At 43.7% G+C, this 57,671-nt stretch carries 62 protein-coding genes and 1 tRNA gene (2 of these 63 cut by a window edge); 57 read left to right on the top strand and 6 right to left on the bottom strand.

Annotated elements, in window-relative coordinates; all coding sequences use genetic code 11:
• The 38 genes from AC4OGX_RS09915 to AC4OGX_RS09730 all read left to right on the top strand — a co-directional run.
• On the top strand, positions 1-1,256 hold the 3' portion of the coding sequence (locus tag AC4OGX_RS09915) for a PcfJ domain-containing protein (RefSeq protein WP_493330189.1). Its footprint begins 814 nt before the window's first position; 1,256 of the gene's 2,070 nt are visible here — the last part of the coding sequence; its start codon lies off the left edge, out of view; it ends in the stop codon at positions 1,254-1,256.
• A gap of 15 nt (positions 1,257-1,271) precedes the next feature.
• A complete protein-coding gene (locus AC4OGX_RS09910) occupies positions 1,272-2,549 on the top strand; it encodes a hypothetical protein (protein ID WP_493330188.1) in 1,278 nt (425 codons plus the stop codon).
• Between the two features lie 103 nt (positions 2,550-2,652).
• Entirely contained in the window at positions 2,653-2,913 is a 261-nt protein-coding gene (locus AC4OGX_RS09905; protein ID WP_493330187.1) for a hypothetical protein, read from the top strand.
• Entirely contained in the window at positions 2,913-3,131 is a 219-nt protein-coding gene (locus AC4OGX_RS09900; protein WP_493330186.1) for a hypothetical protein, read from the top strand. The genes AC4OGX_RS09905 and AC4OGX_RS09900 overlap by 1 nt, the downstream gene beginning before the upstream one ends.
• A gap of 79 nt (positions 3,132-3,210) precedes the next feature.
• Positions 3,211-3,396, top strand: coding sequence for a hypothetical protein (locus AC4OGX_RS09895; RefSeq protein WP_493330185.1), 186 nt, complete (start codon positions 3,211-3,213; stop codon positions 3,394-3,396).
• Positions 3,397-3,479: 83 nt separating this feature from the next.
• Positions 3,480-3,764, top strand: a complete 285-nt coding sequence (locus tag AC4OGX_RS09890) for a hypothetical protein (protein ID WP_493330184.1) — start codon at positions 3,480-3,482, stop codon at positions 3,762-3,764.
• A 275-nt stretch (positions 3,765-4,039) separates the two neighbouring features.
• Entirely contained in the window at positions 4,040-4,732 is a 693-nt protein-coding gene (locus AC4OGX_RS09885) for a hypothetical protein (protein WP_493330183.1), read from the top strand.
• Positions 4,733-4,770: 38 nt separating this feature from the next.
• Positions 4,771-5,196, top strand: a complete 426-nt coding sequence (locus AC4OGX_RS09880) for a Lar family restriction alleviation protein (protein ID WP_493330182.1) — start codon at positions 4,771-4,773, stop codon at positions 5,194-5,196.
• Between the two features lie 94 nt (positions 5,197-5,290).
• A complete protein-coding gene (locus AC4OGX_RS09875) occupies positions 5,291-5,752 on the top strand; it encodes a hypothetical protein (RefSeq protein ID WP_493330181.1) in 462 nt (153 codons plus the stop codon).
• Between the two features lie 301 nt (positions 5,753-6,053).
• Positions 6,054-6,956 (top strand): DUF6731 family protein, encoded by a 903-nt coding sequence (locus AC4OGX_RS09870; protein ID WP_493330180.1) that lies wholly within the window; start codon positions 6,054-6,056, stop codon positions 6,954-6,956.
• Between the two features lie 14 nt (positions 6,957-6,970).
• Positions 6,971-7,489: a hypothetical protein gene (locus AC4OGX_RS09865; protein WP_493330179.1), complete on the top strand. Its 519-nt coding sequence runs from the start codon at positions 6,971-6,973 to the stop codon at positions 7,487-7,489.
• Between the two features lie 86 nt (positions 7,490-7,575).
• Positions 7,576-8,085 carry a terminase small subunit gene (locus tag AC4OGX_RS09860; RefSeq protein WP_493330178.1) on the top strand — a complete coding sequence of 170 codons (510 nt, stop codon included), beginning with the start codon at positions 7,576-7,578 and terminating at the stop codon, positions 8,083-8,085.
• Entirely contained in the window at positions 8,085-9,461 is a 1,377-nt protein-coding gene (locus tag AC4OGX_RS09855) for a terminase large subunit domain-containing protein (protein WP_493330177.1), read from the top strand. Before AC4OGX_RS09860 ends, AC4OGX_RS09855 begins: the two co-directional genes overlap by 1 nt.
• Before the next feature lie 361 nt (positions 9,462-9,822).
• Positions 9,823-10,047 (top strand): hypothetical protein, encoded by a 225-nt coding sequence (locus tag AC4OGX_RS09850; protein ID WP_493330175.1) that lies wholly within the window; start codon positions 9,823-9,825, stop codon positions 10,045-10,047.
• Positions 10,028-10,549 carry an AP2 domain-containing protein gene (locus AC4OGX_RS09845; protein WP_493330173.1) on the top strand — a complete coding sequence of 174 codons (522 nt, stop codon included), beginning with the start codon at positions 10,028-10,030 and terminating at the stop codon, positions 10,547-10,549. The genes AC4OGX_RS09850 and AC4OGX_RS09845 overlap by 20 nt, the downstream gene beginning before the upstream one ends.
• Positions 10,550-10,609: 60 nt before the next feature.
• Complete coding sequence (locus AC4OGX_RS09840) at positions 10,610-12,226, top strand: capsid protein (protein WP_493330171.1); 1,617 nt, start codon at positions 10,610-10,612, stop codon at positions 12,224-12,226.
• Between the two features lie 95 nt (positions 12,227-12,321).
• The gene (locus AC4OGX_RS09835) at positions 12,322-14,022 is read left to right on the top strand and encodes a phage minor capsid protein (protein WP_493330170.1); all 1,701 of its coding nucleotides are present in this window, start codon (positions 12,322-12,324) and stop codon (positions 14,020-14,022) included.
• 5 nt (positions 14,023-14,027) lie between these two features.
• On the top strand, positions 14,028-14,258 hold the full coding sequence (locus AC4OGX_RS09830) for a hypothetical protein (protein WP_493330168.1): 231 nt from the start codon (positions 14,028-14,030) through the stop codon (positions 14,256-14,258).
• A gap of 31 nt (positions 14,259-14,289) precedes the next feature.
• Complete coding sequence (locus AC4OGX_RS09825; RefSeq protein WP_493330166.1) at positions 14,290-14,415, top strand: hypothetical protein; 126 nt, start codon at positions 14,290-14,292, stop codon at positions 14,413-14,415.
• Between the two features lie 216 nt (positions 14,416-14,631).
• Positions 14,632-15,264, top strand: a complete 633-nt coding sequence (locus AC4OGX_RS09820) for a hypothetical protein (RefSeq protein ID WP_493330164.1) — start codon at positions 14,632-14,634, stop codon at positions 15,262-15,264.
• Positions 15,265-15,281: 17 nt separating this feature from the next.
• Positions 15,282-16,184: a capsid protein gene (locus AC4OGX_RS09815; protein WP_493330163.1), complete on the top strand. Its 903-nt coding sequence runs from the start codon at positions 15,282-15,284 to the stop codon at positions 16,182-16,184.
• A 1-nt stretch (position 16,185) separates the two neighbouring features.
• Complete coding sequence (locus tag AC4OGX_RS09810) at positions 16,186-16,482, top strand: hypothetical protein (protein ID WP_493330162.1); 297 nt, start codon at positions 16,186-16,188, stop codon at positions 16,480-16,482.
• A gap of 1 nt (position 16,483) precedes the next feature.
• Complete coding sequence (locus AC4OGX_RS09805) at positions 16,484-16,876, top strand: head-tail connector protein (RefSeq protein ID WP_493330161.1); 393 nt, start codon at positions 16,484-16,486, stop codon at positions 16,874-16,876.
• On the top strand, positions 16,849-17,214 hold the full coding sequence (locus AC4OGX_RS09800) for a hypothetical protein (protein WP_493330159.1): 366 nt from the start codon (positions 16,849-16,851) through the stop codon (positions 17,212-17,214). Before AC4OGX_RS09805 ends, AC4OGX_RS09800 begins: the two co-directional genes overlap by 28 nt.
• Positions 17,211-17,624 carry a hypothetical protein gene (locus AC4OGX_RS09795; protein WP_493330157.1) on the top strand — a complete coding sequence of 138 codons (414 nt, stop codon included), beginning with the start codon at positions 17,211-17,213 and terminating at the stop codon, positions 17,622-17,624. Before AC4OGX_RS09800 ends, AC4OGX_RS09795 begins: the two co-directional genes overlap by 4 nt.
• Positions 17,625-17,626: 2 nt before the next feature.
• The gene (locus tag AC4OGX_RS09790) at positions 17,627-18,022 is read left to right on the top strand and encodes a phage tail terminator protein (RefSeq protein ID WP_493330156.1); all 396 of its coding nucleotides are present in this window, start codon (positions 17,627-17,629) and stop codon (positions 18,020-18,022) included.
• 8 nt (positions 18,023-18,030) lie between these two features.
• Positions 18,031-18,477, top strand: coding sequence for a phage tail tube protein (locus AC4OGX_RS09785; protein ID WP_493330154.1), 447 nt, complete (start codon positions 18,031-18,033; stop codon positions 18,475-18,477).
• Entirely contained in the window at positions 18,477-18,773 is a 297-nt protein-coding gene (locus AC4OGX_RS09780; protein ID WP_493330153.1) for a hypothetical protein, read from the top strand. Before AC4OGX_RS09785 ends, AC4OGX_RS09780 begins: the two co-directional genes overlap by 1 nt.
• Entirely contained in the window at positions 18,745-19,107 is a 363-nt protein-coding gene (locus AC4OGX_RS09775; RefSeq protein ID WP_493330152.1) for a Gp15 family bacteriophage protein, read from the top strand. The genes AC4OGX_RS09780 and AC4OGX_RS09775 overlap by 29 nt, the downstream gene beginning before the upstream one ends.
• 5 nt (positions 19,108-19,112) lie before the next feature.
• On the top strand, positions 19,113-21,833 hold the full coding sequence (locus AC4OGX_RS09770) for a phage tail protein (RefSeq protein ID WP_493330151.1): 2,721 nt from the start codon (positions 19,113-19,115) through the stop codon (positions 21,831-21,833).
• Positions 21,834-21,843: 10 nt separating this feature from the next.
• Positions 21,844-22,206, top strand: coding sequence for a hypothetical protein (locus tag AC4OGX_RS09765; protein WP_493330150.1), 363 nt, complete (start codon positions 21,844-21,846; stop codon positions 22,204-22,206).
• 6 nt (positions 22,207-22,212) lie between these two features.
• Entirely contained in the window at positions 22,213-24,399 is a 2,187-nt protein-coding gene (locus tag AC4OGX_RS09760) for a hypothetical protein (RefSeq protein ID WP_493330149.1), read from the top strand.
• Entirely contained in the window at positions 24,399-25,394 is a 996-nt protein-coding gene (locus AC4OGX_RS09755) for a phage tail tip lysozyme (protein WP_493330148.1), read from the top strand. Before AC4OGX_RS09760 ends, AC4OGX_RS09755 begins: the two co-directional genes overlap by 1 nt.
• 13 nt (positions 25,395-25,407) lie before the next feature.
• Positions 25,408-26,058 (top strand): hypothetical protein, encoded by a 651-nt coding sequence (locus AC4OGX_RS09750; RefSeq protein ID WP_493330147.1) that lies wholly within the window; start codon positions 25,408-25,410, stop codon positions 26,056-26,058.
• 17 nt (positions 26,059-26,075) lie between these two features.
• The gene (locus AC4OGX_RS09745; protein WP_493330146.1) at positions 26,076-26,546 is read left to right on the top strand and encodes a hypothetical protein; all 471 of its coding nucleotides are present in this window, start codon (positions 26,076-26,078) and stop codon (positions 26,544-26,546) included.
• Positions 26,547-26,564: 18 nt separating this feature from the next.
• The gene (locus AC4OGX_RS09740) at positions 26,565-27,098 is read left to right on the top strand and encodes a gp53-like domain-containing protein (protein WP_493330145.1); all 534 of its coding nucleotides are present in this window, start codon (positions 26,565-26,567) and stop codon (positions 27,096-27,098) included.
• A 361-nt stretch (positions 27,099-27,459) separates the two neighbouring features.
• Positions 27,460-28,455, top strand: coding sequence for a site-specific tyrosine recombinase/integron integrase (gene xerA, locus AC4OGX_RS09735; protein WP_493330144.1), 996 nt, complete (start codon positions 27,460-27,462; stop codon positions 28,453-28,455).
• 132 nt (positions 28,456-28,587) lie between these two features.
• The gene (locus tag AC4OGX_RS09730; RefSeq protein WP_493330143.1) at positions 28,588-28,929 is read left to right on the top strand and encodes a hypothetical protein; all 342 of its coding nucleotides are present in this window, start codon (positions 28,588-28,590) and stop codon (positions 28,927-28,929) included.
• Between the two features lie 29 nt (positions 28,930-28,958).
• On the opposite strand, the gene AC4OGX_RS09725 is transcribed toward AC4OGX_RS09730, so the two are convergent.
• A complete protein-coding gene (locus AC4OGX_RS09725) occupies positions 28,959-29,249 on the bottom strand; it encodes a hypothetical protein (RefSeq protein ID WP_493330141.1) in 291 nt (96 codons plus the stop codon).
• 339 nt (positions 29,250-29,588) lie between these two features.
• Between AC4OGX_RS09725 and AC4OGX_RS09720 the strand changes: the two genes are divergently transcribed.
• From AC4OGX_RS09720 to AC4OGX_RS09705, 4 genes are read left to right on the top strand one after another with little or no spacing between them, the layout of a single operon-like run.
• A complete protein-coding gene (locus AC4OGX_RS09720) occupies positions 29,589-29,972 on the top strand; it encodes a hypothetical protein (protein WP_493330140.1) in 384 nt (127 codons plus the stop codon).
• Positions 29,972-30,130, top strand: a complete 159-nt coding sequence (locus tag AC4OGX_RS09715) for a hypothetical protein (RefSeq protein WP_493330139.1) — start codon at positions 29,972-29,974, stop codon at positions 30,128-30,130. The genes AC4OGX_RS09720 and AC4OGX_RS09715 overlap by 1 nt, the downstream gene beginning before the upstream one ends.
• Positions 30,117-30,593 (top strand): phage holin family protein, encoded by a 477-nt coding sequence (locus AC4OGX_RS09710; RefSeq protein ID WP_493330138.1) that lies wholly within the window; start codon positions 30,117-30,119, stop codon positions 30,591-30,593. Before AC4OGX_RS09715 ends, AC4OGX_RS09710 begins: the two co-directional genes overlap by 14 nt.
• Before the next feature lie 51 nt (positions 30,594-30,644).
• Complete coding sequence (locus AC4OGX_RS09705) at positions 30,645-31,412, top strand: endolysin-like domain-containing protein (RefSeq protein ID WP_493330137.1); 768 nt, start codon at positions 30,645-30,647, stop codon at positions 31,410-31,412.
• 379 nt (positions 31,413-31,791) lie between these two features.
• Here the strand turns inward: AC4OGX_RS09705 and AC4OGX_RS09700 are convergent.
• Together AC4OGX_RS09700 and AC4OGX_RS09695 are read right to left on the bottom strand one after the other, a co-directional pair.
• Positions 31,792-31,864, bottom strand: a tRNA-Thr gene (locus AC4OGX_RS09700).
• 249 nt (positions 31,865-32,113) lie between these two features.
• On the bottom strand, positions 32,114-32,275 hold the full coding sequence (locus AC4OGX_RS09695; protein ID WP_493330136.1) for a hypothetical protein: 162 nt from the start codon (positions 32,273-32,275) through the stop codon (positions 32,114-32,116).
• 89 nt (positions 32,276-32,364) lie between these two features.
• On the opposite strand from AC4OGX_RS09695, the gene AC4OGX_RS09690 reads away from it, so the two are divergent.
• Genes AC4OGX_RS09690 through AC4OGX_RS09680 form a run of 3 tightly spaced genes read left to right on the top strand, consistent with a single transcriptional unit; the run spans position 32,365 to position 33,818 of the window.
• Positions 32,365-32,619 carry a hypothetical protein gene (locus AC4OGX_RS09690; RefSeq protein ID WP_493330135.1) on the top strand — a complete coding sequence of 85 codons (255 nt, stop codon included), beginning with the start codon at positions 32,365-32,367 and terminating at the stop codon, positions 32,617-32,619.
• Positions 32,603-33,046 carry a MarR family winged helix-turn-helix transcriptional regulator gene (locus AC4OGX_RS09685; protein ID WP_493330134.1) on the top strand — a complete coding sequence of 148 codons (444 nt, stop codon included), beginning with the start codon at positions 32,603-32,605 and terminating at the stop codon, positions 33,044-33,046. Before AC4OGX_RS09690 ends, AC4OGX_RS09685 begins: the two co-directional genes overlap by 17 nt.
• Before the next feature lies 1 nt (position 33,047).
• Positions 33,048-33,818 (top strand): sulfite exporter TauE/SafE family protein, encoded by a 771-nt coding sequence (locus AC4OGX_RS09680; RefSeq protein ID WP_493330133.1) that lies wholly within the window; start codon positions 33,048-33,050, stop codon positions 33,816-33,818.
• 87 nt (positions 33,819-33,905) lie between these two features.
• Here AC4OGX_RS09680 and AC4OGX_RS09675 read toward each other — a convergent pair whose 3' ends face one another.
• Both AC4OGX_RS09675 and AC4OGX_RS09670 read right to left on the bottom strand, forming a co-directional pair.
• Positions 33,906-35,036, bottom strand: a complete 1,131-nt coding sequence (locus AC4OGX_RS09675) for a glycerate kinase family protein (RefSeq protein WP_493330132.1) — start codon at positions 35,034-35,036, stop codon at positions 33,906-33,908.
• A 194-nt stretch (positions 35,037-35,230) separates the two neighbouring features.
• The gene (locus AC4OGX_RS09670) at positions 35,231-36,286 is read right to left on the bottom strand and encodes a CdaR family transcriptional regulator (RefSeq protein WP_493330131.1); all 1,056 of its coding nucleotides are present in this window, start codon (positions 36,284-36,286) and stop codon (positions 35,231-35,233) included.
• A gap of 155 nt (positions 36,287-36,441) precedes the next feature.
• On the opposite strand from AC4OGX_RS09670, the gene AC4OGX_RS09665 reads away from it, so the two are divergent.
• Positions 36,442-37,581 carry a CPBP family intramembrane glutamic endopeptidase gene (locus AC4OGX_RS09665; RefSeq protein WP_493330129.1) on the top strand — a complete coding sequence of 380 codons (1,140 nt, stop codon included), beginning with the start codon at positions 36,442-36,444 and terminating at the stop codon, positions 37,579-37,581.
• Positions 37,582-37,673: 92 nt separating this feature from the next.
• Here AC4OGX_RS09665 and AC4OGX_RS09660 read toward each other — a convergent pair whose 3' ends face one another.
• Positions 37,674-38,522, bottom strand: a complete 849-nt coding sequence (locus AC4OGX_RS09660; protein WP_493330127.1) for a prepilin-type N-terminal cleavage/methylation domain-containing protein — start codon at positions 38,520-38,522, stop codon at positions 37,674-37,676.
• Between the two features lie 287 nt (positions 38,523-38,809).
• Here AC4OGX_RS09660 and AC4OGX_RS09655 point away from each other — a divergent pair, with 287 nt between their 5' ends.
• The 11 genes from AC4OGX_RS09655 to AC4OGX_RS09605 all read left to right on the top strand — a co-directional run.
• Positions 38,810-39,673 (top strand): NAD(P)-dependent oxidoreductase, encoded by an 864-nt coding sequence (locus tag AC4OGX_RS09655; protein WP_493330126.1) that lies wholly within the window; start codon positions 38,810-38,812, stop codon positions 39,671-39,673.
• Between the two features lie 6 nt (positions 39,674-39,679).
• A complete protein-coding gene (locus tag AC4OGX_RS09650) occupies positions 39,680-40,480 on the top strand; it encodes an MBL fold metallo-hydrolase (RefSeq protein ID WP_493330125.1) in 801 nt (266 codons plus the stop codon).
• A gap of 218 nt (positions 40,481-40,698) precedes the next feature.
• The gene (locus tag AC4OGX_RS09645; protein ID WP_493330124.1) at positions 40,699-41,154 is read left to right on the top strand and encodes a prepilin-type N-terminal cleavage/methylation domain-containing protein; all 456 of its coding nucleotides are present in this window, start codon (positions 40,699-40,701) and stop codon (positions 41,152-41,154) included.
• Positions 41,155-41,185: 31 nt separating this feature from the next.
• On the top strand, positions 41,186-41,626 hold the full coding sequence (locus tag AC4OGX_RS09640; protein WP_493330123.1) for a hypothetical protein: 441 nt from the start codon (positions 41,186-41,188) through the stop codon (positions 41,624-41,626).
• A gap of 215 nt (positions 41,627-41,841) precedes the next feature.
• Entirely contained in the window at positions 41,842-42,624 is a 783-nt protein-coding gene (locus AC4OGX_RS09635; RefSeq protein ID WP_493330122.1) for a prepilin peptidase, read from the top strand.
• A 39-nt stretch (positions 42,625-42,663) separates the two neighbouring features.
• Positions 42,664-43,863 (top strand): type II secretion system F family protein, encoded by a 1,200-nt coding sequence (locus tag AC4OGX_RS09630; RefSeq protein ID WP_493330121.1) that lies wholly within the window; start codon positions 42,664-42,666, stop codon positions 43,861-43,863.
• 12 nt (positions 43,864-43,875) lie between these two features.
• Complete coding sequence (pilM, locus tag AC4OGX_RS09625; RefSeq protein WP_493330120.1) at positions 43,876-45,375, top strand: type IV pilus biogenesis protein PilM; 1,500 nt, start codon at positions 43,876-43,878, stop codon at positions 45,373-45,375.
• Positions 45,347-46,075 (top strand): hypothetical protein, encoded by a 729-nt coding sequence (locus AC4OGX_RS09620; RefSeq protein ID WP_493330118.1) that lies wholly within the window; start codon positions 45,347-45,349, stop codon positions 46,073-46,075. The genes pilM and AC4OGX_RS09620 overlap by 29 nt, the downstream gene beginning before the upstream one ends.
• A gap of 10 nt (positions 46,076-46,085) precedes the next feature.
• On the top strand, positions 46,086-47,777 hold the full coding sequence (locus AC4OGX_RS09615; protein ID WP_493330116.1) for a GspE/PulE family protein: 1,692 nt from the start codon (positions 46,086-46,088) through the stop codon (positions 47,775-47,777).
• A 16-nt stretch (positions 47,778-47,793) separates the two neighbouring features.
• A complete protein-coding gene (locus tag AC4OGX_RS09610; protein WP_493330114.1) occupies positions 47,794-48,924 on the top strand; it encodes a type IV pilus twitching motility protein PilT in 1,131 nt (376 codons plus the stop codon).
• A gap of 83 nt (positions 48,925-49,007) precedes the next feature.
• Positions 49,008-57,671 carry the 5' portion of a GLUG motif-containing protein gene (locus AC4OGX_RS09605; protein WP_493330113.1) on the top strand. It continues 3,885 nt past the right edge of the window, so 8,664 of the gene's 12,549 nt are visible here — the first part of the coding sequence; it begins with the start codon at positions 49,008-49,010; its stop codon lies beyond the right edge, outside the window.

The raw sequence follows: 57,671 nt of genomic DNA, 5'->3' as shown, positions 1-57,671 counted from the left end.
ATCTGGGGTTAATATGTACGGAAAAAGGGACAGAGATGTGCAACGCCAGTGAAGAACTCAGCGGTGTGGAGGTTGCAAGGGCTTATTTTGAACCAGGAAAGAACATGCAGATCGACTATCACAAACATGATAATTTCAATGGGAAAGATTTCTGGGATGACTGCAATCTGTATGGCATTGCAAATATCAACATTTCTAAAGCTCCAATCATGCCGGAGACCTACAGGGAGATGGAAGGGACTATATTCCGGTATAGCGCCCTGCAGGAGTATGAAAGCGAAGTAAAAGAGGTAAATCCGATGGAATACTTCGAATGTTACCTGAAAACCCCACAGATCGAAATGCTGGTCAAGATGGGACTGATCGGAGTGGTGGAGCAGTTGCTCGAACGCCGGCATGGGATTACGGTAAATAAAAATGCAAATCGGTCGGATGAATTCCTGGGAATCCGAAAAGAGAGAGTAAAACAGTTAATGGTCAAAAAAGGGAATATCGATCTATTAGAGGCAATGCAGATGGAGAAGCACCTGCAGCAGACTTGGACGGCAGATCAGCTGGAGCATCTGGCTCAGACGAAACTCGGAAGAGACGAAGTAGAACTGGCAACAAAGTACATGAGTCTCCAGCAGCTCCTGAACCGGATAGAGAAATATGCAGGATGTGAATATGGAACTGAATGCAGTCATGTCATAGATCGAATCAGAGAGGCCGCAATAACCTATGTGGATTATCTAAATATGAGGCAGGATCTGGGATACGACCTCAATAACACGGTATATCAGAAGCCGAAGAGCTTGGGAGAAGCCCATGCCAAAATGGTGATAGAGAAAAGCAAAGAAGAGTTAGACAAGCGCATTCAAGAGGTAAGAGAGAGATTCCAGAATATCCAACATAACTACAAAAGGCTCCGAAAGAGGTATTTCTATGAAGACGACAACTATATTATTCGGCCGGCAAGATCGGCAGAGGAAATCGTAATGGAAGGAAAAATCCTTCATCACTGCGTGGGTGGAAACAACTACCTGCAAAAGCATAATGACGGTACTACATATATCCTAATGCTAAGACATAAGGGTGATCCGGAAACACCATACATTACGGTGGAGATAGACGGCGAAAGAATCGTGCAGTGGTATGGATTATATGACCGGAAACCGAATGCAAACAATATGCAGAAATGGCTGGATGATTATGTAACAAGACTAAAAAGAGAAACTGTAACAACGATAGAAGTAAAAGAAGTAGCAATAGCGTAAACAGGGAGGGAAAACATGGAATATGTGCAGATGACACTGGATGACTGGATGGAAATGAAAAAGAAGCTGCGGGCCGAGCTTCTGGGGGTAAAACAAAGCTTTGTACGGATCGGATACGCTCTTCGCAAGATTGAAGAACAGAAGCTGTACGAGCAGGACGGATATAAGAGCATTGCCGAATTTGCCAAGTCGGAATACGGCCTGGAGCCGTCTACGGTAAGCCGGTTTATGAGCATCAACCGGGAATATTCGGTAGACGGGTATTCGGAGATCCTCCGGCCGGAATACGCAGATCTGAGGCGCAGCCAGTTAGAGGAAATGCTGAAGCTTCCGGATGCGGACCGGCAGATGATACAGCCGGAAACCTCACGGGATGACATCCGGGAATTAAAACGCTTTAACAAAGCGGATCCGGAACCGGGAGTAGCGGATGACATAGAACAGCTGATTTCAAATTTTTACCGGGATAACCCGGAAATACAAAATGCGATACGAGAAAGCGGGATCATGCAGGAGAACATCAAAGATCTGATAGAGATTGTTAATCCTAGTGGAAACAGAAGCTATAAGAAAGGCCTATTTTTTCTAATGATGTATGAAGATTGCGTAAAGATCAAGAAATTTGGGGAAAATCCCCAGACAATGGACTGGAAAAGGTTTTTCGAAATCACAGAAAAGGTTGAAAAAGAGTTGCGGGTAGAACCTCAAAAAGAGCCAAAAGAAATTGTGCCCGCGCAATTAGAAAACATTGAAAACACTAAATGCGAAGAGGATTTGAGGCCAGAAGAAAAACTTGGTCAGGAAGAGACAAAAGAACTGGATAAAAAGTCAGAAGAAGACAGCACAGTGATCCCGGAGAAGAAAATTGCGCCGGCGCAATTGCCGGAAAACCTTGAAAATACTAAACACGAGACAGATCCAAAGAAGCCGGAAACAAACCCCATGGAAGAGGACAACAGAGAAATTCCGGGGCAGATGGAACTTACCAAAGATATGCCGGAATACTGCCCGGATGAGGTAATCCTAAATGAGCCAGAACCAGAGGATACAGAGCTGGGGCAGCAGGCCTCCATTTCCCAGAAGCCGGCACAAGAAGAGAAAGAAGAAGTCACCAGTCATTATGGCAGCAGGAAGAAATATTTAGACTCTCTGACTGAATATAGAGCTGCTCTTTATATGGCAGCATCCATACGGGAGATGCCTCACATGCTGCTAAACGATCCGGATTATTGGAATCAATGGCTGTCCCAGGAGGTAGATAATCACGGGGAGGCGATTGAACTTGTCGAATAACTACAGTGATCTGGCATACCCGAAACCGCAAAGGCGGAAGAAAAAGAAAATCCACAAGAAAAGCATCCTGAAAACAGAGAAAAACTGTTGTTTTTTATGTAGCATGCTATATAAAGACTATAGTTATAAGTATACAGAGAAACATCATATCCTCTTTGGATCCGGCTTAAGGACAAATTCAGAGGCAGAGGGGTTAACTGTAGATTTGTGTCGCAGACACCACAAGGAGGGGAAAGAAGCCGTACATAACAACCAGGAGATGAGGGAGCTGCTATGCAGGATCGCCCAACAGGAATATGAAAAGACTCACACAAGAGAAGAGTGGATGGAAATAAGCAAAAAGAATTATCTGGAGGTGAAATAATGCAGAAAACAGATTTGGAAGAAGGTGATTATGTGGAATACAAGTATTACAACCCGTTAGACCAAACCACATGCAAGAAAAGGGGATACATCGTGGTATTCCGGAAATACGGATCGGAGGATATCGCATGGATTGGCCCGGAGAAGAAAATAACCGGCGGCATGAAGAGCATCTTCCTGCCGGATATCCTAAGAAAGGTACCTCCGCCGCAGGTGTGAAGATATAGGTACGTCACGAACGTAACCAGTCAACCGAAGTTTCTTCCCGGCAGCAGGGCCGGGAAGGGAAAGGAGCACTATGACATTAGGCGAATTTAGGAAAGCTACCGCGAATATGTCGGATGATATGAAGATGATGCTATGCGTAGGACCCATATACGAGGGAGACGCGATCGCGGAAGAGGAAAAGGAGTACGAAGTGATCGGGGTGGATGATCATTATCAGGATGGAATGTATGAGTTACTGGTTATGGTTGGGCAATGAATGGGACCATTTTGTTGAGGTTAACAAAATGGTGGAACCGCAGATTTAAATACTGTACAGCAGGTTGAAACTTAGGGGGATAAATGAAACGAATATTAGATGCTTGTTGCGGTAGTCGGATGTTTTATTTTGATAGGCAGAATCCGGATGTGATTTATGCAGACAATCGGGAACTGGAAACCACCTTGTGCGATGGACGGACACTGCTGATAAAACCCGATGTGCAAATGGATTTCAGGGATATGCCATATAAAGATAATACTTTCAAAGTTGTTGTATTTGACCCTCCTCATTTAATTCACGCAGGGACAGGGAGCTGGTTGGCCAATAAATACGGAATCCTTCCGTTAGACTGGCCAGAATATTAGAAGCAGGGATTCAACGAATGCATGAGGGTCCTGGAACCGGACGGATTGCTGGTCTTTAAGTGGAACGAAGATCAGATAAAATTATCCGAGGTGCTGAGTGCTTTTGATAAAAAGCCTTTACTGGGAGATCAGAGAGGTAAAACAAGATGGCTGGTCTTCATCAAGTAAACCCTAACATTTAGCTGAGAAAGGAAAAAGATTAATTTGTTCATTGAAAATTGAATATTGGCGGTTGAAGTGGTATAATTTTTACATTACACATGAGGAGATAAGTAATGTATACGATTATACTCGGTACCATTTTGACAACAATTGATGAAACAACAACTCAAAACGCTGTGATGAGTACAAAAGATTGGCTCACAATCTTGATCCCAGCATTTATCACTCTGCTTGGATTTGTAGTTACATATTTTTCTTTACGAAAAAGCTTCAAGGATGAAATTAGGAAACAAAAATCAAACATAGCACTGGATAAAATGTCGACTATCCCTTTTGAAACACTGGATTTATATGAAAAAATAATGACGCCTATTAGAGTTCAAAAGCAGATAGCAGAGATAGAAGGTAAAAACAATATTTCAAAAGGTGATCAAGTTAGAATTCAGAAGTTAAAAACTGAAATGAGAGAAGCAGGAGACTCCATTTATGATAAAATGACGAATTTGTATAATACGATTTATGCTTATGGCAGTATAGAGGCTATAAAAATTGTTTCATCAATGCAAAAAATCAATTATGGATTAAAAACGGATGCCTCAAACGAGGAGAGATTTATTATCATGGCTCATATGATCTTATTAGCATCACAAGTCAAAAAAGATGTAACAAGTATTACTGTGAATCCAGAGCAGTGGTTTGAAATGAAATTAACAGATTATGGAGAAAAGAGAGATTTATTTGACCCATTAGTTAATAAAGTTGTCGATGATCTTGGACTTAATGAGGGATTTAAAATATTTTCGTAGATGAAAAAAACAACCGTCAATATTCGATGGTTGTTTTTTTGTACGATAAATTAATTAAACCGCCGTTTAAGAAAGGAGAAAGAAGGGAAAACATGATTAGGATAGAATTAAAGCCATGTCCGTTTTGTGGAGGAGAGGCTGTTATACATGTAGAAAACGGTGTATGTGTCATCTGCACCGAATGCAAGTGCAGAACACTAAGCCTTATAGATGGAAACGGAAATGGGAAAATACATACCGGAGCAATTGAAAGCGTTGTAGAAAGATGGAATACCAGAGATCTAAAAGAGGATATCAAGAAATCAGACGTGGCAGCAGGCTCCAGTAGGTTCACAAGAAAAGAACTGGACATGGGAAAAATAAAAGCGTTGTATAAAGCTGGATGGAGCATCAGTAAGATTGCAGATGAGATGGGAGTAAGCTATGGAACAATACAGAATCGATTGGAAGAGATGAAAAAATGACTTCCACGAATGCGGGTAGAAGAATATATGCGATGGAAGTTTTCCGAGGGCAGCAACGCAAAAGGTATAAAAACAAAGAGGGGAGCGGATGCGGTTGGACAAGAAGATCCTGATAGAGTATGCGGATATGAAAGAAGAGATTAAAGACCTCAGACGAAGAATAGAAGAAGATAAAAGAGCAATGGAACGCTTAAACAAAACAGTGGTATCAGACTCTGTTACCTGTGGCAAGAAGGGAAAGAAGCCACTTCGGACTGTAAAAATACAAGGAAGACCCACAGCAGTGATCCAGAGGAAGGAACTGGCCTATGAACATAAGATAGCACAGCTGGAGGAACTCGAAGTAGATCTTCTGGAGAAGCAGACACAGGTTGAGGAGTACATACAGCAGATCGAGAAGAGCAGATTACGCACTATGTTCCGCTTATATTATGTTGATGATCTGACCTGGGAAATGGTAGCAATGAGAATGAATTATATGTTTCCAAAGAAGAAGATTCCATTTACAAAAGAAAGTTGTAGAAAGGCTCATGATAGATTTTTTGAAAAAATTTAATAAATGTCCGCCACTGTCCGCTTCAAAAGTGCTAGTATGATATAAAGCCGAAAGGTAACAAACCAGACGGTGAGTCCTCCTTACAACACACCAATATGAAAAACGTCCTACACATGAAAGTGCGGGACGTTTTTGTTATATTTGTACATTGACACATCCAAACAAATGTTCTATAGTAAAAACACACCACACATAAAGGAAAATAACGTCATAATTTGTTGATAATTGTCAGAATATGGTATATTATTAAGATAATTGTGGTGGTGATTTTGGTAAATGGTGTTATGTGTGGAGGTTAAAAATGGCATATGTCAGAACGGTAAAATTTATTTATTATAGGATGTGTGTATCACATTATGAAGAGAATGGGTATACTGATCCTGAGAGATTTGATTTTGAGTCTTGGATATATAAGGCAGATAAAATGTCTATTGAACAAAAAACAATAGAATTTGATGGAATAAAAGCAAGATTAGAAGAATACAGTGGTGATAAAAAATGTGGAATTTGGAAATTTCGTTTTATGAAGCTGCGTGACACCAATATTCCGTCTATTGTTAAAGAAGAAGAGGAGGCAAAACCAATTGAGCTCGAAGATGATGAGTATATCGGAGAAGACTTGTTAATGATTTATGACAGTGACAATCAAGTTGCAATGCTACAATGTAACAGATTTGCATTAGGAAGAGGAAAATTGGAAAAGTATCTTAATAGGATTTGGGATGTGAAAGACGAAAATATCGTTTTATGTCCAATTAGTCAAAATGTGGATATAAAAAAGACTCGTAAAAAAAATTACAGACGGTTGTTATTAAGGTTTGAAAACCTTCATCCTATCGAAAATAGTCATAGACCGTTTTCTAAAATTGTTAACAGCTATTATGAAATGGGGGGCATAACAGGAGAGGTGATAATATCACTTGGAAGAGGTAGGAGAGGTGAGATGGGATTAAATAAAGAGCAGATGCCAGAAATGTTAAACGATATTTATGATAATCGTGATATCATTTCTGATGCCGTGTTAAAGGTAAAAGATGATGATGATGCGAGTGTAGATATTGTTAATTTGTTCGATAACACATTATGTAGTTATGTTGATTTTAAACTTGAGAAGCGAATGACATTAGAGTTTGAATATGCTACAGATTTAATGATTAAAAAATATGAAATTGATAAGGAAAGCATAAATGAAATACTTTCATAAAAGGAAGTGAAAATATGATGTATTGGGTGGAACGGTTTTATCCGTATATTTGTGCTGGTATAATAACGGGAGCACTTAAAATACTAAAGTTTGATCCAGTTAAAAGTAGCAATATAAATGACATCATTGATGGAATAGTAACTCTTGACTCTATTATAATTGGTTTTTTAGGAGCCATAATACCAGTGATATTAAGTATGAAAAATGAATCTAAATTAGTACGATACGTATTTGATCGTGATACGGATAATCTTTTCAGAAAATATATATCATCTACAATATGTGTTGGATTAATAGATGTGTGCATTTCACTTGCAACGTATACAAAGGATATTATTACACACGATTTAGGACAGAAAAGTTTGAGCGTTTTGTTTTTATACTGTTTTATACTGTTTTTATTGTGTACTTATAGAAGTATGACATGCATGTTAAAATTACTATTTTCGGATGATAAAAAGATAGAAAAGGGCTTGTCAAAAAAGCTTGATGAAGGGAAAAAGGAGGAGTTATGGGAGAAAAGAGGAAAGTGAGGCACTTCGGTGTCTCTTTTTCTATGGAGTAAACTGGTATACATAGTAAGTAAATCAGGTTAAATGTGGAAAGTGAGGTGAGCCTGATGGCAAGATTAACAGCAAAACAGAAGAGATTCATTGAAGAATATCTAATAGACTTGAATGCTACTCAGGCCGCCATAAGAGCAGGATACAGTCCGGATACAGCAAAGTCTATTGGAAGTGAAAACCTGACGAAACCTGACATTCGCGCACGTATTGATCAGGCAATGGCCGAACGAAGCAAGCGGACTGGTGTCAATGCAGATCGGGTCGTAATGGAGTTAGCAAAAGTTGCTTTTGTCAATGCAGCGGATGTAATCAACACGGAAGACGCAACCCTGAAAGAATACGCTCTTCCGGAAGATACGGCAGCAATTCAGTCAGTAAAAGTTAAGACCTTCGGAGAAGATGGGATTGAACGAGAAATTAAGATGGCAGACAAACTGAAAGCACTGGAACTTTTGGGAAGACATATGGGAATGTTCAAGGATCGTGTAGAGGTTTCTGGTCTTAATGAGGAAAAGTCTAAGCTTGATAGTATTCTACAGCAGATGCGCGGCGGTGATGAATAGTGGGTACAGACAACCTGATTCTATCAGACAAGTATAAAGCGTTCTTGCGCTGTGATGCGCCGGTTGAGTTTCTGGAGGGTACTACGGCAGCAGGAAAAACAACGGTCGGGCTGTTTAAGTTTATGCTCAAAGTAGCAGAAAGCCCAAAGAAGCTGCACATCCTATCTGCGGATGATACAGGAGCCGCTGAGAAGAATATCATTCAGAAAGATCTGGGGATTTTGGATGATTTTGGGATCCTGGTAGAGTACAAGGGGAACGGATCGGGTGAGTATAAGATGCCGCATCTCCTGTTTCATACTTCGGCAGGAGACAAAATTGTATTCGTTGTTGGTTACGGTAATAAGAGAAAATGGAAGGATGCCCTGGGCGGTCAGTATGGATGTCTGTATATTGATGAGATAAACACGGCTGATATAGACTTTGTCCGGGAGGCTATGATGCGATCGGACTATACGATGGCAACACTCAATCCAGATGATCCGAACCTTCCAGTATATAAGGAGTATATAAATTGTTCCCGGCCGCTCCCGGAGTGGGCCGATGAGACGCCAAAAGAAATACTAGAGGAATTAAAAGAAGAGCCAAAGCCCGGATGGGTGCATTGGTTCTTTTCTTTTGCCCATAACCTGGGATTACCAAAAGAAAAAATAGAACGGATCATACAAAACACGCCGAAAGGGACAAAGATCTGGAAGAATAAAATACAGGGACTGCGCGGTAAAGCAACCGGTCTGATTTTCCCAAACTTTGACCGCAAAAAGCATGTGGTGTCTGCCGCATGGGTAAGGCAACAGGTTAAAGATGGTAAAATAAAATTTAAAAAGTTTACGGCAGGATTGGACACATCCTATTCCAGTAAGTCCCCTGATACGATTGCCATGATATTCCAGGGGATTACTGAGGACCGACGACTGATCACGCTGGACGAGAAGGTATACAGCAACAAGGATCTAGATACACCACTGGCCCCATCGGACACCACTGTAAAGTTTATCGACTTTCTGGAGCAATGCCGGATGGAATGGGGAATTTCGAAAGATGTGTTCATAGACTGCGCAGATCAGGCCACGATTACAGAGCTTAAAAAATATAAGCGGCTGCAAGGCTGTTTGTACAGTTTCTTTGGCAGCTACAAAAAGGTTGAAATAATCGACCGTATCAAGCTTATGCTTGGATGGATACAACAGGGCTGTTATTTGGTTGTAGATACTTGCGTGGAGCATCTAGGAGAACTGGAACGGTACAGCTGGCAGGAGGATAAAGACCTTCCTGAGGATAAATATAATCATACAATAGATGCCTCTTGTTATTCATGGATTCCCTACAGGAACACTATAGGGTTTGAAATAAAAGAAGGTGAAAATAACACTTGACTTTAGTACGTACATAAGTTACTATATTTGTACGGGCAAAAGTGAGGTGATGAAATGTCTCCGAGAACAGGACGACCAACAGATAATCCCAAAAAAGTTCGATTGGAAATTCGTTTAACCGAAGAACAATCTGGAATGTTGACAGAATGCGCCAATAGTCTGAATTTGACTAAAACGGATGTTATTGTCAAAGGGATTGAAGCTATTCATCAATTAACAGGTCGAACAAACAGAAAAAAATAAAAGAACCCGCTTCCTCTGGACAAGGTATCAACGAGTTCTTACGTAGAAGTTTCCTTCTGTAAATATTATAATGCAGAACGGAACTTCTTTCAACCACAATTTGAAAGGAGTTTTTACTATGGGAAATTTAAAAAGTGTTGTATCAAAAGCAAATGCTATTATTGAAACAATTAATCCATGTTATGATATGTCTTGCAAAAACATGAGAGAAATCCGGGATACATATGGTGGTAGTTTTAATGCGATTTGTTGTTCATTTCAGTTCGGCTATTTACAGGGAATGAAAGCTGCCAAAGCAGAAATGGAGAAAGGCGGTGCTGTGAATGTCAATAAATCCAGATAAGCGTAGTATTGATATAACAGGGCAAAGATTTGGTCACTGGACAGCTATATCTTTTGTAGAAACAAGGGGAAAGAGGCGTGAATATTGGAAGTTTAAATGTGATTGTGACAAAGAAAAGGTGGTTCTAAAATATAATGTTACAAGTGGAAAATCGACAAATTGCGGGTGCATGCAATACATAAATCGTAAAGGAAATATAAAACATGGGAAATGCCATACCCGGCTTTATTCGATATATTTGGGCATGAAAAGTCGTTGTTATAATCAGAACGACAAAGAGCATTATCCGTACTATGGTGGAAGAGGAATAAAGATATGCGATGAATGGCTCGATGATTTTATGACGTTTTACGACTGGGCCATTTCAAACGGTTACGATGATAGCTTGACTATTGATAGAATAAATGTAAATGGAAATTACGAACCTCAAAATTGTCGTTGGGCGACCATGAAAGAGCAATCGAATAATCGAAGAGCAAAAGGAAGTCAGAAAAAAGAATAAAATATTCTGAGAGGGTGAGCAATCATCCTCTTTTTCTATATAACAACAGGAGGAAAAGAAATGAGGTGGACTAAAAAATTGAGCAATAATATCAAGCGGGGGCTGCGTAGTTGGCTGCAGATCCAGCCGTCCAGCCCATACAGCATACAGATACAGGAAATTATGGACTTTGAGCTGTCTGCTATCCGCAACCGCATCTGGTACCGCGGAGACGGCAATGAGCTGGAGCAGCTATATCAGCAATCACAGGAGTATGCAGACAAGTACAAGTTCTGGGCGAGCCGGTGCACGCCGGGCATGGAGATGCGTAAGATACATACTGGACTGCCGGGGTTAATTGTCCGTATTTTATCGGGCATTATACTTGAGGATATGAATGATTTCGAGTTCGAGAGTGGTGCCCAGGAATCTTTATGGAAAGAGATTGAAAAAGAAAATAAGTTCCGCAAGGCCCTGGAAAAGTCTCTGAAAGATATGCTGGTTGTCGGTGATGGTGCCTACAAAGTAACGATTGATACAGCCTTTAGCCAATACCCCATACTGGAATGGTACCCAGGTGAACGTATTGAGATGATCCAGGAGCGCGGCCGTCTGAAAGAGGTGGTGTTTAAGACACCATACACAGACCATAGGCAGGAGTATATCCTGTATGAGCATTACGGCAAAGGGTATATTCGCAATGAGCTGTATCGTGGTGATACTCCCGTAGACATCAAGACAATTGAGGCTACAAAAGATATCGTTGACTGGAAATTTGATGAGTCGGTCATGTTGGCAGTACCACTTAAAATCTATGAGAGCACCAAGTTTGAGGGCCGTGGGGGCTCTATTTTTGACGGCAAGTTGGACAGCTTCGATGCTTTTGATGAAGTATGGAGCCAATGGATGGATGCACTTCGGGCTGGCCGGTCAAAAGAATATATTCCTGAGTGTTTCATTCCGAAAAATTCTGTTACTGGGGAAATCTTAAAGCCAAACCATTTTGACAACCGATACATTAAAACGGACTCTGATATGTCTGAGAACGCTCAGAACAAAATTGATGTGGAGCAGCCGGCAATACCGCACGAAAGTTATCTGGCATCTTACATTACTGCGCTAGATCTATGCTTGCAGGGTATTATCAGTCCATCGACCCTGGGGATTGATGTCAAAAAGCTGGATAATGCAGAAGCACAGCGTGAAAAGGAGAAAGCCACCCTCTACACCAGGAATGCTATTGTGGAGGCGCTGCAGGAAACTCTTCCGGATGTCATCGGTACCTGCATCAATGCATACCACATTCTACTCAATCAGCCAATTGAGGAAATTAAGGTGGAAATCTCATTCGGTGAGTATGCAAACCCGTCATTCGAGAGCCAGGTTGAAACTATAGGCAAGGCAAAGACACAGGGCATCATGAGCATAGAGCGTGTTGTTGAGGAGTTGTACGGAGATACGCTGGACGAACATTGCAAACAGGAGGAGATCAAGCGGCTGAAAGCAGAGCAGGGGATTGCTGATGTGGAAGAGCCAGGAGTTAACCTGGACATTAAAGGGTTTAAGATCGGAGGAATACAAAGTGAAGGTAAAAGTAGCCAACCGAACATACCGGATGAGCCGGAAGGAATACCAGGGACTTCTGGAAATAGCCAGGGATCAGGTTCCAATGGGGATTTACGCCCTGGAAAAAAATGATTATGCCGAACTTAGGAACGATCGCTGTAAAAGCATCACACAACTTAAAGCACTCACAAGGCAGTTTAAGGCACAAGGGTTTAAGGTGATGGCAAATGGCAAATGATTATGACATTGGTGCCGCCTTTCAGGCAATTGAAGATGAATTGATCGCATCAATGATCCGCAACATGAAATACCATAGAGCATGGGAGGATGAAGAAGGGATCCAATGGGAGCAGTGGCAGGCATTACAACTAAAGGCTCTGGAAGACTATAAACGCAAGAACCAGAAGAAATATGGCAGCCAATTCAAGGATATCAATAAATCAATTGTTGCAGCCATCCAAGAGGCCAGGCTGGAAGGAAACATGGATCAGGAGATTAAGATTCTTCGGGCCATAAAAAATGGATTTAAGGGGCAGAAACTTACAAAGGGAGCTACAGCTGAATTCTTCAAGATGAACGATCGCAAGATCGAGGCTTTAATAAAGGCAACCACGGCTGATATGGAGCAGGCAGAGACAGCAGTTCTGCGCATGGCCAATGACCGATACCGGAAAGTGATTTTTAACGCCCAGGTGTATGCAAACACCGGAGCCGGTATCTATGAAAAGGCTGTGGATATGGCAACAAAGAATTTTCTCTCCGCAGGCCTGAACTGTATAGAGTATGCAAATGGGGCACGTCATACCATAGCAGACTATGCAGACATGGCAATCAGAACAGCGAGCAAGAGGGCATATCTTACCGGCGAAGGGGAGAAACGGCAGGAGTGGGGGATACATACCGTAATCATGAATAAGCGCGGGAATCCTTGTCCGAAGTGTCTGCCTTTTGTCGGAAAAATCATGATTGACGATGTATGGAGTGGCGGCAGTAAGGCAGATGGTGATTACCCATTTATGAGCACAGCAATTGCTGCGGGGCTCTATCATCCTCGATGTAAGGATAGCCATACCACCTATTTTCCGGGGATCAGCACACCGCCGGATGATAAGTTCACTAAAAGGGAACTGTCACAAATTAAGGAGACAAGCAGGCAGGAGGCGAAAGCACAGCATGCGGACAGACAGGTTAAGAAGTATGATAGGCTTACGAAACATTCCCTGGACGAAGAGAATAGGAAAAAATATGGAGGCAAGAAAAAGCATTGGGACAAGATAAAAAGCATGTATGATACATTGATGGAACACAAGCCAATCCTGTTAAGCGGAATTGAGAACAAGCATAAAGATGAAATCATTCGGATGCTCAGTAAATCAGATGAGTCTGTTCAAAATATTACCATGAAATATCTAAGCTCTATTAAGTTCGTTAATGAAAATGCTTTAGGCAGGGCAGTGGCTACACCAAGAGGCATACGGGTAAATCTTGAAAAGGATATGGTAAATACAAGAGGAAAATATACCTCGACATTTCATGAGATGGGGCATTGCATTGATCGGGCGGGGAAAGGTTTATCTTATCAGTCTACAGCATTCAAGGACGCATTAAGCAGTGATCTCAAAAACATTGTAAAACTTTATGAAGAGGAGTATAATTTTAATCAGAAAGAAGCTTACAAAGTAATAAGTTCAGCTTTAAAGGATGATCAATATCATGCAATTTCTGATATTGTTGGTGGACTGACTGGAAATCAATGTGTTGGTAGATATGGACATGAAAAGTCCTACTGGCTGGAAGAACATAAATTAGAAAGAGAAGCTTTTGCACATTTTTATGAAGCGTTTGCCCGTAATGACGTGGAAAAAATAGAGTGTTTGTCAGAAACATTTCCTACCGCAGTGAAAGAATTCAAGAAAATATTGGAGTGAAGTCGATGAAATTGCCAGAGTTTTTAAGACCAGAAAATATAAAGCCTAACCCAGAAGCAGATGAAATGATGGATGCGATAGAACGTTATCGTAGTAAAATAGGTGATGACCTTATAACAGAACCTTCCACATATACAACTCAGGAGTGGATTGATATGCTCAATGAATGTATTGAGAAGAATATAACAATTTGGGAGCTATGGGGGGAGGAGTTTGATCCGAACGCGGATTATTAGTACCATATATGAAGGGATGTAAGAATATAATATGACAAAGAAGGAATATGAAAAAGCATTGAAGGAGCGTGAGAAGTCCTGGATGAAAGAACCAGTAAAAGCAAGAAAACTCACCCCGGAAGAAATCGCAGAATTAAAGAAACAAGGTAGAATTTAAATACCACCAGCCATTATGGCCGGTGGTATTTTTATACCCATTTTCAAGGAGGTGATCCGTATATCTCCCGTTGAGGCGCAGGGTTATGCGTCTTATTTTAATGCCCGAAGGCTTAAAACTACACGGAGACACCGGGATACCAACTGTACGTGCAGACAGCACAGAAAAAACTGTATCAGAGAGACACTCATACAACTGTTCGAAAGGAGAAAAATTATGAGCAAAGGATTACCAATGAAACTTGATTTACAGCATTTTGCAGAACCGACAGGGGGCACTGAGCCACCAGCAGGGGGATCACAGCGGACATCACCAACAGGACAGACAACGACGCAGGAACCGAACATTGATTATGATAAGCTGGCTCAACTTGTAGCTGGGAAGCAGGCGGTGACGGAAGAATCAGTCATTAAGGGCTACCTGAAACAGCAGGGACTGACAAAAGAGCAGATGGATCAGGCAATCACCACATTTAAACAGCAAAAGGAGGCTAATAAGCAAGATGTAAATGCTTTGCAACAGCAGGCGGTTCAGGCACAGGCAGCAGCACAGCAGGCTCAGATCCAGGCAGCGGCCACGATGGCGGCCGTGGGACTTGGAATCAATGCAAATACCATTCCGTATGTGCTCAAAATGGCTGATTTAAGCCAGGTCATGGGTCAGGATGGGAAAATCAACGATGAAACACTTAAAAACGCACTGAACAAGGTTCTGGAGGACGTACCGGCGTTGAAACCACAGGCAGTGGGGACGGCAGGTTTTGTTCAGGTAGGAGCAGCTGGCGGCGGCCAGGCACAACAGACCGTAGATACAGAGTTAGACCGTATCTTTGGAATTAAGAAAAAATAGTAGGAGGTTAGACAATTATGGCAGTATTAAATTATGTAACACAGTTCCACACAAGAATCCTTGATATGTATGGGCATGAGCTGATTTCAGATCCGCTGTATCACACCAATGAGGACATCAAGATTATCGGAGCAAAGGATATCAAGCTCCCACGTCTGTCCGTCAGTGGTTATAAGGACCATGACCGTAACACCCTGGGATACAACAGTGGAAACTATTCCAATGATTTTGAGACCAAATCTCTCGACCATGACCGTGATATTGAGTTTTTCGTTGACCCGATGGATGTGGACGAGACCAATCAGATCGTATCAATTGCAAACATCCAGGCGAGGTTTGAGAAGAAACAGGCAATCCCGGAGTTGGACTGCTACACATTTTCAAAATTATATACAGAGGCAACCAGGGTAGGTGCTACGATTAGGACAACACCTATCACAACGGCTAATATCCTTTCAGACTTTGATGATAACTGTGAGGCATTTGAGGACCTGGGCGTACCGTTATCTCGTTGTATTCTGTTCTGTACCGCTGCTTATCGTAAGACATTGAAGAATGCGGAGGGCATCCAGCGCGTAATGGCAGTGAACGGTGGCAGTAATGGCATTGACCGCCGGGTGCATTCTATGGATGACCTGGGCGAAATCAGAACAGTACCGCTGGAGCGGTTCAAGACAGCGTATGACTTCACAGAAGGCTACAAGGCAGATTCTACAGGTAAGCAGATTAACTATATCCTGGTGGATCCAGAAGCCCAGGTATCCCGTGTGAAGTATGCGTATATCAACACATACACACCTGGCCATGATTCCAGGACCGCAGATAACTATCTGTATCAGAACAGACGTTACAATGGCACGTTTGCGCTTGACCAGGAATTGAAGCATGCGTGTATCATTAATGTAGAGGCAGGTGCGTAATATGAAGGCGAAGAAAGAAAATAAGGTATATCTGATCAATACCGAACAGGAAAAACAGCGTTATCTGAAAGAAGGATATGATATCTACAATGATGAGGGTAATGTGCTGGAGTACTCCCCTCAGAAAAAAGTTACGTTTAGTGACTATATGAAGGCTGTTAAGGAGATTGAGAGTCTGCAGAAGCTGGTAGCAGAAAGAAATGCTGAAAATGAAGCACTGAAATCGGAAATTACAGTACTCCAGAAAGTGAAACAGGAACCGGCAAAGAAAGCGGAGAGCAAAAAGGCAGGTGAGTAATATGCCTTATGAACCATATGCAGATGAAACATACTATAAAGGTGTTTACAAGGGGGTGGTGATCCCAGATGAAGAACTCGGGAAAGTTCTCCGGCAGGCCAGCCGCCATATTGATTCCCTGACTTACAATAGGATTGTAGGCCGGGGAATTTCTTCACTTACACCTTTTCAACAGGAGATCATCCGGGAAGCTTGCTGCCAGCAGGCTGATTTTGAATACCAGAACCGGGAGATCTTCGACATGATCCTGCAGGGATACAGTATTAATGGCGTATCCATGCAGTTCGGAGAATCCTGGAATGTGACCACACAGAAAGGCATCCCGATGCGCCGGGATGTATATGAGCAGCTCTGCCAGACTGGTTTATGCTGCAGATCATTGGGGGTGTGGTGATGAAGTATCCGTGTTTGGTCTTGCCTCAATTCTGTACGACTGACATACGCGTTGAGATTTATGGTGAGGGGATAGATAAAAATGGCGGACCAGAGATCTTGTTTGCAGGAGATTTAAAGTGTAACTACCAGGATAACGCCAAGACGGTTTTGACGGCAGAAAAGAAGCTGGTGCAGCTTTCAGGCAGTGCTTTCTTTCCGGGAGATATCTCGCCGGACGTTCCAGTTATCTCAGGCGGTACCGTAACCGTATTTAGTGTACAGCGCGATATATTTAAGGGCGAGAAAGCGAGGAATCCTGACGGATCGGTAAACTATACGAGGATTGATTTAGTATGATAAGTGTAAATTCGATTATTAAAATGGATTGGGGACGTATTCATGCTCTCACACAGGCCCAGGTAACAGCTCTTGAGCGTACCGCGGAACACCTTCACGCGGAAGTTGTGCAGGCTCAGGTTGTTCCCCGAATGGATGGACCGCTGCAGGGTGAAAATTTCTTTGCAGATTATTCGTTAAGTATGTCTGGAAAAGTTAGTTTGATTCATAGTACGCCTTATGCAAGACGTCTGTATTTTCATCCCGAGTATAATTTTCATAAAGAACCGTGGGAAGATAATAAAGGCAAACATGATGGAAATCCGAATGCGATGGGAGAATGGTACAAAGACTGGCTGCCAGGAGGAAAAAAAGCGAACGATTGCAAGCAGACATATAAACAATTGTATAAAAGGATTACGGGGGTGTAGTAATGATGGGACTTGCAGATATCCGGGACTGGGTGGGAACACTCGGGATCGGAAACAATTTCTATATTGGGAAATTGGACAATAAGAAAGAAAAATCAGTTGGCGTATACCAGCGTAAACCTTCCGGGAATCCTGATATTGCGATCGGCGGCATGGACAATACCAAAACCGCCACAAAACAGATTTCGATATTGATCCATTGGAATAAGTATGCCAATGAAACAGAAGAGGCAGCACAATCTTTGTATGACAAATTTTTAAACGTAACTGATTTAACTATAACCGGAAAACATGTTGATTACCTCCGTCTGGAAGTACCGGAACCTATAGATGTAGGCACGGATGATAATGGAGTTTATGAGCGTGTGATCTGGCTCGATTTTATTTATGAAAGGTAGGAATAGAAATGGCAGGAAAGACAGGAGTATATCCATGTTATGAAAACCAGTTCCAGGTTGGCGATAAAAAAGATGGTGCTACACCAATTGCCGACATGGAAACGTTCGGCGTAAAATTCGATAATGGTGTAGAGGAATGGAGCCCATTCGATATGGAAGGATGGACAAGAAGGCTGTTAACAGCCAAGAGCGTGACCATCTCTGTGTCCGGGAAAAGAAATGTTGGAGATGCAGGAAATGATTATGTATTCGGCAAGACATTCAAAAATGGAAGGGATGCAGAAGGGTATTTTGCATGGATCTTCCCGGATGGGACGACTGTATCATGGAACGATGCGGTTATTAACGTAACCAATACGGGAGCAGGAAAGGCAACGGAAGTCGGTCCGTTAGAGTTTGACGTGATGAGTAATGGAAAACCGGAAATTACGTTACCATCAGGAGGTGCAGCATAATGGCAAAGAAAGTTGACATTACGGATAAGCTTGCGTTTGACGAGAATCCTAGGTTGGTTATCAAAGGAAAAGAGGTGGAGATCAACGCAGATGCATCCACCGCATTAAAAATCATGGGTATCTTGGGGGAGGAAGATGATGTTCATCCAGGTGATATCGTGAAGATGTATGAACTTATCTTCAATCAGAAGGAAAGAAATATCATCGACAAAATGAAGCTACAGTTTTCGGACTTCCAGACGTTGGTCTTTTCGGCCATCGACCTGATTGCCGGCGAGGAAGAATCGGGAGAGTAGTGACCCGTACTACGATTTGATAGATGATTTTGATTTGATCGTAGCATCTTTCCAAACGCAGTACGGGTTACGATTATCCAGGGTGCTGGGCACCATGAAATGGGATGAATTCAAGTATTTATTGTGTGGCATAGGGCCTGATACTCCGCTCGGCAGGATTGTCTCCATCCGGGCGGAAGATGATCCGGATATCTTGGAGCGTTTCGGACCAGATCAGAAACGGATTCGGAGCGAGTGGCTTAAGAAGCAGGCCAGCGAAATTTCGGAAGAGCAGCTGAATGATTACCTTGACGCAATGAAACAGGCATTTATCAGTTTGGCCGACCGGGGGTGAAATGTATGGCAGATAGTGTTGGCCAGATTGGGCTTGATCTGGTCGTTAATAGGAATCAATTTGAAAAACAGATGTCCGGGATACAGAGTATGGCAAAGAAAGCGGGAATAGCCCTTGCGGCGGCTTTCGGAGTCAAAAAGCTTGTAGATTTCGGAAAACAGTGTGTAGAGCTCGGATCTGATTTGGCTGAGGTGCAGAATGTTGTAGATGTAACATTCCCGAAAATGACAGCACAGGTGGACCGGTTTGCCAAGGACGCTGCAGCAAGCTTCGGGCTGTCAGAGACGATGGCCAAGAAGTTTACTGGAACCTTCGGAGCAATGGCGAAAGCCTTCGGGTTCAACGAGCAGGCAGCCTATGAGATGTCGACAGCCCTGACGGGCTTATCCGGTGATGTGGCCTCCTTCTACAATATCAGCCAGGACGAAGCTTACACTAAGCTGAAATCCGTATTTACTGGTGAAACAGAAACCCTGAAAGATCTAGGGGTGGTAATGACACAAAACGCCCTGGATGCCTACGCAATGGCGAATGGATGGGGAAGAACTACACAAGCCATGACTGAGGCGGAGAAGGTGGCCCTGCGCTATGCATTTGTGCAGGATCAGCTATCGGCAGCGTCCGGGGATTTCATTCGTACGTCTGATAGTTGGGCGAACCAAGTACGTGTACTAAAGTTGCAATTCGACAGCTTAAAGGCAACTTTGGGGCAGGGACTTATCAATATACTTACTCCTGTTCTAAAGGTCATAAACAGCCTTCTGGCGAAGCTGATGACACTTGCATCTGCATTTAAAAGCTTCTCAGAAATGATAACCGGCAATAAATCCCAAGGAGGATCAGGATTTAAAAATACAGCTGGTGAATTAACAGATGCGGCCGGGGCAGCGGACAATATGGCTGATTCTACATCTGCAATTGGCGATGCGGCAGAGTCAGCAGCTAAAAAGCTGAATCTGATGAGTTTTGACAAAATTCAGAAAGTGGAGTCACCGAAAAATGTAAAATCCAGCAGTGTTCCCAATATTGATAGTTCATCCGGCAGTTTTGGAAATTTAGCCGAGGGTGAAACAGAGATCGAAAAGATTGATAAGAAGTTCCAAAAAATGTTTAGCAATATCAAGAACAATGTACAGCCAACCATTGACTCTTTGAAAAGATTATGGAATGAAGGTCTCTCAAAATTAGGCGCGTTTAATAATAAAGCACTAAAAGACTTTTATCATAATGTGCTGGTGCCGATAGGCAGCTGGACTTTCGGAACGGGACTACCACGATTTATAGATGCCTTGAACGGCGGCCTTATGAATATAGATTTCAGCAAAATAAATACGGCACTAAATAATTTATGGAAAGCCATCACCCCATTCGCCATCAATATAGGAGAGGGGTTGCTCTGGTTCTGGGAGAATGTTCTCGTTCCTTTAGGGACATGGACGGCAAATGAAATTGTGCCCCGCTTTCTCAACACGCTAGCGATTGCTATAGAAGCCCTAAACCGTATCTTAGAGGCATTGAAGCCGCTATTTAAATGGTTCTGGGACTCCGTACTACAGCCGATTATGAATTGGTCAGGAGGACTATTTCTGACTATATGGGATGGGATCAATAATGCATTGAAAAAATTCAGTAATTGGTGCGCGGAGCACCCAACAGTTATAGAAAATATTGCTATCATTATTGGATCATTTTTCGCTGCATGGAAAATTGTGGGCTTTGCACAAAAAATAGGCACCTTGATAGGAGCCATTGGATCGTTTATTGTGTCCGGGGGTCTGGCTACAACAGCAGCAACTTTGTTAAGTGGTGCAATCGCATTTATTACTTCTCCGGTCACTATAGCAGTAGCAGCGATTGGAGCCTTAATTGCTGCTGGTATTTTGATATACAAAAATTGGGATACCATCAAAGAAAAAGCAACGCAGATATGGGGGGCTATCCGCGGGTGCATTAAGTCGGTAACTGAAAAAATAAGCGAATTTTTCAAAGTTTTATGGTCAGGAATAAAGAAGACATTCCAATCAGTGGGAGAGTGGTTTACCGGCAAGTTCCAGGCTGCATCTGATGGGATTAAACAAGCATTCTCTACAATAGGAAATTTTTTTGGAGGAGTTTGGGAAGCTGTAAAGAAACCGTTCTCATCTGTGGCGGATTGGTTCAGGACAGAATTTTCAAAAGCTTGGGATGCTGTCAAAAAAGTATTCTCTTCGGGTGGAAAAGTATTTGATGGAATAAAAGATGGAATCCTTAACGGTCTGAAATCAGTGATTAATGCCTTAATAAGCGGAATAAATCGAGTTATAGAGATTCCATTTAACGGGATAAATAGTGCTCTGGGAAAGATACGGAATGTGAGCATATTAGGGAAAAAACCGTTTAATTGGATTCCAACAATAAGTGTTCCACGGATTCCTAAATTGGCACAAGGCGGTTTCGTGAAGGCAAACACTCCACAGTTGGCCATGATTGGGGACAATCGTCATTATGGGGAGATTGTTGCCCCAGAAGACAAAATGCAGGAAATGGTTAATGCTGCCGTTAAGGCGGCATCGGGATCCGGTGTATCAAAAGCAGAGTTACAGTCCCTGATTGACAGTGCAACAATGCGTATTATCTCAGCGCTTGCCAGTATGGGATTTTATATCGACGGAGAGGAATTGGCGAAGGCAGTATTGAAAGCCATTGACAGGCTGGATGGCAGATATAATCCGGTAAAAGTATATTAGGAGGTGGAACATGGCTGCACAGGAAATTTTGCGGGCTGGTGGGATAGTGCTCCCATCTCCTGTATCGTTAACTATAAATGATGAGCTGATTTGGAGTGAGGAAACCGGCCGCACCTTATCAGGGGATATGGTTGGCGAAATTATAGCTGAAAAAAAGAACTTAAGTATAAAGTGGGGAGTTATGACAGAGGAAGACATGCTGCTGATCAAGCGCAACATGGCTTCCAATTTTTTCCCTTTTACGTTCCACGATGATGGAATGGATCTAACGATTACTGCATATCGAGGGACTTTAAGCAAAGAAGTATTAGGAAATATTGGTGATGGGAAGTTCTGGTACCGGAGCGTAACTGTCGACATAATACAGAGGTGATGAGAAATGAGACAAGCGTCTAGCGAATTTAGAAGATTACTGAATGATAAGAACCGGCATCTGCTGTACTGGGCTGAAATAAGTCTGCTTGACGGCACATCACTGAAGCTTACCAGAGATGATCTGATGCAGGGAGACGGATTTAAACTTGATGATGCAACATCAGGAACAGGGAGCTTTGATATTGGATCAGTGATTATCAATAAGCTGACGTTAAAGCTGAATAACGCAGAGGATACATTTAGTTACTACGATTTCAACGCAGCAAAAGTTATTGCTTACGTGGGATTAGAGCTGCCTGACGGATCGGTGGAGAAAGTAAGGATGGGTACCTATACGGTAGATGAATCTAAATCTGTTGGAATTACCATTATCCTGAACTGCTTGGACGATATCAGAAAACTAGATCAACCATATAGTATGAGTCCTTTAAAGTATCCGGCAACGTTAAAGGATATATTGATGGATGCATGTGCTTGCTGTGGTTTGGTACTGCTTACACAAACATTCGATGGTGATAAGTATACAGTTGATTCCCGGCCAGGCGATGAAGCACTTACATTTAGGGAGGTTGTAAAATGGGTGGCACAAATAGTGTGCAAATATGTCCGCTGCGATGCCTTAGGGAGATTGTATTTTGCATGGTATGACGATAGCTGTACAGATTTCATAATTCAAGATGGTGGATATTTTGATAAGGACAGTCCCTATTCCAGTGGCACGGATATAGATGGAGGTACTTTTGATCCTTGGACTAAAGGGGATACGATAGACGGAGGCGTTTTTGACGATATGGACACCTATCATCATCTCTGGCAGTTGGGATCATTAAGTATTGGAACGGATGATATAGAGATCACTGGGGTAAACGTTACTTTAGAAAATGAGGAAGGTGAAGAGAATTCTTATCTATATGGGAAGAAGGGGTATGTATTAAACATTGAAAAGAACGGTCTTATACAGGATGGTCCTCATGCATCAACAGCAGTATCCCTGATTGGGAAGAAGATAGTGGGGATGACGTTCAGGACATTTGAGTCCGGGCATATCTGTGATCCGCTGATTGAAGCAGGGGATACAGCCTATATTACAGACCGAAAACAGAACAGTTACCGGACCTATATAACTAATACAACTTTTAATGCCGGAGCAATGCAGAAAAGTTCTTGTTCGGCAGAGACACCTACAAAGAAAGGATCAACACGGTTTACTGATGCTACAAAAGCGATCATCGAGTCCAAGAAGGCGGCAGCGAAGCAGATAACAGAATACGATAAAGCCGTACAGGTTTTGACGAGCCTTATAACCCAGTCATTCGGTGTGTTCAAGACGGCTGAGAAGCAGGACAATGGATCATTTATTTATTATATGCATGATAAACCAGATTTAAAAGAGTCTAAAACCGTATGGAAAATGACAGCAGATGCATTTGCAGTCAGCAGAGATGGCGGGAAAACCTGGAATGCGGGAATGGATTCCTCTGGTAATGCAGTTGTCAATGTGTTATCTGCAATAGGGATTAATTGTGACTGGATTCATTCTGGAACCCTTACCCTCGGGGGAGTTAATAATGTAAATGGAATCTTGAAAATTTTAGATGAGAATGGGGTACAAGTCGGCAAATGGAGTAAAGATGGGATTGACCTATCAAGTGGTAGTATCTCAGGTGTGTCAGTAAAGCTTGGGGGAATAAACAATAAGTATGGATTACTGGTCATACTGGGAAACACAGGTTCAGAACTTGTTCGTTTGGATAAGAACGGGGTGTATTCAAAAGGAAAATACATCTGTGATGATACAGACGGAAAGAAGAGAGTTGAATTATATGATGGGCAAATATTGTTAACTGATGGATTAGGTCAAGAAGCTGGTCGAGTATTCACGTTTAACAATGGAAGTGATAATGGAATTCAGATTAGAGGTGGAGATACGGATAATTATGTTGCTGTGCTCGATTTGTTGACAGCAGTAACTAGACTCGAAGGTAGAGAAGTACAAATAGGGACCACTCCAGGTGGAACTGGAAATGTATTTTTGACAACCGGAAATGGGTTATTTGAAACCATAAAAGGAAAGTCGACTATAAACAATAAAGAAACAAAATCCGGGAGAGTTGAATTCAGTGATGGAACATATTTGGTCTATGAAAAAGGCAAGCTTGTAGGCGGAAATACGAAAGCAGGTGCGTTCTGATGAGCTGGACAATAGGTAATTATTTTTTGAACTTATCCCAAATGCAGGGAAACGCTCTTGAGGTATACACGTTTTTGACCCCCAGAGGTTGGTCTTTAAATGCTATAAGTGGACTCCTTGGAAATATGCAGAGTGAATCTAATATTAACCCTGGAATCTGGCAAGATTTGTCTTATGGCAATTATTCTGGTGGTTTCGGGTTGGTGCAGTGGACCCCTGCAACTAACTATACAAATTGGGCCGTCGCTAATGGATACGGGATATCTAATCCAGATGGACAGCTTATTTGGATTGATTCCGAAACGGTATCCTTTGGTCAGTGGATTCCAACGGGGGACTATCCTATGTCATGGGGGAGTTTTAAGACCAGTACGGAGTCACCCGAATACTTAGCAAGCGCATTTCTTAAAAATTTTGAGCGCGCAGGAGTTGAAGTCGAATCCGAAAGGCGATCACAGGCACGTTACTGGTTCGACTATCTTAACCAATACGCAGGAGGAGGGCAGAAGATAGAAGATGCAGTTAGATGGGCAATTGGTATCGCGAATGATGATAGCCACGGTTATGACCAGGGGGTCCGGTGGGGGCCTGATTGGGACTGCTCATCCCTGATTATACAAGCATGGGAAAATGCAGGCGTGCCCGTAAAATCATATGGAGCCTCTTATACTGGTAATATGTATGATGCATTTGTTGGATGTGGATTTATGGATGTAACATCCAGCGTAGATATGGGAAGTGGATCAGGGATTCAGCGTGGCGATATATTATTGAATCACGAAAACCATACAGCAATGTCTATTGGAAATGGACAAGTTGTTCAGGCAAGCCAAAATGAGTTTGGCGGGATCTTTGGGGGACAGACAGGAGATCAGACCGGACAGGAAATCTGGGTAACAGGATATTATAATTACCCTTGGGACTGTGTGCTGCGGTATCCCGGAGGCGGATCGGTACCACTAGGGGTATACATAGTCCGATGGATTCCGGCATAGAAAGGAGAATAATATGGCAATACAGAATCGGCGTGGCCCGTTTCAAAAACTGGATACCAGTAAATTACTTCCAGGAGAATGGGCCATTGTTCTGCAAGATGATCCTTGCTGCAAAGACGGAAAAGCAGCTTACCTCTGTTTCAAGGCAGGAGATACGAAACGTATATCAACCTATGAAGATATGGTGGAAAGTATTGAAAATGCAACGGAAGATATACAGGCTGCACTTACAGCAGCTGTTAAGACCGCAACTGATAATGCAAATACAAAAGCGGCTTACGCGAAGACACAAGGGGACTATGCAAAAAATCAGGGAGACTACGCCAAAGAACAGGGTAATTATGCAGGTAAAGAAACTGCGAATATCAGGAATGAGTTTGATGAGATTAAAGGTATTATCCTGGAAACTGAAAGCGGCCAGATTCTTATTCAGGTACATGAACTTCTGGACGGATTATATAGTGCAGCTACAGATGATGACATAGATTCTATTATAGCCGGTACTTACGTTGATGTGGATGAAGAAAACTCAGTGTTTGAGGTTGCAACAAATGAGGATATAGATGCCATTATCGCTGGAACTTACGTCGATGATCCTACCGCTGATCAGACTCCTACAGACGTAGAAATCGATGAAATTATTAGTGGATTGTTTAAACAGTAGATTGGAGGAAAAATGATATGACACCTATTAATAAAGAAACTCTACAAAAATTTGCTGAAAAATTTGCGGTAAAGATAGATGGTCTATTTGCAAGAAAGACGGATATTCCCAAGTCTCTCCCCGCAAATGGTGGGAATGCGGCTACGGTTAACGGACATACTGTGCAGACAGATGTGCCAACTGGGGCAGTATTTACAGATACAAAAACATGGAGTGGAATCACAGGGAAACCATCCACATTTCCACCTGCAGCGCATACACATGGGAATGCGGATATTACGGGACTTGATGCTACTAAGCTTACAGGGACAATAGATAAAGCCAGATTACCCGCAATCTCAGCATCATCGGTACCTTGGAGTGGAGTAACCGGAAAACCAAGTACCTTTCCTGCAGCAGCACATACACATACATCTGCGGAAATAACAGATTTTGAAGAATGCTCTGATGCTGATATAGATGCGATTATAGCAGGCACATTTGTGTAAAGGGAGGTGACGATATAAATGAAAGCAGTATCAGCAAATAAACTAAAAAGATTTTGGGAAAAGGGTGTAATTCCAATAAAAAATTCGCTTGCGAGTAAAGTAAACACATCAGATATTGTTAATAATTTTACCACAACTGTTGCAAACAAGGTTGCAGATGCAAGAGCTATAAAAACTTTAAAGGATCAGCTTGATACGCAAAACTCCACTTTAGCAGAGGTGAATCGCAAGATGTCCCAAGGTGGATCACAGGATGGAGTAGGATATAGTAAGCTACCAGATGGTACCTATATACAATGGGGATTTTTTAATGGTAACGCAACGACAAACAGCATGAAAAATGCCACTGTGCAGATCACCTACCCTACTACCTTTTCAAATACGTCTGCCGTATCTACAGTAGTGACTCCGACCAATGCTAATTTTTTAAATGGCTTTTCAATAGACAACATTGAACTGTCTGGATTTCGAATCATTTTTGCAGGAGCGTTAGCAGGAAATACTGTTTATAACTGCGGATTTCGATGGGTGTCTATTGGCCGTTGGAAATAATTAAATAGAGGTAAATTGTGTCCATTTATCATCGACATTCTTCTGGACTATTAGCTTATTTGTGCTTATATATCTAGACCATACGTCTGGGTTATCAGATCCAGATATAAATCCAATACAAATAACTCTAGTCGATGTTCCAGGGGTCTGTAAGCGAATATATGTATAGTCAACCCAACCGTTATATACAGTACCATCTATTCTTATATCATTGTATGTTCCTGCTCTAACTGAAAAACCGGGAATTGAATTTGTAAGTGTTTGAATATTGCGGTTTAGCTCTGCTAAAGTGGAGTTTTGCAAAACGACCTTTTCGATGCATTCATTTTTAGATATGCTGTAACGGAAAGGAGTGAAGCACATGGATGCGAGAACAGAAATTATAGACAAGGTGATACAGGCATTAGGTGGAGTAGCACAGGAGACAGTGGAGAAAGTAGAAAGAGTACTATACATACAGTTGAAAGAGTATGAGGTTCAAGAACGCTGTACAGAGATGGTTGTACATGATGGTACTAATTTAGGATTGGTGCGGAAATTTATCGCCACGAAGCGACTCGAGGGAAAATCGGAGAAAACGCTGCGCAAGTACCAGCCGGAGCTGGAACATTTGGTAGAGTTTTTGAATAAGAAGCTGTTTGAAGTAGATACATATGATTTACGGCTCTACCTCTCTTTGTACAAGGAAAACAGAGGTGTGAGTAATCGAACACTGGATAACATTCGGAAGACCATATCCAGTTTCTTTTCTTGGTTAAATGACGAAGGACATATTGGAAGGAACCCTTCTCGGGCTTTAAAGCAGATTAAGTATACAAAAGAGGTAAAAAAGCCATTTACATCTGTTGAACGGGAGAAACTGAAAAACGCATGTGAATTCCTACGGGACTTAGCATTATCTGAATTTTTGTATGCGTCAGGACTGCGAGTTTCTGAGGTGGTTTCATTGGACAGAAAAAATATAGATTTCACAACTAGAGAAGCATATGTTGTAGGAAAAGGGAATAAAGAACGAAAATTTTATTTATCAGAGATATCTATGGAATACTTGAAACAGTATTTACAGAGTAGAACGGATCATAATCCAGCACTTTTTGTTGGCATAAAAGCACCTCATAACAGGATTGGAAAAGAAGGAATAGAAACAGCTATGAAACGGTTAGGAAAAAAGGCAGGGGTAGAAAATGTACATCCCCATAGGTTCAGAAGAACTCTGGCAACTGATCTGGTAAGAAAAAGTGTACCGATTCAAGATGTTGCGGACATCTTAGGACATGCAGATTTGCGCACAACACAAATTTATGTATGTATGGATCAGGAAACAGTTAAATATCACTATAATAAAGCTGTAGCATAGAAAGAAAAATCAACAAAGTGAAGCAATTGAAGGCTCGTCATTGGCGGGCCTAAAAGTCGTATACCATTAGAGTACGATAAACTATAATCTTAAGATACGCAAAACTCCACTTTAGCAGAGGTGAGTCGTAATTTGAGTACAGCGAATTATAGTCTTGATACGTTGTTAAAGGATGCCGATGTAAACGGTTCAGCTTTTGAGAGAAACTTCAATAGGATTTCTTTCGAATTTGATAATGGTGTTAATAAGCCAAGCTATTTCGTCATTACTGATACCAGTCGTAGTACTTGGACTGGAATTCCCTCATCTATGCCGAAATCTGGTGTGATTATGGGGTATAGGGAAGTTTACAGGCGATCTTCTGATAATATACTAATTAAAATTACAGAGATGATCCCTGTCCCGGGAAAACAGTATTATTGTTTTTATAATGCAGGATCATGGAGTGCATGGAAGACCATCACACCACAGTAAGTTACCATGTTTGTTACAGCAATGTAAAATCATGCAATATCATAAGATATTGATAATCTGATTTGAAAGTCTTTTGTTATATTTTTGGCTTTTAAAAATCCGCCGCCGTTATATAACGATATATAATCCTTACCAGATGAAATCGCTGCTGACACATTTACCCCAGAAGCAACGCCACTAAGGTAACTGATTGATGCACTATACACAAGGCCTTTTCCTATGACTATTGGTACATTACCTGATCCGGTACCTTTGATTCGCAGTTCGAGATCTCCGGTGCCTAACGTCCCGATGTTATTCATGCTGATCCATATGTCCATGAAAACGCGAGCTCCTATCGTCTTTCTTGTGGCCACGCGCGTAGTGTAACCTCCGGCATACTTTTCTGTGCTACCGTCAACAGCAAACACAATGGGGACAAAATCCACTAACATTCCAAATTTGCGATTCACCTCTGCTAAAGTGGAGTTTAATTAACGAAATCATTAATGTTTACTATAAAATATAGCCACATAGGTATTTCTTAAAATACATTTTATAAATAGAAGGAGGTAATCAAATATGGAAATCAGAGCGAGACCGCATTAAGCGGTCTTTTACAGTGAAGGTAGGAAATAGCTAATGATGTATCGATACAAAGATAGCAGAAAGGAATTACGATGGAAAAATTAATGTTAAATGATAAAACAGAAATTATTATTAGACCAGGGGCAAGTATCAGTAATATCATTGTAGAAGTAGCGGATTTTACGGCTCTTGGCATAGTAGCTGCAGCAGTTACGGCTTCAGGAAATTTGGATACTGTAAAATTCCAAACAGAGGGAATAGTTACAGGAGAGTATACTAATATGAAATTGGAGGCTCCATTATTTCGCAATGTGGATCTCCAGAATGGAAAAGTGATGGCAACTTTTTCAATACGACAAAAAACAGAAATGGAACTAGCCATCGAGGAGTTACGCTCTGGACAGACGTTACAGGATGGAGCAATTGCGGATCTTGGGGAAACAGTAAGTGGATTAATAGAAGGGGGTGAAGTATAATGGTGAAATTCTATGTTGCTAAAATTGAAGATGAAGAGATAAATGTCAATACAGGTGTTCCATGGAAAGTAGAGGACGTGCCGAAACATTGGAGATCAAGAGTAGAGGCAGAACTTAAAAAAGAGAGTGAGGAAAATGAAGCGAATGGACAAGTATAATGTAGTAAAAGCCGTATTATCAGGCAGCGTGGCAGCTATATCCTCCAGACTGGGAATTTTGGGGCCAATGCTCCTGGCATTGACCGGAGTAATGGTCGTGGATTATTTTACCGGGATGCTGGCCAGTAAAAAGGAAAATAATATCTCCAGTAAGAAAGGGATATGGGGAATTATTAAGAAGGTGCTCTATGTCGTAGTGGTTGGTGTTGGAATGTTAATGGACTGGCTGATCTTGACCACAGCAGACAGCATGGGAGTACATATCCCTCTGGCAACATTTTTTGGAGTTCTGGTGGCTGTTTGGTTAATTATAAATGAATTAATTTCAATACTGGAAAATCTGACAAGATTAGGGACACCAATGCCGGGATTTTTGCTGACGATCGTGCAGCACTTTAAAGTAGTCGTGGAATCCAAAGGGGATGAGTTAGCAGATATAGACCATAAATCAAGGGACGAGTAACATCGTCCTCTTTTTGCGCCGGCGCAATGCCGGTAGAAAGGAGCAACAAAATTGAAGAAAAAAGAAGTGGCAATTGATCTGTTTCGACATCTGATCGAACATGACTGGCATGGATATAGTCAGGTCTCAAGGTGGGGAGATGGAGAAGGGACCTGTCCCGTAACTATTAATGGTAAGACCTACTACTTGGAACAAGGAGATAGAGATTGCAGCTCTGCGATTATATCTGTGTTCGAGGCCGCAGGGATTTCCTGTGGTGGTGCTACATATACCGGGAACATGCGCGCCTGCATGACTGGCACAGGGAATTTTCGGTGGCACCCGATGTCCTCTGGATATGTCGCAAAGCCAGGGGATGTATACCTTAACGAGGCGTGCCACACCGCTATGTGCACATCGGCCACGCCGGATCTGCTGGGCGAGTTCTCAATTTCAGAATCTGGTGGGATTGACGGGGTAGAAGGAGATCAGACGGGCTGGGAGTCTCATGAGTGCGGATACTATAATTACCCCTGGGATGGAATTCTGGAATGCATAAACAGCGAAGAGGACAGTACAACAAGTAATACAACTAATAACACAAAAAATAAGGGAGAAATTACTATGGTATGCTTTTTTAGAATTACAGACAAGGACAAAAATAAGGTATATTATTTCGATGGAAAGGACGTGCATCCTCTGAACCACAGGGATGAGCGGAAGGTCTTGAACGACATCTACAAGGCGAATAACGGAAAGGACATGCCAGAGTTTTTCTGGACAACTAAGGCCCCGTGGTATACGCGTCTCAAACAGGCAATTGCCAGAGTAGAGAAATAGAATAATAAATTGGCCCGGGTCCATCCTGATCCGGGCATAAATGTGGTGGGAAAGGAACTAAAAATGGTTGAGGAGTTTAGTCCCTTCTCATATAATATAACAATCTTTTTGTCAAAAAGTTACGCGTTTTTTATAAGAGTAACAAAATGATATTCTGTGAATTGACTAAAATCAAATCTGAAAAAGAGGGGGTAATGCTTCTAAATCAGAGGGCTGAGAGCCCATCAAATCTGACTAAATTCTGACTAAAAGTTTCCAGAATTTCTTGGTTTTTATGAGTATTTCTGAGTGATTTTCGAAAGTATGTTCGAGATAATGAATATACAAAAAAATGCCGCAACCCCTTGAAAACACTGGGATTGCGGCACTTTATTCATCAAGCTGGAAATCGGACTTGAACCGACGACCCCTTCATTACGAGTGAAGTGCTCTACCGACTGAGCTATTCCAGCTTATAGTCCGTCAGACGAACCTTTGTTATTATATCTCTTTTAGGATAAAATTTCAAGAGTTTTTTGCTTTATTTTTTCGCTTAAAGGAAACCATTTAAAGGAGACCGTTTGAAGGAATCGTTAAAAGGAAATTTAAAGAAAATAAAAGGATACCAGAACCATTTCATAGAACTGACAACGGATGGTTTCCAGGTATCCTTTTTGAGACTTCTTTATTTTTGTTCAGCTTGAAATCCTGCCGTTTTTGTTTTATTCTCCGCCAGGACCATCGCGTCTTGGAACTTCATCAGGGATGACATTTGTTGCATTTGTTTCCATTGACTGAGGGACTTCCTCGGTCTGCTTCTGCTCATGAGGGTCTATTGTGCGGGCAGGATTTGTTCTGCCAGGCATGTTTGTGTAATCTTCCATCTCTTGCTCTCCTTTAAGTGTCAAAATTATCTCACTGCTATTATCTGTAAAATATATTGAAAATATACGCAAGGGACATGCAGTGAGGGATGACTTTTGTATATATCTCTTATTCTGCTGCCGGCAGGCATTTAGGAGAAGAAAGATTTACGAAGAAAGATTTGCCGGAAAATCTTGACATCGATTTATTATGTGCTAAAATAGTTCATTATAGAACTGTTCTTAAAAAAACTAATATTGTATACTGCAGGATCAGAAGCAATTCGATGATGTGGCAAAACAATGAAACAGGATATTTTCCTAAAAAAGAGAAAGCAGGAATCAAAAATGTTAACAACAAGTGAGTTTTTATCAATCACCAACCAATTCCAAAAAGCCTATGGCGGCAGGATGAATCAGATCGCTTTGGATCACAATATGACGAAAGTAGAGATCGATGTTCTGTTGTTCCTTTATAACAATCCGCAGTACAACACGGCAAAGGAGATCGTGGAGTTCAGGCATATCGCAAAATCATATGTTTCTAAGGCGGTTGATCTGCTTGTAAAACGAGGCTGTCTTGGAATAAAGGAGGATGCGTCAGACCGCCGGGTCAGCCGCCTTATCATACAGGTAGAGGCAGAGGATATCGTGAGGCAGGCTAAGAAGGAGCAGGAAGCAGTCATGAAGCTTTTGTTTCGGGGGATTACAGAGGAGGAATTAAATGCATTTGAGAACGTTATGCGTAAAATGGCAGAAAATATAAAACCAGAGAAACGAGGAGGCAATTAATATGACCGCAAAAATATTGGTATGTCTGGCAGCAGGAATGGGGGCCGGAATCGGGACGGGCCTTGCAGGATTATCTGCGGCGGCAGTTATTTCACCGATGCTGATCACATTTTTAGGTTTTGATGCATATGAGGCGGTGGGGATCGCATTGGCCTCGGATGTGCTCGCATCCGCCATTTCAGCCTATACATACGGAAAACATAAGAATCTGGATATCAAAAACGGACTTGTCATGCTGTTCACGGTTCTGGTGTTTACCATGGCAGGAAGTTACATTGCGTCTCTCCTCCCGAATACGACAATGGGCGGATTTTCCGTTTTTATGACCCTGCTCTTAGGAATTAAGTTTATTGTAAGACCAGTCATGACAACGAAAGAAAAATTGGAAGAAAAGGATAAGAAAACGAAGATCATACAATCGATCCTGTGCGGCATCGTCATTGGATTTATCTGCGGCTTTATCGGAGCCGGCGGCGGAATGATGATGCTCCTCATGCTGACGAGCATATTGGGGTATGAGTTAAAGACTGCGGTGGGGACAAGCGTGTTTATCATGTCTTTTACGGCATTTACCGGGGCTGTATCCCATTTTTCTATCAGCGGCAGCCTGCCGGATATCCCGGCATTGATCCTGTGTATCCTGTTCACTCTGATCGGAGCAAGAGTGGCGGCCAGATTTGCAAATAAAGCCCCGGCAAAAACTTTAAACAGAGCAACAGGTGTTGTATTATCTGTTTTAGGAATCGCTATGGTTGCGGTGAAGTACTTATAAGGGAATTCCTGGTATTTAGAAGAGGAAAGGCACAGAGGAAATCATTCTTCTGTGCCTGCTTTTATTCCGATACTCATTTTATCAATCTCAGGAAAATAAGCGAAAAACCTGTTCTACACTGTCGATCATATTCTGTCGTGCCCTTTCCGGCTTCATTGCTTCTTCCAGCGTGATGATCCCGCGAACGATAGGGAAAAATGCATCGATCCCGGCTTCATTACAGGCCTTTGCGTCTTTTGTCACACCGCCGGCAAATGCAAGGACCCTTGCTCCATATTTTTTTGCCAGCTTAGCAACTCCCACAGGGGCCTTTCCCATCGCAGTCTGATGGTCCAGACGGCCTTCCCCGGTAACAACGATATCAGCATTTTTTAATTCCTTCTCCAATTCTACAGCATTTAAGATCAGGTCTATGCCCGGGGTCAGTTCTGCACCCAGATAACTAAGGAAAGCAAACCCAAGTCCTCCGGCGGCTCCGGCACCATCTGTGTTTGCAAAATGATTTCCCAGAGCATTAGACGTCACCTCTGCAAAATGAGCCATATCTGCATCGAGCCGAGCCTTGAGATCCTCAGTTACGCCTTTTTGCGGTCCATAGATATAAGTAGCGCCGTTTTCTCCGCAGAGTGGATTGGTCACGTCGCAGGCAACCTGAAAATGGCACTCAGACAGCTTGGAAGAAATCCCCTGACAGCCGATGGCCGCCACTTTACCAAGTGCCTGCGCACCTTGTCCCACATCATGACCTTCTGCATCCTTAAAAGTGTATCCCAATGCCTGAAGCATTCCGATGCCGCCGTCATTGGTTGCACTTCCGCCGATGCCGATGATAAAATTGCGGCATCCTTTATTTACAGCATCCAGGATCATTTCACCGACACCGAAGGTAGTGGCAGCCAGAGGATCTTTTTCTTCAGTTGAAACAAGGATGATCCCGGCAGCAGAGGCCATTTCCAGGATCGCAGTCTTGGATTCCTTTAAATATCCATAATATGCCTGGACCGGTTTGCCGAGCGGCCCGGTCACTGTGATGTCAATGCGTTCTCCGCCCATTCCCTCGATCAGTGCGTCGGTAGTCCCTTCTCCGCCGTCTGCAAGCGGTTTCACGGTGACGTCAGCATCAGGATGCGCCAGGAGTACCCCTTCTTTGACTGCGAGCCCCGCCTCCATAGAGCTTAAGCTTCCCTTTAAAGAATCGATTGCAACTACAACTTTCATTTCTAATCCCTCCATGATGAACATTTTGTATGCTCAAATCCAATGTTACATTTCTGAATCTAAGTATAGCACGTCATAAAAAGATGTATATGTTATATAAGATGAAAAAAAATAGAATAAAGACTTAAAATTAGTATGTGTACCAAATAAGTTCCTTGCATTTACTTTCATCTCAGTTTCCTAAGTCATGCAGATCACTGATTTCTGCAGAGAAGAGCAAATTGTAATGAAAAGGCATCTTGAAAAATCCGCGGGTTCAGCCCGGTTTTCACAGCTATGCGGTCCAGCTGGTATTGTAGCGTATTTTTGTGGATAAAGAGTGCATCGGATGTATCCTTGAGGGATAAGTTATTGATAAAATAGGTGTTTAGAACATGCAGCTCTTTCTCAGTAAGCGGATTCAGCATATGTTCAGAATACAGCCTTTGAATATGCACAGGAAGGCTTTCCAGGACAAATTCAATCGAGATATCTTCGATATTGCAGAAAACTGTATTTAGCTGCCGGGCATGCCGCCTGGCGATCTGAGCACTTTGATAGGACTGGCTCAGCTGAAAGAGCGGTACGAAAGGACCCATCCCGGCATAAAGCCGGTCTTTATAGTTCGCAGCGAACTCTTTGGCCGAAAAACGGGAAAAAAGCTCCCGGTCCAGAATGGCGACCCATTCATTGGGATACAGATAGAGAGACAGCGGACAGCCCAGGCCGGAAAAATAAAAACGCAGAGATGGTTCCAGTGTGGTATCCTGCAGTTTAATAGACAGGGCAGTGTATTCTTTGGATGGATCGATCTGGTATTTATCGAGCAGTGTTTCCAGCTGCTTCTGGTTCTGGATATTGTCATAGATCAATGAGGTGACCAGATAGTGCAGAGACCTGTTTTCAGAGAGAAGCTCTTCGTTTAGCTGCTGCTCCTTTAAAAACACTTCCGTTATCTTAGTGATCAGAAATCCGAATTGTTCCAGTTCCTTAGGATTCCCTGTAATTCCGATTGCAGCGATAGGGTGCCCCTCCAGAAAAATAGGATAATTGATTCCGCTCTGTGCACCCTGGAAAATGTGTTTTTCGTCTACGAATATGGGAGTTCCACTTTTTACAGCCTGGCATCCGGCCTCATGGAAGGTTCCGATCCGTTTTGTGTTGGTGCTTCCGATGATGATACCAGAAGCGTTGATAAGATTGATATCATTTCCTACGACCTCATAAACAGCATTCACGATCTGTGCAGCGAGTTGTTTGGAAAGTTCCATTTTTTTGTACCTCCATAACAAATATATGTTTATTATAACAAGAAAAAAAGCTTATGACACATAAAATTTAAAAGAATAATCAAAGGTTGTGAATTGAGATAGCAGACGTTATAATAAAACAGATACATGAAAAATAAAAAATCAGGAGGATGCCGATGACGGAAGAGAGACATTACGAGGAGAATCAGAAAATAGAGTATAAGCCAAAGGATAAGATAAATGATACAACAGCAGGAGATGACATGAGGATTCCGCAAAATGGACTGCAGCAGCAAAAACAGCCGACGGAAAGTGAGGATGATCCGGTAAAAAGAGGAAAAAAGTTTTTCTCTAAAGTGGGATTTGTGTTCTTGGGAGGTTCCCTTGCCATCGCGCTTGTGCAGGGAGTTGCAATGCTTGCTGTGAACCGCTTCTTTCCGCAGTGGATGGAGAGCAGTACGGGGACCCTGGTGGTGACGATGCTGATCATGTATCTTTTGGCTTTGCCTCTTATGATGTGTATCGTCAAGATCATCCATGTGAGGGCACCGCTTGAACAGCACCGCATGACCATCGGTCAATGGATTCTGGCGGCCCTTATGTGCTATGGAATCACCTATGCGTCAAATCTGGTGGGAACGGCGCTGACATTTCTCATCGGCCTGCTGAAGGGTTCGGCAGTAGATAATGTATTGCTGTCTGTGATATCAGGGACCAATCTGTGGGTGGTATTCCTGTTCACTGTACTTTGTGCCCCTGTCTATGAAGAATATATCTTCCGCAAGCTGCTTGTGGACCGGGTGGCAGTGTATGGTGAAGGGGTGGCTGTGATGCTGTCAGGGCTGCTTTTCGGATTGTTTCATGGGAATTTAAGTCAGTTTTCCTATGCATTCTGTCTCGGTGTTTTCTTCGGCTTTATCTATGTAAAGACAGGCCGGGTCAGATATACAATCGCATTGCATATGATGGTGAACTTTGTAGGAAGTGTGCTGCCCCTTTTGATCATGAAAATATCGCGTTATGACGAGTTTATGGAAGCGCTGACATTATTTCAGACGGATATGGCGAAAGGAATGGCGCAGCTTGAAAGTGTTATGCCGGGACTATTCTTATTTGCCGGATATGCACTGGCTATATTTGGAACAGCTATTGCGGGAATGGTACTGCTGATCATCAACTATAAGAAATTCAGGCTGATGCCTGGTCAGAGGGTGATTCCGAAAGGGAAAAGATTCTCGGTCGTGGTCGTAAATGCGGGAATGATCTTGTTCTGTGTATTTTGGATCGCACAGATCGTCATACAGTTGGTTGGATAGATAGAGATAGGAAAGAGCATCCTGTGTGATTTCCGGAAGTGGGAAAGATATACAGGATGCTCTTTTTTCAGGATATAAGTGGACAACATGGTTTAACTAATCGGTTTGTAGCCCTGGTCTTTCAGCCATTTTTCTGCAGATGCATAGTCGGTTACGATATCTTGGAATCCACCTATATCACTATTAATTCCAAGCTTACTAATTTGAGTTTTGTCATTAGGGGCTTCATAAACACGCCCATCCAAATAAACGAGATTAGCCAGCCACTGACCGTGATCTGTGGATGAATAATTAGCAAATAAAATAACGGGATTTTCATTTGTTTTTTTAAAGCCGCCCAGATAATAAGGATGCCAGTATAATTCTTTGTCTTTAAAATTAGAGCCTTGTTTCTCTGAGTCAGAAACTTTTAACAATCCATCTTTCTGTATGGCATTTTCAATTAAACGTTTTCTGTCTAAAGAACCAGGTGGATTTGTTTGACCTTTCAAGTCAGAGATGTAATCGGCAGCATCTTTTATATAATTATTGATCTTAGTAAGCGTTGGATCCCCTTCTTCAATATACACCTGTGGTTTATGATTTATATCAAATATCACATGTAGTCCATTTTTAGCCAGATATTCAAATGACAATACTTCTGCCGTATCTTCTTCAAATTCAATATCAGTTTCGAAGGAACCACCTGCATCCGCCTCTTTTAAAATGGCCGGACGTTTATCGTTCAAGGCAATTGAAGTGAGGACCTCCTCCGCAGCAAGGTCTGCGGCAACTCTCTGGGTTGCCTGGACGACTTCTTTACATTCGGAGATGGCGGCAGCTTTTTTCGCCTTGGATACATATTTTAACAATGATGGAACGAGTACTGCGGCAAGAATCAAGATTATAACGATCACGACGATTAACTCAACTAAAGTAAACCCACCTTTTTTCCTATTCATGACTGCCTCCCGATTATCTGACGTACTGGAACTTTTGGAACAGTATAGCACTAAAAATAGAAAATTACAATGTGATTTCCGAGACCCTATAGAAATTTCCTCCTTCTGAGGGGAGTGATAAAAGAACGTTTCGCTATTGTACCATACCCTGAATTGTAATATAATGAAAAAATAATAAATCAGACAGTTCATACAATAGTGAGTTTTGTCTGATAACAAGATTATTACGGTTCATTTATAATGATCTTGGGATGGAGATAAAGGCAGTAAAGGAGACGAAAACAAGTATGAAGAAAATAGGATTTATAGGCGTTGGGATCATGGGAAAATCCATGGTGCGGAATTTGATGAAAGCAGGCTTTGAACTGCATATTTACGCCAGAAACCGTGCCAAGGTGGAGGATGTGATCACAGAGGGGGCCATCTTCCATGACAGCATCAAAAGCTGTGTGGCAGGATGTGAAGCTGTCATTACAATTGTAGGATTTCCGAAAGACGTAGAAGAGGTATATTTTGACGCAGGAAATATTATGGACAGTGCAGAAAAAGGCGCATATTTGATCGATATGACGACCACAAGCCCACAGATCGCAGAGAAGATCTATGCAGAAGGGAAAAAGGCCGGATTCCACGTCTTGGATGCTCCAGTGACAGGAGGCGATACGGGGGCAAAAGCCGGAACGCTGTCTATCCTGGTCGGAGGGGATCAGGAAGATTATGAGGCATGTCTGCCGTTATTTGAAGCAATGGGAACGAATATCAATTATCAAGGCAAGGCAGGCTGCGGACAGCACTGTAAGATGGCGAATCAGATCATGATAGCGGGAACACTGTCAGGTGTATGTGAAGCCCTTACATATGCCAAAGCGAAGGGGCTTGACCTGGAGACTGTTTTGAAATCTGTTTCCACCGGGGCAGCAGGAAGCAAACAGCTGGATACCTTTGGACCAAAAATCTTAGCCGGAGATTACGCGCCTGGATTTTTCATGAAACATTTCATAAAAGATATGAAGCTGGCATTGATCGAGGCAAATATGAGTGAACTGGACCTTGGCGTGTTAAGTCAGGTGCTCGCAAATTATGAGGAGCTGGAAGCTGAGGGGTATGGGGACCTGGGAACACAGGCTTTGATGAAATACTATGAGGATTAGAGGATTATGAAGCTGACGATTTTAGGAACGGGAAATGCAAGTGTAACAGAATATTATAACACCTGCTTCGCGTTATCGGATGGAAACAGACACTTTCTGGTAGATGCCGGCGGTGGAAATCAGATACTGGGGAACCTGAAAAAGGCAGGGATTCCATTAGAAGACATTCATGATATCTTTATTACTCATGAACATATTGACCATCTATTCGGATTGATCTGGCTGGTACGGATCATCGGGCAGAAGATGAATCAGGGTAAATACGAAGGAGATCTGCGGGTTTACTGCCACAGTGGACTGATACCTACGATTGAGACGATCGCGGAGCTGACCATCCAGAAAAAGGTGACAAAACATATCGGGGAACGGATCTTTCTGATCCCCCTGGAAAGCGGTGAACAGAAAAAAATTATAGACTGCGACGTAACCTTCTTTGATATCGGATCGACAAAAGCAAGACAGTTTGGCTTCTCTCTTGTCACTCCTGACGGAAAGAAATTATCCTGCTGCGGTGATGAGCCTTATAATGTTTGTGAGGAAGCTTATGTAAAGGGCAGTGATTGGCTGATGCATGAGGCATTCTGCCTGTATCAGGAGGCAGAAAAGTTCCAGCCATACGAAAAACATCACAGTACGGTGAAGGAAGCCTGTCAGCTTGCAGAAGAGTTGAAAATACCGAATTTAATCCTCTATCATACGGAGGATTCCCATTTTGGAGAGCGGAAAGAACTCTATACAGCGGAAGGGCAGCAGTATTATCACGGGAACTTGTACGTCCCAGATGATATGGAAACGTTTCGGTTTTAAAATAAAATTTATAAATGTACAAAAATGGGGAAAATTGCGAAATAAAATCACATAAAAATCAACAAAACCCCTGGCGGATATTGACAAATTATGACATAGGGGAGTAGAATTTAAATAACATTGAGAGCATATGTTATTACTATGAAACGATTTACTTTAAATCAATGTAAGAGTTAGGTGCAAGAGGAATAAAATTCACGTTTGAGAGGAGATCCCCTATGTTAAAAAAGATGAGAAAAAGGGCTCAGAATAAGAAAGGTTTTACCCTGGTTGAGCTGATTGTTGTAATTGTAATTATACTGATCCTTGCAGCAGTTCTGGTACCGAGTATGTTGAAGTACGTGGAGAAAGCGAATAAGGCTAATTGTAAGTCAGATGCAGCGACCTTATTATCACAGTTACAGGCTGATTATGCATCAAGTCAAGTGAGTGATGTGACAGGTGAGGATGCAACGGCAGATGGCAAGTTTACGATTGGAAATGTAGAGATAGCACCGGATACAACAGGAACAGCAACTCCTAACAAAGATAATGGAGTATATTCACTAACAGACGGTGAAATTTCGAGATTTGCCTACAATAATGGAAAGTATACGGCAGTCTGGGTTAAGGGAACAGCAGGAGGAACTGGCGGTTGGACAGTAACTAAGAGTGGAGCAACAAACAACGGCTAACATCAACCAGAAGGGAGGTTCATAATCAACCATGTCACAAAATTATGAATCTCTCACCTATAAAAACAAGTTTTTAAGGGCCTGCAAAGCAGCCCTGATTATCCTTTTAATCTGTCTAGTGGTTCTTGCACCGGCCCTGTGGATTTGGGATCAGTCGATCCAGGAGAGGCAGACTCTCCGGGAAGCTAAGAATGTAGTAATGAATATGAATCTTCTCAGCCTGGAAGCTTATGGGCTGGGCACATCGATCGTAGATAGAACCCGCTCAAGCGGGATGTCGAAGGAAGCGGAAGAGGATGTGGTCAGTTTTTCGGGAGCAGAGGGGAAGATACATCTGGTATCCTGGAATACCGGGAAGAACTGTGTAGATACCATGAGTTATCAGAAGGGAAGATTTCTGGTGCAGTATCAGTATGATATAGATAATGATACTGATACATGGGAAGTCTACTGGAAGATTCATCAATATTGAGTTGGATGAAAGGTGGGAATTTATTCGGTTGCAGCCGGGTGAATTCCCCTTTTTATGAAAGGGAAAAAGTGGGATTTTTTCTTTTCATAAAAGGACGGATTGTAATATATGATGTTATCAGGAGAATAAGCACGTAAAGCTTTCAGGGGATCTTACCAATACATAAGGATTTTGAACCAATATCATGAGACAGTCAGAAGAGATGGAGAGGTTATATGGAATTAATGATATGTGAGGCAGTACTAGGTCTTCTGGCCTTTTGGCTTGGAGCCTGTGTGTTTTCGTTTTTAAATGTAGTTGCCTACCGGGTGCCCAAGGGGATGTCCTTTGTTAAGGGACACTCCATCTGTCCGAATTGTGGACAGGTATTGAAGGGACGAGATCTGGTTCCGGTATTCAGTTACCTGTTTCTCCGTGGAAAATGCCGATACTGTGGTGAGAAGATTGGAATCAGGGATACGCTGACCGAGATATTCGGAGGTGCCGCGGCAGTCTTTTGTATGGTCCATTACGGATATGATGGGGGAGCGTATGCGAAAGCAGTGTTGATCTTCCTATTTGTCGGGATCCTGATGGTGGTCACTTTGATGGACATTGATACGATGGAGATCGCAGATGGGTGTTCCCTTGCAATTGTTGTACTGGCAGTACTGGGAATGTTTCTGGTGAGGGAGATTACACTCCCCCAGCGTTTCGTCGGGATGATATGCGTCAGCGTGCCGATGCTGCTTCTGGCAGTTTTGATCCCCGGGGCGTTTGGCGGCGGTGATATCAAGCTGATGGCAGCAGGAGGGCTGTTCCTTGGCTGGAAGACCATCCTGATCTCTATGGTATTCGGGATCCTGTTTGGCGGAGGGTATGGGATCTATCTGCTGGCTTCAAAGAAAAAGGGGCGGAAGGACCAGTTTGCATTTGGACCGTTTCTCTGCATGGGGATGGTAGCAGGTCTTTTGTGGGGCGATCAGGTGATCGCGTGGTATTTTGGAATGTTGTTTTAACGAGGTGGGCATGGTACACAGACAAGGGAGGTACGCCTGATGGCACAGTATAAGTATAAGGCGCAGACGATGGAAGGCAAGAAGATTTCGGGGATGATGAATGCAGGAAGTGAGGTCGAGTTACAGCTGCGGCTTCATGAGCAGGATGCCTTTCTTTTGAATGCCAGGGAAGTAAAGACGCAGAAAAACAGAAAACAGTTTAAGGCAAAGGTACTTTCTGATTTTTCCAGACAGCTTTCTACATTGGTCGGGGCAGGGGTGACTCTGGTGAGGGCGCTTAGCATCATTTCCAACGGAGAGTCGATCAAGCCTGCAGAACGGGCGGTCTATGAGGATATGATCCGGCAGATTCGGCAGGGGATTTCACTTTCGGACACAATGGAATCCCAGAACGGGGCATTTCCGCCATTGATGATCTATATGTACCGCTCCGCTGAGAGCAGCGGTAATCTGGAAAAGGTATCTCTGCAGATGGCGTTGATGTATGAGAAGGAGCATAAGTTAAACGGAAAGATCTCCAGCTCCCTTGTCTATCCTAAGATATTAGGATTCATGGTCATTGCAGTTATTCTGATCTTAACAAAGTTTGTCCTGCCGAATTTTCAGGAATTATTCGATACGATGGACTCTCTGCCGCTGCCGACCAAGATCTTATATGGAGTCAGCAATTTTATGGAGGATTACTGGTTTATTGCGATCGCAGCCCTGATCGGCCTGTGGCTGGGGTGGAAGGCACTTCTTAGATCACCGGGATTTAGGCGGAAGTGGCACAGGGTTCTTTTACATATCCCGGTGTTTGGAAAGCTGCAGAAGGTCATCTGCACGTCGCGTTTTGCAAGGACATTGAGTTCTCTTTATTCTGCGGGGATCCCGATCGTATCGGCCCTGCAGATCGCAAGGAATACGGTGGGAAATGATTATATCGATGCACAGTTCGAAGAGGTGATCCCGTTTGTAAGGGCAGGGAATAACTTAAGTGACGGCCTGGATATGGTGGACGGGTTTGTAAAGAAGCTCTCAGACTCGATCCGGGTAGGCGAGGAGACCGGAAGTCTGGATTCCATGCTGTTGTCGATTGCAGATTCTATGGAATTTGATGCAGATATCGCCATCAATAAGATGGTGTCATATGTGGAACCGGTTATGCTGATCATCATGGGGATCATCGTTGCGTTTGTCATGGTAGCTGTATTCAGTGCAATGTACGGATCTTATGACAGTATTGCAGGCATGGAATAGGAGGGCTTTTGGATGGTAGTAGTATATTTATCAAATCGGTATATCCGTGTGGTGGAGGGTGAGGCCTCCGGCGGCAGGATTCATGCAAAGGCGCTTTACTACACGGTGGATACCAGAGGATGCATTTTAAACGGAACGATCACGGATGTGGATGGTTTTCGGGAGATCATAAAGAACCTGTGGGAGACGAACAGCCTCCCCAGGAAGGGGATAAGTCTAGTCATAGACAGCAGCCAGTTCACCACAAAGGTGGTGGATGCACCCCTTGTGAAGCAAAAACAGATGATGGATTATATCAGCCGTGAATTTACGGATGTGGAGAGAATCTCCAATCCGGTTTACGGCTATTTCCCGTTATCCGGGGCAGGCGGTAAAAAGGAAAAAGTAAAAAGAATCTTTTCTGTTGTTGCACCCCGTGAGTTTATCCGTGAGTATCAGGAGATCTTCCTGGGGCTTGGAATCACCATCGGCAGTATTGAGAGTGTGATAGGAGTGGCACTGCGTCTGGCAGAGACCCTTCCCCAGTTAGGAGGCTCCACCTGCATTGTACAGTTTGCGGATGATATGACGTTGATGAATCTGCTTTTTGTGGATGGCCAGTATCGGTATTCCAACAGGAACCGCATGTTCTCAGAGAAGGGGACACCAGAGTTTGCAGCAGAGGCGGCGCGCACAGTCAGCAACCTGATCCAGTTTGCAAAGGCGCAGGAACTCTCAGCCAAGATCCCTAAGGTTTATATAGCAGGATTGACACAGGATGAGTTCCAGGTTTATCAGGACAGCATCTATCAGATCAATGACCAGATGGAGGCCGGGGAGCTGGACTTGGGACAGACGGTACAGATCGAGAAGGGAGCCGGGGGTCAGTCGGTAACGAATTTTGCACTGGCGATCGGCGGACTGCTTAGGGCAGATGTGAAGACCTCTATGATGGCTCAGGTACAAAAAGATCCCATCAAGGAAAAGGAGAGAAAGCAGCGCAGAAAAGTCCTGATTCCTCTCGGAGTCTTTGCAGCGGTTCTGTTAGCGGTGACAGCAGCAATGGGAATCAGAGTGTTTCTTTATTCCAAACAGCTTTCAGAGCTTGAGGACTACAACCAGAGGGAGGATATCGTGGCAGCCTGCGAGGAGTATGACGCATTGAATGCAGAGCTTTCCTCATCAGCTGCGCTGGGGAAGAGCATGGGCAGCTTAAAGACGAGCCTGCTTGGCTATCCTAGGGTAGACAGTAAGACGGAACAGGTCGTCGCAGCCTGCGCCTCCGGCCTTGTTTCGGCCCAGATCAGCAGCTACAATGCAGAAAGTGGCATGATGAGCTTCAATGCAGAGGCGGAAAATGTTGAGCAGATCAACCAGTTCATCAAGCTTTTGAACCAGCAGGAAATCTTTTCCGATGTGGATTACACAGGCTATTCCCAGGGATCAGATAATAAATGGAGCGTGAATGTGAATTGCATCATGGCAGGAAGACAGGAGGAAAGCGATGACACTGAAGCTAACAGAGAGGGATAAAAAGTTATTGATCGTGCTTGCAGTAGTCGTTCTGATCGTCGGTATCGGTGCAGGCGTCCTGCTTCCTATGATGGAGAAGGGGCAGAGCTTAAAGGAAGAAGTCACAGATGCTAAGATCGAACAGCAGGAACGCAGCCAAAAAGTGAAAAGCCTTCCCGTCCTCCAGGAAAAGGAGGAGAAGGTCCTTATAGAGATCGGAAAGGCACAGAAGGATTTTTATCCTGTCATGCAGAGTATGGAAATCGATAAAATGCTGACAGGGCTGGCTCTTTCAAAGGGACTGACGGTGAAAGATCTGGATATCAAGATGCCGGTTTCAGGTGAGTATACAAAGCTAAAGGATTATACAGGCCCTATGCCGGAGGGAGAGAATGAAGATGAGGGAGTCACCTATAACGGGATCTATACAGCTGCGGTGATGATGACGCTTTTTGGCGGCAGGGATTCCATCCAGTCCATGATGGATGAATGCGCGGCAAAGGAGCCGGGCATGAGGATCACGGATTTTACATGGCAGTCCGCAAAGGAGTCATCCTCCTGGACGCTTGGCATGACACTGGAGATCTATATGTGTGAGGACACACAGCAGTATATCTTAGAGCAGAGGGCTGCAAGAGAAGCTGCGAAAGAAGAACAGGCAGGTACAGATACGCAGACAGATGCACCGGGAGACGATATCACAGAAGCAGAAGAAGAGTAGGGGCGTTTTTATGGAAACAGCGAGTTTTAGAAACCTGAGAATCGGGGATATATTAAAAGAATATAAATATGTAACAGATGAACAGATCCAGACGGCCATCGCATACCAAAAGGACCACAAGGGAGTTCGTATCGGGGGAGCATTGATCGCACTGGGATGCATCACAGAGGTGCAGATGCTGGAGGCGCTCGGCAAACGCCTGGGAATGCAGGTCGTGGAGATCTCCAATCTGGACGTGAATCCCAACGTTGTTGAGAAGATACCAAGGCAGCTTGCAGAGAAATATGAGATGCTGGCGGTCAGTGAAAAGGACGGTCTGCTGAGTCTGATCGTGAATGACCCGCTGAATTTCTATGGGATCGAGGACGTCCGTCAGATCACAGGCATGCAGCTTGATATCTCTCTTGCAGAGAGGGACGAACTGCTTAGGGCGATCCATTATTACTATTCAGAAGTCGGTGCCATGAAGGCGGCGAGGGTCGCCAACGAAAGCTTCAGCGAGGATGCTTCTCTGGAAGAGCTGGAGATTACGGAGGACGATGATGACGACACACCGATCATCAACCTTTTAAACAGACTGATCAATCGTGCTTATAGTACGAACGCCTCCGATATCCATATCGAACCATTTGAGGATAAGACAATGGTGCGTATGCGTATTGACGGCGCGATCATGGAGTATGTGACACTTCAGAAGAACCTTCACGCATCCCTGATCGCCCGGATCAAGATATTGGGCGGGATGGACATTGCAGAGCGCAGGATTCCCCAGGACGGTCATTTCAGGATCAAAGTGGAGGGAAAATATATCAATATCCGTGTATCTGTACTGCCGACGGTATTTGGAGAAAAAGCCGTCCTAAGGCTTTTGGCCAGCAATGCCCCGATCGATTATTCGGATACTTACGGAATGCAGGGACCGGATTATGACAGGATCCAGAGAATGCTGCGTTCCCCGAACGGGATCATTTATTTTACAGGACCGACAGGATCCGGTAAGACAACGACGCTGTATATGATTCTCCAGGATATTGCTAAAAAGTCGGTCAATATTTCTACCATTGAGGATCCTGTGGAGAAGAACCTGCCGAAGGTAACGCAGACCCAGGTGAACAACCAGGCGGGACTGACCTTTGAATCAGGTCTGAGGGCTCTGTTAAGACAGGACCCGGATGTCATCATGGTCGGTGAGACCCGGGATGTGGAGACGGCGTCTATTTCCGTAAGGGCGGCTATCACCGGACATCTTGTGTTTTCCACGCTGCATACCAATGATGCGGCCTCCTCTATCGTGCGTCTGGAGGATATGGGACTAAAGCCCTATATGGTCGCGAACTCCCTGGTGGGGATCATTGCCCAGCGTCTGATGAGAAAGGTGTGCCCGGATTGTGCCGAGGAGCGAAATGCAACAGAGGAAGAACAGGAGATGCTTGGAGTAAAGAGGTCTGTGAAGATCAAACATCCGAAGGGATGTCCTCTCTGTAATTATACGGGATACAAGGGGAGGATCGCGATCCATGAGATCCTGCTGATCGATAAGGATATCCGCAGACTGATCTCGGCGGGCGCTACATCAGAAGAGATCCAGGACTATGCGGTGGAGAACCAGGATATGCGGACTCTAAAGGAGTATGGCACCCAGATGGTACTCGAGGGGATCAGCACAATAGAAGAACTGCACAAGGTCGCATATTACGCATAAGACTTGTGTATAACGGGTGTGTAAAACGGTAAATGTTAAAGATAAGGGCAAGAACAGAGTGAAAGAATCGGATAGAAGAAAGCAGGAGGCAGGAATTATGCAGGAGTTGGACAGAATCATATTAATCGCAAGAGAGTTGAACGTATCGGATATCCATATGTCATCCGGGATGCCTCTCTTGTTCCGTATTCACGGGAATCTGACCCAGGCACCTGTACAGCCGTCAAAAGAGGAGACGGATCAGATGCTGTACGGGATGCTGAATGAAAAGCAGAAGGAAGAGCTGGGGCAGGGATATGATATTGATTTTGCACTGCAGACCTCAGACGGAAACCGGCAGAGAGTGAATGTCTTCTGCCAGCAGGGAGAGGCAGCAGCGACAATCCGTCTTCTGAACAGCCATATCCCTACGCTGGAAGAACTGCATATGCCTCTGAAATTATACGAGCTGGCAGAGGAGCCGCGAGGCCTGATCCTTGTGACAGGCCCTACGGGAAGTGGTAAATCCACTACCCTGGCGGCACTGATCGAGCATGTAAATCAGAAGAAACCGGTTCATATCATTACGATCGAGGATCCGGTGGAGTATAAATATGACAGTAAGCTGGCATTGATCCACCAGAGAGAAACGGGGAAGGATGTCATAAGCTTTGCCTCTGCACTGCGCAGTGCACTGCGTGAAGATCCGGATATCATCCTGGTCGGCGAGATGCGTGATTATGAGACCATATCCGCTGCTTTGACAGCAGCAGAGACCGGACATCTTGTCCTGTCCACCCTGCATACGACAGGGGCAGCCCAGACCATTGACCGTGTGATCGATGCCTGCCCGTCGGGCAGCCAGAATCAGATCAGGACACAGCTGGCAGGAGTTTTGAAAAGCGTGGTGACCCAGTGCCTGATGCCGACGGCAGATGGGCAGGGACGCATCGCAGGAACGGAGCTTTTACTTGGCACGGATGCGGTGGGTAATCTGATCAGGGAGAGCAAGACCCATCAGATGAGCAGTGTCATGCAGTCAGGAAATGCAAGCGGGATGCATACGCTGAATATGGATCTGGTCCGCCTGGTATCCCAGGGAAGGATCACCAGACAGACCGCCATGCAGTATACGAATGACAAAAGAGATCTGGAACAGTATTGGTAATAGTAAGGGAAAAGGTTAAGGGAGCATAAAGCAAAGAAGCGGTCCAGGAACAGCCGCTTTGATTCACAATGGGAAGTGGACAGATGCAGAAAAAATGGAAAGCAGGAAATCATAAGAAAGGGTTTACGACAGTTGAGCTTGTTGTAGTCACAATTATCATACTGATACTTTCAGGCGGCATCATACTCAGTCTGGTATCTTGGTATCGGAACGCACAGTTCAGGAAACAGAATGAATATGCGCAGACGATTTTTTCTGCTGTCCAGAACCGTCTGACAGAATACAGCTATTCTGGAACTCTGGAAGAGCTGGAAGATCTTTTGGAGGAAAACGGAGCAAAAAACATCGATCAGGAGCTGAAAGACAAGAAGATCTTAGGAAACGACGGCAAGCCCTATGATCTGGACCAGGTCTGGTATGAATCCCAGGGAAAGAGTGAACTGGAGCAGGCAAAATACCAGGGGACCATCTATTCCCTGATTGGAACACCGAAGGATTATCAGGCATATCAAACTGGTGATTTTGAGGGGATGACCAAGGAAGAGGAAGCACTGACAACGGCCCTCTATGAGATGCTGGAGACCTATCTTTATGACACCTCCATCCTGAGTGACGGCGTGGTATGTGTGGAATTTTCAGCATCAGACGGGCAGGTGTTTGCGGCACTGTACAGTGAGAAGCAGGATGATTTTACTTACGGGACTCCAAAGGAGGATAAAACGATCAATATCTGTGACCGCACCCGCTCCAGGCGGAAAAAGGTGATGCTTGGATATTACGGCGTGGATACGATGGCAAAAGCGACCACCCCGAAGGCAGAGAAGCCGGTGCTCACGGATGTACAGTTGAATAATGAGGAGACACTGAATCTTTCCTTTAAGCTGAGTAAGGTGAAGTCTGCCTGGAACCAGCTTAACTATCAGGTGGATGTGTATAATGAAGCATCGAATCACATCGGTCTGAGTATTATCTTGAATGCAAAGGATACGACAGACGGTGGAAAATACAAGTGGCCGGATTCTTATAATAGTAAGAAACAAGTGCTGGGGACCGTAAAACGGTATTGGTATGATAAGAAAGGGAATCAGACATCCACGGAGCTTGGAAAATACAAATTCTATCTCTATGTGGAGTCAAACGGCGTGGTTCATCTTGTATTAGATGCGGCAGATTTAAGTGCGACATCGCAGAATTATATTGAAGCATATGATGGAAGGGGAATTGGAACAAGCAGCTATACCAGGTCAAAGTATCCCAATATGGACAGCGCGGATGAAATCCTCAATGAAAGCTATAGTTTCCATAGGTTTGGCTTAAGTGCGGAAAGGATCTACTTCAAGATAAAGGCCAGCGGTACGGGATATAAGCCGACGGCCCTGAAAAAAAGTAATGAATCTGATGTGTATTATGGAGACAAAAGCACGTCAGCCGGGGAGAAAGGCAAAACTACATACAGCTATGAGATTGCCAATGCGCGCCATCTTTATAATATGCGGTATATTGAAGATATAGAGAAGGAAAAGAATTTATTCCAGGGAAATGAAGGAAGTCTGGACGAATATGCCTATACTATCCCACAGAAAATGACCTGGAGTCTGACGCAGGATATTGACTGGAAGAAGCTGATCCAGGATAAATTCTATTTTGACAGCGGTGAGGTCGAGGAAAAGGATACACAGTTTTTATCGATTCTTCAGTTGAGAAAAAACTCTGTGTTTGAGACGGAAAAATATTCTTTAAAGGATTGGAAGCTCAAACAGGATAGCCACAGAATCAAAGGGCTGGAGATTACATATGAGGCAAATGAGAATGCAGATATAGAAGCGGATGACTTAGAAGCTACGGGGCTATTTCTGGAGAATGAAGGGGAGATACGAGGAGTTACACTGGACGGTATCAAAGTGACAGGGGTCAATCGTGTAGGTGCATTCTGTGGGGTCAACTCCGGGACATTGGAAAATCTTATGGTGGATGATGCTTATGCTGACAGCAGTGTTTCAGGAAAACCATATCAGGAGAAAGAGGATACAGAAGATAAAAAATCAGGTAAGAAGAAAGACGATGACGATTCTGATGAATGGGGCGAGTGCATAGGCGGTATCTTTGGTGTACATGAAAGTGAAAATGCCTCCCGTGACGTCACATTCCAAAAGCTATTGAACCGTGCGGATGTAACCGGGGCAAAATTCGTAGGCGGTATCACTGGCTGGATGACAGGAAAGGGGAATCAAAAGATCAGCATAGAGGACTGCCAGAATTATGGGGCTGTATATGCTGATGAGGACAGCGAAAATCCGATGTTTATCGGAGGGATCATAGGATATGCACAGAATCAGAAACAGCAGCAGGATAAGGAACTGTTCTCTATAGAGGGTTGTATCAGTTCCCCGCAGTACGATTCCAGGGAAGCCTTGGAAATCATTCAGGGAGTAAAGGATGGCACCAGGCAGTTAAAGGGGACTTATGTAGGTGGGATCGCAGGCTATAATCAGGGCTGCACCATCACAGACTGTTCCACAGAAAATGAGAGCAGCAGCCGTCAGGGCTATGTTTTTGGTGACAAATATGTAGGCGGCATCGTCGGGATCAGTTCTGGCTTAACGGGCAGAATTGATGGAAATGGGTGCGTAAATGAGGCAAATGTCATTGGTAATACCTATGTAGGCGGCATCGTCGGATGCAATGCGGCTCCTGTTGTCCGGGGGGGACATTATGTGGCAGACAATGAAGAGGGCGCTCTATTCAAAGATGTGGCAGATACGATTTATGCGGTAAGACCGGAAAAGAACCGTGACTTAGAGGTCACAATCAGCAGCTGGGTGAATCAGGGCGTGGTAGCAGCCACAGAAAATTATGCAGGTGGCATTACCGGATATAATACCGGGCGTATCTACGGGTGCAGCAGTGATGTGGGGGCTTATTCGGACCAGGAAATCCTCAACGCCGTCGAAGATCTGGGAAGAGACTACGCGGGAGGAATTGCAGGATACAATAACGGAATCATCGGCAATACGCCAAGAGACGAGAAGGGTTCGGCGCTGGGAGACAGCGGTGAGACTTTATCGACGGTCTCTTATACTTCCGGGCGTCATTATGTGGGGGGAATCGTCGGTTACAATGATGTGGATGCGCTGGTTGAGGACTATGAGCTTACCGGAGGTTATATTAAGGCATCCGGGAACTTTGTGGGCGGTTATGCAGGGCTGAATGCTTCTTCCTGCCTGCTGCAGTATACAAAGGATACACAGACTGGAAATCATAATGAAGGTGAGGCTAGAAATCTGGTCTCAAAACCGAATGAAGTAACCGGGAAGTATTTTGTCGGCGGAATCATCGGCGGTAATCTGGTGTGCACCAATACAAAGATCAATACCGTGTTTGAGGTAGACAACTTCCTGGGCAGTATCCATGCGAAAGCATATGCCGGAGGTTTTATCGGGCTGAATACCGTACTGAGATCCGGTGGAGACCACAAGGCCAGGATAAAAGCTTATCAGGAAGCTTTGCTTGCAGAAGCAGAGCAGACGGAATCTGTTACAGATAATTTTGCAGAAGCAGTTTCCGACAGTATTGGAGCTGCAAACTCTTCCGACTTACAGATGTCTATCATAGGCCGGGAATCAGGTATGACAGCAAGCAGGCTGGGCAGCCTGGCGGCTGAGGATGTATTTGCCGGAGGTGTGATTGGTTATAGTAAGGATTCCAACTATCTTTTGATCAAGGATGTAGAAAACCTGACTCCTGTTACAACAGGAGGCACCATCTCTGAGAATGTGGTAAAGGAGCAGGCGGGCAGAGCGGATGCTTCTTCCTTTGCCTACGCATATGCCGGTGGGGTCATAGGGAAGGTCGGCAGAAATACGACCTTAGATAATTGCAGAAACCGGGATGTGGGAGATGTCAGTGTGTCCGAGAATGCGACCTATACAGGCGGGCTGTGTGAAATCAATCAGGGTACTATCAAGAACTGCCAGGCATCCAGTGTGGGGAACAATGTGAAGGATAAAGTCGGGGGTATCTGCGGTGTGAATCTGGGGAATATCATGGACTGCCGGATTGAGGGAAGCACAGTTACAGGAAGGAACGACGTCGGAGGAATTACGGCGGAAAACTTTGGCTGGATAGAAAACATAGGTTTAAAATCTGCGAATATCTCTGCGTCAGGGAATAATGCAGGGGCAATTGCGGGATATAACGGTGAGTTTGGAGATTATAGAGGTTCTATTTTGGTATATGTAAGAGGCGCTTTAGAGCCCATAGATATTGTGAAAGTGTCTGGTAATACCAATATAGGCGGCCTGGTAGGGAATAACGAAAGCAGCCTATGGACATGGTCAGATAAAACGAATTATAATAAAGTTATAATCAGTGGTTCAGTAAGTGGCTCCATGAATGTCGGAGGTATCGTCGGTCAGAGCAGCAGTGAGCTTAATTACTTTATCAATCAGTGTAATGTTACGGCAAGTGCCGGGAATGCAGGAGGAATTGTTGGTGCATACAACGGCAATAGCCAGAAGGGATCAATTGGCAATTGTGAGAATCAGGGCAGTGTCACGGCAACGGCAGGAAATGCCGGAGGGATAGTATCAGAGAACAGCGGAAGAATAGTGGACTGCACTAACCGTGGGAATGTTCTGGCAGCAGCCGGAAATGTTGGTGGAATCAGTGCTTTTAATACCGGGGAAATCCAAGAATGTGAAGTGGCAGGCAGTGTCACAGTGAGTGTCAGGGGACGGGATTTGGCCGGAGGGATCAGTGGTGAGAACAGCGGGGACATCATAAAATGCAGTATAAAGAAGGTGGCTGTCCATAATACATCCAAGAGTACAAAGGAAAGCCTTGTTGGCGGGATTGCCGGAATAAATAAAGGAAATATCCGGCTGGAAGGTGAAATAATTAAGGATTCTACGATCCAGGCGTATGCTGATGGCAGCAGCGCTGGAGGAATCGCCGGAGAAAATACTGAAAACGGAGTGATCTCAGGGGAGTCCCCAGATACTCCATACACAGAGATAAAGAATGTAAACCTAGTCACAGCGTCCTCCATATCTTCCTGCAGTCTCGGCGGAGTAGCTGGAAAGCAAAGCGGTACATCCAGCGTGATCAAAGGCTGTAGAGTGCTTGATACACAGATCGGAAAGCTTTCGCTTCTGGGAAATACCGATCAGGGATATGGCGGGATCGCCGGGACGAATGCAGGACTGATCCAGAACTGCTCCTTTGACGGAAGTGTAACTGCCGGAGGAAATGGAAGTAATATAGCGAATCTCGGCGGGATCACAGGAAAGAACCTGACAGACGGGTCGATTGAACGGTGCTATATAGGTCTTGACAAAGGAGAAGGCAATACGATCATCCAATCAGGGGTTAGAGATACCCAAAATGAAAATAAAGTATACACTGCTTATCTGGGCGGAATTGCCGGATGGAACTTCGGAAAAATTCAGGACTGCGATAATCAGGGAAATGGTTCTATAGATCATGTTACGATCAGCGGTAATGGCGGTATAGTCGGAGGGATCGTGGGCCGCAATGAAGCCGGCGCCGTTGTGACCGGACTGTCTGATACCCAGAAACTTTCAACAGGTGATAATTGGTCTGTGGAGCATTATTATTATATTAATGATTCTGGTACCGGAGGAATCTGCGGCTGGTCCGGTTCCGGACAAAGCATGAAATATGTGGAAAACTATGCTGACGTAGCGAACCTGAGTGGAATCAAGGACAGTACGGCTGTCGGAGGGATCATAGGACGTCTGGAGAATCAGGAAAGTAATGATTTTACGATAGAGAACAGTAAGAATGCAGGAAACATAAGCGGGCCTTCTAATACAGGCGGATTTGTGGGCAGATGGAAGTACAATGGAGGAACATTAAAATCCTCGTCTAATACCGGAAATGTAGGAAGCGGTAACAGCCTGATTGCAGGAGGTATGGTCGCATCTCTATACGATCTGACGGATGATACTTCTATTATGGTGACAGGGTGCACGAATCTTGGAAAGGTGACAGGCACAGATGCCGGAGGTATTGTTGGAAAACCAGATATGTGCAATTCTTCTAACCTGGTGGTATTAAATGATTGTATCAATGCAGGCGATATCTCTGCAAATAATGGAGCCGGAATAATCCTGAATGCTGACAGTAATACAAGTGTGACTCTGAACCGATGCCGGAACTATGGCAGCGGTACAAAAGGTACCTTTTATGGTATTGAGTATTCAAAGAGTAATCTGATCAAGATGCAGGACTGTTTTGATTTTTCAGGAAAAGGCTTGGTTCAGAAACTAAACGATGCCAGTATGATCGTGAATTCCTATTACTATACGAAGGAAATCAATGCCGGGATCACAGAAGAGGAAGCCAGGCAGGGGGTAGAGGCAGCAGAGAAAAAAGTTTCAATAGCTGAAAAAGCGGTGGAAGAAGCTAAGGAAAAGCTGAATCAGGTGAATGACGCTGGTTATGGGGAGTATATATATTATGACAGCTCGGCAGAGGAGAACTTCTATGACCATAGTGTTATGAAACATGCTGCTGACGGATATCAAGGCGGGTTTGAAAGCGTATTTGAAGGAAATTTACAAAATAATATTGGATACCAATTGAGTAATAAAAGTGGAAACAAGGAGATAAAAGAGGGTAATCCTCTCAATTTAAGTTTCACTTTTGCGAAAACAATGCTCGATACAAATCAGAGTGAAGGCGTGAAAATACTAAATTATCCGGAGATAAAGTCATTCGGTATTTACTGGGGATCAAATCAAAACATGAATCCCACAGGTGTTTACGCCAGGGCTTACATTTATAAGGTGTCATATACGACTTCGGACGGTACTATTAAGTATCTGAAGGTGACAGATGAAAAGCCGGAGAATTATATTACCACCAGTTTTAATGATAATAAGCTTATAAAGGCCTATAAAAATCTTGGTAATATTGCATGCAGCGTCACATCTGTGGAGAATGAAGATGATGCAACACAATTTTTCACATATGGCCTGGATAAAAGCACAGAGGCAGGAAAGGCAGATTCCTATGCCAGATTTGAACTGCCATCCAATGAAAAAGTGAAAGAAATCCACTTTTATGTAGGAGGTATCGCATCTTACAAAGGAAATATCAGTCAGGTGATAGAAAGTGGAACAAAGATTGGCTACAGCACGGCTGGGACAGTCAACAAATTTATTGCCAGTACGACCAGGGGAGCCGCAGATTTAGCATATGATCCTGCAGATCCTGAGAATCATGTTTTAAACTTTGCAGATGCAGAAAGCTCCCCGGATTGGCGGGACGCTGATCTGGCATATGAGAATGCGAAGAAGGACTATCAGAAAGCATTGGAAATATTAGAAGAAGCAAACGAGAGGCTTCAAGAGATACAGAATGGCGGCAGCATAGACGATGATATCAATGCTCCGTCAGATGACCCTGAGAAATCGGGTTCCTCCATGTATGCGGCTAAAAAGACGGTTGCTGCCGATGACATATACTACACGTTAAAGTCAGCCGGCAATGAGGGGAAGAATGTCTTGAATATGGTTCAGATCCCGTCCAGGACAGCAAAGGAGTCAGGAAGAAGGCTTGGAAACATTGTTTATTCTGATTTAGACCAGCCGAATGCCAGCTGGGATCACACATTAGTAGAGCAGTATTATCTGGATGCTTATAATCTGCCGTTAGATAATCAGACACCAGAGTTTACGGTAAGCAGCGCAGGTGGAAAGGTGACCTTAAAGATCAAGGAGATTCCTGGCGCCTATGGATATCAGATGTGTTACCAGTCACAGGATCAAACGGATATAGGAAACTTAAGCAGTCCGGTTTACATTCCAAATGTTGTGACGACTGTCCAGAACAATACCGGTTATATTGAGTATGTACTGAGTCCTGACCAGAATTGGTATCAAAGCCGGATGGATTTTTATATTAGAGCAGTCAATGGCACGGCATATATGAATTACTATGACAGCCAGGAAAAATTCAGGGATGAAGAAGGGCAGTATAAGGACCCGGCGGCAGCAGACCGGGATCAGGATGGACAGTTTACCGCTAAAAATGTATCGAAATGGGCAGAACAGTCTATGCAGCTACTCGCACCACAGGCTGCTCCGAAGGTGCACCTGGAACTGGTTTATCTGGAAACCAGTAAAGTATTTGGCTGGAAACCAGTCCTTGAAAATCCCGGAGACTTTCAGGAAGGGACTGAGATCCTGGTGTATGCATCCACTGATATTACAAACAAAGTGGCGGCGAAAAATAATTTGAGGTTTACGATCCAGGTAGGAGTAGATGGTACCTATACCAGCAAGGCAGAAAAAGAACTTCCGGCGAGTCACTTGAATAATATCAATTATGCTGCAAAGGCTTCTGCATTGGAGGGGGCTGCCTCAGAATCTGCACTAACGATGTATCAGTCGGCATTTTATGGGATTTCCAACTTACAGGGAAACGATTTATACTACGATACCTGGAAAGGATTCTATGGGAACACGCCGGATAATTTAAGTTATCAGATTGGAGAGACACCTAATGCAAACGGTACAAATAAAGCAGTCGATCTGTATATCGACTCTGAGCTGGTAGTTCTAGATTATCTGACACTAGAAGACGGCACCAAGGTGGATGTTGCAGTTTCAAGCGGACAGTCCCATGTAACAAGCATCGGGGCCAATACGGTCATCAGTGAATTATCAGGACTGCCAACGGAACTTTTGGAGGACTATACTGATTACAGTGTGCGGACCTAT

Source organism: Faecalicatena sp. (assembly GCF_058819085.1).
The sequence above is the reverse complement of the archived record's forward strand: the minus strand, read 5'-3'. Positions and strand labels throughout refer to the sequence as shown.

Excerpts from the sequence above, each read along its gene's own strand:
- AC4OGX_RS09690 (WP_493330135.1), top strand. The coding sequence starts at position 32,365 with ATGACTTTTGTATATATCTCTTATTCTGCTGCCGGCAGGCATTTAGGA.
- AC4OGX_RS09780 (WP_493330153.1), top strand. The coding sequence starts at position 18,477 with ATGGCAAAGAAAGTTGACATTACGGATAAGCTTGCGTTTGACGAGAAT.
- AC4OGX_RS09755 (WP_493330148.1), top strand. The coding sequence starts at position 24,399 with ATGAGCTGGACAATAGGTAATTATTTTTTGAACTTATCCCAAATGCAG.
- AC4OGX_RS09825 (WP_493330166.1), top strand. The coding sequence starts at position 14,290 with ATGACAAAGAAGGAATATGAAAAAGCATTGAAGGAGCGTGAGAAGTCC.
- AC4OGX_RS09760 (WP_493330149.1), top strand. The coding sequence starts at position 22,213 with ATGAGACAAGCGTCTAGCGAATTTAGAAGATTACTGAATGATAAGAAC.
- AC4OGX_RS09650 (WP_493330125.1), top strand. The coding sequence starts at position 39,680 with ATGAAGCTGACGATTTTAGGAACGGGAAATGCAAGTGTAACAGAATAT.
- AC4OGX_RS09900 (WP_493330186.1), top strand. The coding sequence starts at position 2,913 with ATGCAGAAAACAGATTTGGAAGAAGGTGATTATGTGGAATACAAGTAT.
- AC4OGX_RS09830 (WP_493330168.1), top strand. The coding sequence starts at position 14,028 with ATGAAATTGCCAGAGTTTTTAAGACCAGAAAATATAAAGCCTAACCCA.
- AC4OGX_RS09885 (WP_493330183.1), top strand. The coding sequence starts at position 4,040 with ATGTATACGATTATACTCGGTACCATTTTGACAACAATTGATGAAACA.
- AC4OGX_RS09680 (WP_493330133.1), top strand. The coding sequence starts at position 33,048 with ATGACCGCAAAAATATTGGTATGTCTGGCAGCAGGAATGGGGGCCGGA.
- AC4OGX_RS09805 (WP_493330161.1), top strand. The coding sequence starts at position 16,484 with ATGCCTTATGAACCATATGCAGATGAAACATACTATAAAGGTGTTTAC.
- AC4OGX_RS09675 (WP_493330132.1), bottom strand. The coding sequence starts at position 35,036 with ATGAAAGTTGTAGTTGCAATCGATTCTTTAAAGGGAAGCTTAAGCTCT.
- AC4OGX_RS09765 (WP_493330150.1), top strand. The coding sequence starts at position 21,844 with ATGGCTGCACAGGAAATTTTGCGGGCTGGTGGGATAGTGCTCCCATCT.
- AC4OGX_RS09770 (WP_493330151.1), top strand. The coding sequence starts at position 19,113 with ATGGCAGATAGTGTTGGCCAGATTGGGCTTGATCTGGTCGTTAATAGG.
- AC4OGX_RS09725 (WP_493330141.1), bottom strand. The coding sequence starts at position 29,249 with ATGGACATATGGATCAGCATGAATAACATCGGGACGTTAGGCACCGGA.
- AC4OGX_RS09785 (WP_493330154.1), top strand. The coding sequence starts at position 18,031 with ATGGCAGGAAAGACAGGAGTATATCCATGTTATGAAAACCAGTTCCAG.
- AC4OGX_RS09670 (WP_493330131.1), bottom strand. The coding sequence starts at position 36,286 with ATGGAACTTTCCAAACAACTCGCTGCACAGATCGTGAATGCTGTTTAT.
- xerA (WP_493330144.1), top strand. The coding sequence starts at position 27,460 with ATGGATGCGAGAACAGAAATTATAGACAAGGTGATACAGGCATTAGGT.
- AC4OGX_RS09710 (WP_493330138.1), top strand. The coding sequence starts at position 30,117 with ATGGACAAGTATAATGTAGTAAAAGCCGTATTATCAGGCAGCGTGGCA.
- AC4OGX_RS09895 (WP_493330185.1), top strand. The coding sequence starts at position 3,211 with ATGACATTAGGCGAATTTAGGAAAGCTACCGCGAATATGTCGGATGAT.
- AC4OGX_RS09850 (WP_493330175.1), top strand. The coding sequence starts at position 9,823 with ATGGGAAATTTAAAAAGTGTTGTATCAAAAGCAAATGCTATTATTGAA.
- AC4OGX_RS09645 (WP_493330124.1), top strand. The coding sequence starts at position 40,699 with ATGTTAAAAAAGATGAGAAAAAGGGCTCAGAATAAGAAAGGTTTTACC.
- AC4OGX_RS09640 (WP_493330123.1), top strand. The coding sequence starts at position 41,186 with ATGTCACAAAATTATGAATCTCTCACCTATAAAAACAAGTTTTTAAGG.
- AC4OGX_RS09695 (WP_493330136.1), bottom strand. The coding sequence starts at position 32,275 with ATGGAAGATTACACAAACATGCCTGGCAGAACAAATCCTGCCCGCACA.
- pilM (WP_493330120.1), top strand. The coding sequence starts at position 43,876 with ATGGTAGTAGTATATTTATCAAATCGGTATATCCGTGTGGTGGAGGGT.
- AC4OGX_RS09685 (WP_493330134.1), top strand. The coding sequence starts at position 32,603 with ATGTTAACAACAAGTGAGTTTTTATCAATCACCAACCAATTCCAAAAA.
- AC4OGX_RS09795 (WP_493330157.1), top strand. The coding sequence starts at position 17,211 with ATGATAAGTGTAAATTCGATTATTAAAATGGATTGGGGACGTATTCAT.
- AC4OGX_RS09870 (WP_493330180.1), top strand. The coding sequence starts at position 6,054 with ATGGCATATGTCAGAACGGTAAAATTTATTTATTATAGGATGTGTGTA.
- AC4OGX_RS09630 (WP_493330121.1), top strand. The coding sequence starts at position 42,664 with ATGGCACAGTATAAGTATAAGGCGCAGACGATGGAAGGCAAGAAGATT.
- AC4OGX_RS09865 (WP_493330179.1), top strand. The coding sequence starts at position 6,971 with ATGATGTATTGGGTGGAACGGTTTTATCCGTATATTTGTGCTGGTATA.
- AC4OGX_RS09715 (WP_493330139.1), top strand. The coding sequence starts at position 29,972 with ATGGTGAAATTCTATGTTGCTAAAATTGAAGATGAAGAGATAAATGTC.
- AC4OGX_RS09835 (WP_493330170.1), top strand. The coding sequence starts at position 12,322 with ATGGCAAATGATTATGACATTGGTGCCGCCTTTCAGGCAATTGAAGAT.
- AC4OGX_RS09665 (WP_493330129.1), top strand. The coding sequence starts at position 36,442 with ATGACGGAAGAGAGACATTACGAGGAGAATCAGAAAATAGAGTATAAG.
- AC4OGX_RS09745 (WP_493330146.1), top strand. The coding sequence starts at position 26,076 with ATGACACCTATTAATAAAGAAACTCTACAAAAATTTGCTGAAAAATTT.
- AC4OGX_RS09800 (WP_493330159.1), top strand. The coding sequence starts at position 16,849 with ATGCTGCAGATCATTGGGGGTGTGGTGATGAAGTATCCGTGTTTGGTC.
- AC4OGX_RS09910 (WP_493330188.1), top strand. The coding sequence starts at position 1,272 with ATGGAATATGTGCAGATGACACTGGATGACTGGATGGAAATGAAAAAG.
- AC4OGX_RS09840 (WP_493330171.1), top strand. The coding sequence starts at position 10,610 with ATGAGGTGGACTAAAAAATTGAGCAATAATATCAAGCGGGGGCTGCGT.
- AC4OGX_RS09820 (WP_493330164.1), top strand. The coding sequence starts at position 14,632 with ATGAGCAAAGGATTACCAATGAAACTTGATTTACAGCATTTTGCAGAA.
- AC4OGX_RS09815 (WP_493330163.1), top strand. The coding sequence starts at position 15,282 with ATGGCAGTATTAAATTATGTAACACAGTTCCACACAAGAATCCTTGAT.
- AC4OGX_RS09845 (WP_493330173.1), top strand. The coding sequence starts at position 10,028 with ATGTCAATAAATCCAGATAAGCGTAGTATTGATATAACAGGGCAAAGA.
- AC4OGX_RS09720 (WP_493330140.1), top strand. The coding sequence starts at position 29,589 with ATGGAAAAATTAATGTTAAATGATAAAACAGAAATTATTATTAGACCA.
- AC4OGX_RS09660 (WP_493330127.1), bottom strand. The coding sequence starts at position 38,522 with ATGAATAGGAAAAAAGGTGGGTTTACTTTAGTTGAGTTAATCGTCGTG.
- AC4OGX_RS09635 (WP_493330122.1), top strand. The coding sequence starts at position 41,842 with ATGGAATTAATGATATGTGAGGCAGTACTAGGTCTTCTGGCCTTTTGG.
- AC4OGX_RS09615 (WP_493330116.1), top strand. The coding sequence starts at position 46,086 with ATGGAAACAGCGAGTTTTAGAAACCTGAGAATCGGGGATATATTAAAA.
- AC4OGX_RS09740 (WP_493330145.1), top strand. The coding sequence starts at position 26,565 with ATGAAAGCAGTATCAGCAAATAAACTAAAAAGATTTTGGGAAAAGGGT.
- AC4OGX_RS09750 (WP_493330147.1), top strand. The coding sequence starts at position 25,408 with ATGGCAATACAGAATCGGCGTGGCCCGTTTCAAAAACTGGATACCAGT.
- AC4OGX_RS09655 (WP_493330126.1), top strand. The coding sequence starts at position 38,810 with ATGAAGAAAATAGGATTTATAGGCGTTGGGATCATGGGAAAATCCATG.
- AC4OGX_RS09810 (WP_493330162.1), top strand. The coding sequence starts at position 16,186 with ATGAAGGCGAAGAAAGAAAATAAGGTATATCTGATCAATACCGAACAG.
- AC4OGX_RS09860 (WP_493330178.1), top strand. The coding sequence starts at position 7,576 with ATGGCAAGATTAACAGCAAAACAGAAGAGATTCATTGAAGAATATCTA.
- AC4OGX_RS09890 (WP_493330184.1), top strand. The coding sequence starts at position 3,480 with ATGAAACGAATATTAGATGCTTGTTGCGGTAGTCGGATGTTTTATTTT.
- AC4OGX_RS09620 (WP_493330118.1), top strand. The coding sequence starts at position 45,347 with ATGACACTGAAGCTAACAGAGAGGGATAAAAAGTTATTGATCGTGCTT.
- AC4OGX_RS09905 (WP_493330187.1), top strand. The coding sequence starts at position 2,653 with ATGCTATATAAAGACTATAGTTATAAGTATACAGAGAAACATCATATC.
- AC4OGX_RS09790 (WP_493330156.1), top strand. The coding sequence starts at position 17,627 with ATGATGGGACTTGCAGATATCCGGGACTGGGTGGGAACACTCGGGATC.